This is a genomic window from Streptomyces guryensis (assembly GCF_021261325.1).
Taxonomy (GTDB): domain Bacteria; phylum Actinomycetota; class Actinomycetes; order Streptomycetales; family Streptomycetaceae; genus Streptomyces; species Streptomyces guryensis.
Genome location: NZ_JAJSBI010000006.1, coordinates 1 through 56483 on the forward strand (window position 1 = coordinate 1; position 56483 = coordinate 56483).

Consider the following 56483-nt stretch of genomic DNA (forward strand, 5'->3'; position numbering starts at 1 on the left):
ACAGCGCGGCCGGCGGCCTGCCGCCGGAAGAGTTCGAACGGACCGTCACCGCAGCACGCAAGAAGAGCGACCAGAGGTGCCAGGCCGCATAGGAGAGGTCTCTACGAAACCAGGGGATTGACATCCCCGCCCGTTCCGCCACCAGTTCGCCGGCGACACGCGCCGACCATGCCTCGATCTCGGGGAAGTTGCGGAAGTCCCCGCCCTTTCCGTTGCGCACGATCATCCTTGCGATCCGGCCCTTGGCGCCCTCTTGCAGGCAGCCTCCGAAAGTGACGTGGCCCCTGGCGTCGAGCCGGGTCATCGCGCGGCGCACACCCGGCACGGGCGGGATGTCCCGCTCCGAGGCCGAGGCGTCGAGCGGGCCGCTGCTGAAGAGCCACAAGGGGCGTTCGGCCAGTGCGCGGCGGTGCCGGCGCACGAACCGGCGGGCGTCCTTGTGCCAGCGTCCGGCGTACAGCCCGCCGCCGACCACGACGGCGTCATAGCCCGACAGGTCCACGACGGCCGCGGCCGGCAGAGCGGCGGCCGTGAGTCCCTCCTTGCGCAGGACCTCGGCCACGGCCTCGGCGATCTGCGCGGTAGATCCGTTCGTCGTCCCGTAGGCGACCAGCACGTTGCCCGGCATGGCGGTCCGCCTCCTCTCACGGCTTGCGCAGCCAGTCGTCGGCCACTCCGTGCAGGGCCTGCTCCTGGGGCTGGATCCTGGCGTCGTCCAGCCGGTAGGTGAGCTCGTCGACGACTGCGACGACGCCGTCGATCTGACGGGTCATGGAGACGGCGATCTCCGTCTCGCTCTTGCGTTCCATCTGACCGGAGAGCGTGACCACGCCTTCCACCACCTGGACGTCGATGCTGCGGGGCGGCAGCCACAGGGTGCGCACCAGCACCTCTTCGACGACCTCGGTGCGGATGTCCGCGTCGGACCGCAGGAAGACCTGGAGCAGATCGCGGCGGGTGACGATGCCGACCAGCCGGTGCTCCTCGTCGAGGACGGGCAACCGCTCGATGTGGTGCTGCGCCATGGTGCGGGCCGCCTCGACGATGGTGTTGTCGGCATGCACCGTCAGGGGCGGCTCGGTCATCAGCTGACCGGCGGTGCGGGCCCTGACCTTCGCGGCCCGCTGCCGGGACGCACGGGTCGCAGAGGCCGGCCAGTGGCGCTTCTTCGGCTCGAACGGGTCCGGCGTCTCGGCCTGCCGGACCATGAGGTCCGTCTCGGAGATGACACCGATGACCTTCTCGTCCTCGTCGACCACCGGCAGTCCGCTGATGCCGTGTTCGCCGAGCAGCCGTGCGACCTCCTTGAACGAAGTGCCGTACTCGGCGCGGACGACCTCCGTGGTCATCACGGAGCCGACCTTGTTGTGCTTCATGACGTTCCTCCTCAGCGCAGGCGGCGCAGATACGGGTCGTGGGGCCTGCGCGGCAGCAGGCGCACCCGTGCGTCGAGCACGGTCACTCCGCCCGGTGTCGCGAGTACGGGGTTGAAGTCGGCCTCGGCGAGCTGCGGCAGGTCGCCCGCCATCCGGGACAGGCGCAGCAGCAGCTGTTCGAGACCGTCGAGGTCGACGGGCCGTGCACCGTTCGCGCCGAACAGGAGCGGGGCACAGCGGGGGGCCGTGATCAGGTCGTGCACGTCGTGGTCGGTGAGCGGGGCGAGGCGGGCGGCGTGGTCGGCGAGCACCTCGGTCGCGGTGCCGCCGAGGCCGAACAGTACGAGCGGCCCGAAGACCTCGTCCTGGACGACGCCCGCGAACAGCTCGGTGCCACGGTCGGCCAGCGGCTGCAGCACCACGCCCGTCAGCAGGCCGGCGAAACGGGTCTCCAAGTCCCGGAAGGCGGCGCGCACTTGGGAGTCGCCGCGCAGGTCGAGGTGGACGGCGTGTTCGGCGGTCTTGTGCAGCAGACCAGGCCAGTGTCCCTTCATGACCACCCGGCCGTCGGCGCCGCGCAGCCGGTCGGCGGCGAGGACGGCGTCGTCCTCGGTCTCGGCCCAGGCCCACGGCAACTGGGGTATGCCGTAGCAGTCGAGGAGTGCGGCGCACTCCCGCGGACCGAGCCAGCCGCCGTCCGGGTGTGCGTCGAGGTAGGTCTCCACGGCGGAGCGGGCTCGTGCCGTGTCGACGCCGTCGAGGCCGGGGACGGTCCCGGCGGGGCGGGCGAGCCATTCCGTACGGCGCATGGCGTGGGCCAGCGCCCGTGCCGCCGCCTGCGGTTCGGCGTACGACGGGACGCTGCTGCCGTCGGTCGCGGGCAGCAGCTCCACGGGCAGCGCCTGTTCGAGGCGTACGGCCACCACCGGCTTCGGCCGGGGACCGGACAGGCGTGTGACGGCACGTACGAGGTCGTCGCCGGTGGCTGCGGCCACGGCGGTGGGCACCAGGGCGACCAGGACGGCGTCGGCGTCGCCGTGCCGCATGAGACGGTCGACGCACTGCGCGAGCTGGTCCTCCGTGACGGCCGCGGTGGCGTCGACGGGGTTGCCGGCGGCGGCGCCGTCGGGCAGCAGGGCAAGCAGGTCGTCGACCAGGTGCGGGGTGGGCGCGGGCACCGTCAGTCCGGCCTCGGCGCAGGCGTCGGCGGCGAGGACCCCGGCTCCGCCGGCGTTGGTGACGATCGCGATCCGGGGTCCGGCGGGCAGCGGCTGGGAGTGCAGCAGCGCCGCGGCGTCGAGGAGTTCGCCGACCGAGCGGGTGGCGGTGATGCCGGCCTGGGTGAAGAGCGCCGCGCGGGTCATGGTGCGGGTGGCGGCCGCGGCGGTGTGCGAGGCGGCGGCGCGCCGGCCCGCGTCCGTGCGCCCCGCGTCGACGGTGAGCACGGGCATACGGCGCGCGACACGGCGGGCGGTGTGGGAAAAAGCGCGGGGGTTGCCGAACGACTCCAGGTGCAGCAGCGCCAGGCGGGTGCGGCCGTCGCTCTCCCACCACTGGAGCATGTCGTTGCCGCTGACGTCGTACTTGTCGCCGAGGGACGCGAAGGACGACACTCCGATTCCCAGCCGGGACAGCCCGTCCAGGAGGGCGATGCCCACCCCGCCGGACTGCACGGCCACGCCGGCCGTGCCCGGGCGCGGGTGGTTCGCGGCGAAGGTCGCGTCCAGGCTCAGCTCCGGGTCGGTGTTGGAGAGCCCAAGGCAGTTGGGGCCGACCAGCCGCATGCCGTAGGTGCGGCAGGCCGCCAGGAGCGCCTGCGCCTGGTCGGCGTCGAGCCCGGCGGTGACCACGAGCAGGGCCCGTACGCCCGCCTTGCCGCACTCCTCGGCGGTGGCGGGGACCCCAGCGGCGGGTACGGCGACGACGGCGAGGTCCGGGGTCCGGGGCAGAGCGCTGACCGAGGGGTGGCACGGCACGCCGAGGAGGGACGTCGCGGCGGGATTCACCGCGAACATGCGCCGGGTGTAGCCGCCGGCCTTCAGATGATGCAGGATCGCCCGGCCCACGGAACCCGGTTTGCGCCCGGCCCCGATGACGGCGATCGCCTGCGGCCGCAGCAGCGGGCGCAGGCTCAGCACGTCGGCGGCCCGGCCCCGCTCCTCGACCGCCGAGAAGTAGGTGTCGTCCTCTTCGAGCACGATGGTGCAACGCACCTCGGGGCCCTCGAAGCGCCGGCCGACGCGCAGGCCGAGGTCGGCGAAGAGCCGGAGCACCTCGCGGTTCTCGCTGAGCGCGTCGGCGGCGAACGACGTGACCCCCTCCGCACGGGCGGCGGAGACGAGGTGTTCGACCAGCAGGGTGCCGACGCCGCGGTGGTGCAGCCCGTCGGCGACCGCGATGGACATGTCGGCCTCGGTACCGACGCCGCCGGTGTCGTACTCGGCGAGACCGATCACCTGACCCGCCCGCTCGGCCAGCAGCGCGCGGTGTCCCCGGTGGGGCGCGGCACAGGCACGGTCGGCGGCCATCTCGGCGGAACGCCGACTGAGCCCGAAGAACCTCAGCCGCAGGTTCTCCGGAGACATCTCCTCGTACAGCCCCCGCAGTTGCTCGTGGTCGGCTGCCGCCACGGGACGGATGCACACCGTGGTGCCGTCGGCGAGCAGGGCGTGGACCGGGGGCGCACTGGTCGTGTGGTCCGTCATCGCGGTCTCCTCCAGGTTTGTCTCCACCTCGAGCGTCCAGCGGAACGGGGCGAGGTCCCATGGGCTGACCGGCGGTGACACTGGGGCCGGTCGGCCCTCGGTGCCGACTGCCGCACCGTTCGCCCGGCCCCGCCGCCCCGGCCTGGCAGGACCGTCGCCACGGCGCTCGCGGCCGGTTCGACGAGCAGCGCGGTGGAAGCGGCGCCCGGGCACACCGCCCACCGCGCCGCATCGAGGGCATCGGTCCCGAAGACGCTCCTTGTCCGGCGCCGGCGGCCGGACGGTCCCCGCCTCGCCTTCGAAAGCCGGCGTCCGTGGCCCGGCGCCGCCTCGCAGGGGGCCGTACGGGCCCAGGAAGCGCACCGTCCGGCCCTCCCCCGCCGGTCGTGCGGCGGCCAGCCTTGAGGGTGGGAGCCATATGTGCGGCATTCGCCGTGCCGACACCGGAGGTGCGCCATGACCGGACCCGTCGTCGTCGGAGTCGACGGCTCTCCCGCGAGTGTGACAGCCGCGTGGTGGGCGGCACGTGAAGCCGTGGAGCGGCACCTGTCCGTGCTGCTGCTGCACTCCTGGACCACCCAGCCGCTCGACGTGCCCGTCGCGCAGGAAGCCCTCACCAAGCAACGCTGTGGAGGACGGGTGCTGCAGCGGATGGAGGCCGAGCTGCTGCACCGGCACGCCGAGCTGTCCGTGGCCACGGAACTGGTCTCCGAGTCCGCCTCGAAGGCCCTCGTGGAGGCGGGCGGGACCGCGACGCTCCTGGTGCTCGGCTCGCGCGGCCACGGCTCCGTGGCCGGCTTCCTGCTCGGCTCCGTCAGCCTGCACGTCCTTGGTCTGGCCCAGTGCCCTGCCGTGACGGTCCGGGCCGGCGATCCCGCCGTGGAGGACGGCCGGGGCCACCCGGCGGCCCTCGGCAGGAATGAGGTCGTCGTCGGCGTCCAGGAACCCTCGCCTGCCGCCGATCCGCTGCTGGAGTTCGCCTTCGCCGCAGCCGAGGTGCACGGAGCCAGGGTGCGCGCGGTCCGGGCGCTGCCGCCGTCGTCGCTGGTGACGCATCGGCACGCGGACCCTCCCGGGGAGGGTTACGAGGCGGACGAACGCACACGGCTCGACGCGGACCTCGCACCGTGGCAGGAGAAGTTCCCCGGCGTCGAGGTCGTCGACCACGTCGCCCGGGGTTCCGCGTCACAGGTACTGCTCGCGGCGTCCGCGCGCGGCCGGCTCACCGTGGTGGGCCGCAGGCGCCATCCCTCGCCCCTCACCTGGAAGCTCGGCCCCGTCGCGCACGCGGCCCTGCACCACCTGCCGTGCCCCGTCGCCCTGGTACCGCACGACTGATCCGCACCAGCCGCCCGATCGAGGCTTGTCATGGACCGAAGCGCCATGAGGAAACAGCAGCAGCGCCGGCTGTTCGGCGCGCCGAGGCTCGAACCCGCCCTGCTGACCGTGACGGCGGGCGCACTCGCCGCGGGCGGCATCGGCCGGCTCGCCGGCGCTCCCGGTCTCGCCGATCTGTGCTGGGCCCTGGGCACCGTCGCCGCCGTGGGCCCGGCGCTCAGCTGGGTGCTGGCCGACCTGCGGCGCGGCCACGCAGGCGTCGACGTGATCGCTGTTCTGGCGCTCGGCGGAACCCTGCTGGTGCACGAGTACCTGGCCGGAGCTCTCATCGCGCTGATGCTCGCCACCGGTCGCACCCTCGAGGCGGCGGCCCAGCAGCGCGCCTCCCGTGATCTGCGGGCCCTGCTGGAACGCGCACCGCGCACCGCCCGGCTGCTCACCGACGACGGGGTGAGCACGGTCCCGTCGGCGCAGGTCGCCGTCGGTGACCTGCTGGCCGTCGGCCCCGGCGAGGTCGTGCCCGTGGACGGCCGGGTGGCCGGGGCTCAGGCCGTGCTGGACGAGTCAGCGCTGACCGGCGAGCCGCTCACCGTGCGGCGGGTGCAGGGCGAGGCGGTGCGCAGCGGGGTGGTCAACGCGGGCGGTGCCTTCGAGCTGCGCGCCACCGCGACCGAGCAGGACAGCACCTACGCGGGGATCGTGCGGCTGGCCCGGCAGGCAGGCGCGGAATCGGCCCCCGTGGTGCGGCTGGCCGACCGGTATGCGGCCTGGTTCCTGCCGCTGTCCCTGGCGGTCGCCGGACTGGCCTGGCTGCTGAGCGGTTCCGCCGTGCGGGCGGTGGCGGTGCTGGTGGTGGCGACGCCGTGTCCACTGCTGCTGGCGGCACCGGTGGCCGTCGTCTCCGGGCTGTCCCGGGCCTCCCGTCTCGGGGTGGTGATCCGCGACGGAGGGGCGCTGGAGCACCTCGGCCGGGCCCGCACGCTGCTGCTCGACAAGACGGGCACCCTCACCGCCGGCCGCCCCCGCGTCCTCGACGTGGTCGCCGCGCCGCGCTGGCAGCCGGCCCAGGTGCTGCGGCTGGCGGCCTCCCTCGACCAGTACTCCCCGCACGTCCTGGCCGAGGCCGTGGTCGACGCGGCCCGCGAGCGGGGGCTTCGGCTGTCCGTGCCCGAGAACGTGTCGGAGGAGCCCGGCCGGGGTGCGACCGGCACCGTGGCCGGGCGCCGGATGACGATCGGCCGACGCGCCGGGGCCGCCGAACTGCCCACCTGGGCAAGGACGGTGGACAACCGGGCGGTCCTGGACGGGGCGGCCGTGGCCTGGCTCTGCGTGGACGGCAGCCCGGTCGGCGCCGTGCTCCTGCACGATCCGCTGCGCCCGGACGCACCGCGCACTCTGCGCCGCCTGCGCGCGGCGGGCATCGAGCGGCTCGTGATGCTCACCGGCGACCGTGCCGAGCCCGCGCGCGAGGTGGGCGCCGTCCTCGGCCTCGACGAGGTACGGGCCGGCCTCGCGCCCGCCGACAAGGTCGCCGCGGTGCGCGCCGAGCACGAGGGTGCCGTCACCGTGATGGTCGGCGACGGAGTCAACGACGCCCCTGCGCTCGCCGCCGCCGACATCGGCGTGGCGATGGGTGCCCGGGGCTCCACGGCTTCCTCCGAGGCCGCCGACATCGTCCTGACCACCGACCGGGTGGACCGTCTGGCCGACGCCGTCGCCATCGCCGTACGAGCCCGGCGCATCGCCGTGCAGAGCGCGCTCGGCGGCATGGTGCTGTCCCTTGTCGCCATGGTCGCGGCCGCCTTCGGCCTGCTCCAGCCCGCCGTGGGTGCTCTGCTGCAGGAGGGCATCGACGTCGCGGTGATCCTCAACGCGCTGCGCGTACTGCGCGACGACCGGCGGGGCCGGCCGCAGCTCACGCCCTCGGCCGAGGCCCTCATTCACCGGTTCGCCGCGGAACACGACGACCTCCAGGACGTCCTGGACGCCGTACGCGACGCCGCAGACCGGTTGTCGGACGGGGCGGGCCCGCAGTCCCTCGCCTCGGTGGGCGAGGTGCACCGGCTGCTCACCGAGCGCCTGCTGCCGCACGAATACGCCGAGGAGCACCAGTTGTATCCCGCGCTCGCCCCGGCCCTCGGCGGGCCCGAGGCCACCGTCACCATGAGCCGGGCGCACGCGGAGATCGCACGACTCGCCCGCCGCATCGCCACCCACCTGGCACTGGCCCGCCAGGGCGGCTCCCTGTCACCGGAGCAGCTCGACGACCTGCGGGCCTGCCTCTACGGCCTGCACACCGTGTTGCGCCTGCACTTCACGCAGGAGGAGGAGAGCTACTTCTCCCTCGCGCCCTGAGAGCCCCTGGCGGGCCACGCACACCGAGGAGACGACATGACCGATCCCCCGCGAAACCCGGACACCGCGCGGCCGGTCCTCGACTGCGCCCATCTCGTACGGCGGTTCGGTGAGCGCACGCCGTCGACGACGTGAGCCTGCGCATCGCGCCGGGCGAGACATACGGGCTGCTCGGCCCAACGGCGCGGGCAAGACGACGACGATCCGGATGGTCTGCGGGCTGCTTCGCCCCGACGCGGGGAGCGTGCACGTGACCGGGCGTCCCGTGAGCACCGCGGCCGGGCCCGCCAAGCAGCTCATCGGCTTCGTCCCGCAGGACGTGGCGCTCTACCCGGACCTCAGCGTCCGCGAGAACCTCCGCTTCTTCGGCCGGCTCTACCGTCTTCCGCGCCGCCGGCTGGAGCGCCGCGTCGACGAGGTGCTGGACCTCGTCGACCTGGCCTCCCGGGCGGACGACCGCGTCGAGTCACTGTCGGGCGGCATGCGCCGGCGCCTCAACATCGGTGCGGGTCTGGTGCATTCGCCGACCCTGCTGGTGCTGGACGAGCCCACGGTGGGCGTCGACCCGCAGAGCCGGCACGCGATCCTCGAGAGCGTCACCCGGTTCGGCGAGGAGGGCATGGCCGTCCTCTACACCACGCACTACATGGAGGAGGCCGAGCGCCTGTGCGACCGGGTCGGCATCATCGACCGTGGCCGCCTGATCGCCGAGGGCGGCCCGCGCGAGCTGGTCCAGCTGGTGGCCGAGCGCGACCGGGTCCGGCTCACCGCCGTCGGGGATCTGTCGGCGTACGCGGAGGCCTGTCGCCGTCTGCCCCGGGTCGAGGGCGTGGCGCGCGGCGGTGATCGCGGCGACGTGGTCGAGCTGGTCGTCAAGGACGCGCGGAGCCTGCTGCCGGACCTGCTCGACCTCGCCCACCAGCAGGCCGTCGGCATCCGCAGTGTGGAGATCGACGAGCCCGATCTGGAGGCGGTCTTCCTCCATCTGACCGGCACCGCGCTGAGGGAGTGAGCCGTCGTGCGTGTAGTCCTCGCCATCGCCGCCAAGGACCTGCGACAGCGGCTGCGCGACCGGTCGGCCTGGGTGATCGTGTTCCTGGCGCCGGTGCTGATCTCAGCGCTGATGGCGCTGGCGTTCAACAACAACGACACGTTCCGCGCGAACCTCGGCGTCGTGGACCTGGACCGGGGTCCGGCCGCCGCCGGGCTCACCCGGGTGCTGAGAAGCCCGGAGCTTCGCGGCACGGTCCATGTCCGCTCGTACGGCGCCGAGGCGGCTGCCCGGCGGGCGGTGGACGCGGGCGACGTGCACGCCGCGATCGTCGTGCCCCAGGGGTTCACCGCGTCGCTGCACGGCGGCAGCGCCGCTCCGGTGCGGGTCCTGGACAGCGTCGACCACGGCCTGCAGGCACAGCTCGCCCGCGCGGTCACCGAGTCGTACGTCGCCCAGGTCAACGCCGACCGGCTGTCGGTCGCCACGGCCGTCGCCGCGGGCGCCCCGCGCGGCGACATCCCTCGACTGGCCGCGAAGGCGGCCCTGTTGAGGCTGCCGGAGCAGATACGGGCACAGGGGCTGCCCGATTCCCCGCTGAAGGTGATCAGCTACTTCGGGCCGAGCATGGGCATGTTCTTCGTGCTGTTCACGGTCGGTTTCGCGGCGCGCGGCTACTTCGTCGAGCGGCAGCAGGGCACCCTCGACCGGATCGCCGCGGCCCCCGTCGGGCGGGGTGCGCTGCTGATCGGCAAGTCGGTCTCGACGTTCGTCTACAGCCTGGCCGGCCTCGCGACCGTGACGCTCGTGTCGTGGCTCGCCTTCGACGCCGAGTGGGCCGATCCGCTGGGGGTCGCGGCGCTCAGCGTGGCCATGGCGGTGTCCGTGGTGTGCCTGACGGCGCTGGTCATCGCGCTTGTGCGCACCGAACAGCAGGCCCAGGGGCTCGCCTCGATCCTGGTCTTCGCGCTCGTACTGCTCGGCGGCAACTTCGTCTTCGCCTCCGGTACGACGCCACTGATCCGCCGCCTTGCCCTGTTCACGCCCAACGGCTGGGCCCTGCGCGGGTTCACCGACCTGGGCACCGGGGTGCGCGGCTGGGACGCGGTCGGCGCCCCGCTGCTCGGCATCGCGGCGTTCTCGGCGGCCGTGACCGCGGTGACGGTACTGCTTCTTCGGCTGAGGAGGACGTCATGACCGCGCTCGCCGTGACCCGGGCCACCCTCACGCGGGTGCTGCGCGACCGAAGGGGCTGTTCTTCATGGTGCTGCTCCCGGTCGCGATCATCGTGGTCATCGGTGTCACCGTCAGCGGCTTCGACAGGTTCCGGATCGGACTCGTCCCGGCCGCTCGATCAGGCCCCGTGGCCCAGGAGTTGACGGCGGACCTGCAGGATGCGCCCGGGCTGCGTACGCGTACCTACGACACCGCGGCCGACGAGCGCACCGCGCTGCGCCGTGCCGAGCTGGACGCGGTCGTCGTCGTGCCGTCCGGGCTCGACGCGCAGGTGCGGGCCGGGCACTCCGTCGCCGTTCCGGTCCTGGTGGAGCCCTCGGGCAGTGGCGGGCACTCGGCCGTGACCTCGGTGTCGGCCGTGGTGGCCGGCCACGCGGCACGCCTGCAGGCCGCCCGCTTCGCCAAGAACGAGACCGGCGGCTCCCTCGACGGCGCCCTCGCGCTCGCCCATGACGCGGAGCGGGCCTCGTCCCCCATCGCCGTACGCACCGAGACCGTCAACGGACAGAGCGACTACCTGCCGCTCGGCTACAGCTACAGCACGCCGACCATGCTGGTGCTGTTCGTGTTCATCAACGCCCTGGCGGGCGGCGCGGCCATCGTCCAGACCCGCCGGACCGGGGTGTACGCGCGGGCGCTCGCGGCGCCCGTCGCCGCCCGCACCCTGGTGTTCGGGGAGACGGTCGCCTACCTGGCGCTGGCCCTCCTCCAGTCCGTGCTGATCGTCGGCATCGGGGCGCTGGCCTTCGACGTCGCCTGGGGCGATCCGCTTGCCGCCGGGGCCCTGATCGCCGTGTGGGCGCTGGTCGGCACCGGCGCCGGGTTGCTGGCCGGGGCCGTGTTCCGTACGCCGGAGCAGGTGCACGCGATCGGGCCGGCCCTCGGCATCGGGATGGGCATGCTGGGCGGCTGCATGTGGCCGCTGGCGCTCGTGCCCGGCTGGCTGCGGGCGGCAGGGCATTCCGTGCCGCACGCCTGGGCCGTCGACGCGTGGACGACGCTGCTGTCCCGGGACGGGGACCTGCCGGCGATCACGCGGGACCTGGCCGTCCTCGCGGGCTTCGCCGTGGTGCTCCTCAGCTGCGCGTCACTGGCCCTGCGGCACCGGCTGACGGCCGGTGCCGGGGTGTGACCGACGCGCCCGCGATGATGCCAACTGTCCAGCTGAGTACTGGAGTTGGAGAACGGACTTGTACTGCTGCTGGAGAGGGGAACGACATGATGACGCCTCGCGCCCTGCGCGCCCCTTCCCGGCCGGAATGCCGTGGCGCGCTGGGCGACGTGCTGCCGGCCTTCGCGGCGTCGGCACCGGCGGCCGCGACCGCCGCGCCGTCGGCCCGCAAGGGCAGCCCGCGCTCCGCCGTCGACCGCGTCGCCGACTTCCACGGCGCATCCGTCGACGTCCGGGTGGGGCTCCGGTCCGGGCCGGCTGGCCGACGCCCTGCGCACCCACTGCCTGACCGCCGGCCTGCGCGCACACGTGGCGCAGGGGGAGCCGGCCCACCACAAGGACGGCTCGCTGCGCGCCGAGGGCGTGCCGATCGCCTGGGAGGGCTGTGGCCCGCGCCGGTCGGCCGGCTCCTGATCACCGCCGCCGCCAAGGAGGCCCACCACGGCGACCGTCGCCGGATTCCTGGCCAAGGGTCCCTCCGGAGCCCACTGGCACTCCGCCTCCGGGTACTGGCACCGGACGGACCGTCACGGTCAGGCTCGTCAACCGGAATCCCCTGGAAGCGCGTTCGGCGACCACGATCGCCTGCCGACGCGCATCGCGGGTCGAGCGCGGACCGCCGTGCCCTCGTACTCGACGCCGGGCGGGGCACCTGGCATCGTCACACTCGCCGACGCCGGTAGCGCGGTGTCCTCGCCGGGGGCCACGACGCGGGCGCCGCTTCGTCCCCCGCGCCGGGACCATCGGCTCTGTTCCCGGCGCGGAACTGGGCCGAAAGGCCACTTGGCGGGGGCCGTCGGCCCAAGGTGGCGCAAGGCATCGGCCGCCTATCGTCCGGATCCATGGAGAACGACGAAACCACGCGCCCTGCCCATGGCCGTGCTGCAGGGGGCTGGCCGCTGGCCGCCCGTCGGCTGCTGACCCGCCGTGAGGTGTCGGCGGACGGACGCGCCGTGTTCGGCGTGAACGACGGCAAGTGGGAGGGTTTCTACCGGGACCGCTGGGCCCACGACAAGGTGGTGCGCTCCACGCACGGCGTGAACTGCACCGGTTCCTGCTCGTGGATGGTGTATGTCAAGGACGGCATCATCACCTGGGAGCACCAGGCCACCGACTACCCGTCCATCGGCGCCGACTGCCCCGAGTACGAGCCGCGCGGCTGTCCGCGCGGGGCGTCCTTCTCCTGGTACACCTACTCCCCCAGCCGGGTCCGCTATCCGTATGTGCGGGGCGAGTTGCTGAAGCTGTGGCGCGAGGCGCGCCGGCGCCTCGGTGACCCGGTGGCGGCCTGGGCCGAGATCACCGGCGACCCGGCGAAGGCCCGCGCCTACAAGCGCGCCCGCGGCAAGGGCGGCCTGGTCCGCGCCGGCTGGGACGAGGTGAGCGAGCTGATCGCCGCCGCGCACGTCCACACCGTCAGGACGTACGGGCCCGACCGCGTCGCCGGCTTCTCCCCGATCCCGGCGATGTCCATGGCCTCCTTCGCGGCCGGCGCCCGCTTCATGTCACTGATCGGCGGCACCCTGCTGTCCTTCTACGACTGGTACGCCGACCTGCCGATCGCCTCGCCGCAGGTCTTCGGCGACCAGACGGACGTACCCGAGGCGGCCGACTGGTGGAACGCCGGCTACCTGGTGATGTGGGGTTCCAACATCCCTGTCACCCGCACGCCCGACGCGCACTTCCTCACCGAGACCCGCTACAACGGCACCAAGGTCGTCGCCGTCAGCCCCGACTACGCGGACAACGTCAAGCACGCCGACGAGTGGCTGGCGCCGCACCCCGGCACGGACGGGGCGCTGGCCATGGCCATGGGGCACGTGATCCTGCGCGAGTTCCTGGTCGACCGCGAGGTGCCCTACTTCCAGGACTACATGAGGACGTTCACGGACGCCCCGTTCCTGGTGACCCTGCGCGAGCACGAGAAGGGTCTCGTCCCGGACGGGTTCCTGACCGCCCGGGACCTCGGCCAGGACGAGGAGCATGCCGAGTTCAAGACGGTCCTCCTGGACCGGGCCACCGGCGAGCCGGTGGTGCCGGGCGGCTCGCTCGGCTTCCGGTGGGGGGAAGCCGGGCGAGGCCGCTGGAATCTCGACCTGGGCGATGTGGTCCCCGAGCTGAGCCTGCTGGAGCGCTCCGAGGAGACGGCCGAGATCGCCCTGCCCAGGTTCGACGAGGGCGGCACCGAGGGCGGTTCGGTCATGGTGCGTGGCGTGCCCGTGTGCCGCATCGGCGGCCGACTGGTCACCACCGTTTTCGATCTGATGCTCGCCCAGTACGGGATCGGGCGCCCCGGCCTGCCGGGCAGCTGGCCCACGTCGTACGAGGACGCCTCACAGCCCCACACCCCCGCCTGGCAGGAGACGATCACCTCCGTGCCGGCCGAGCAGGCTGCCCGGATCGCCCGGGAATTCGCGCGCAACGCCGAACGCACGCGGGGCCGTTCGATGATCGCCATGGGCGCCGGAACCAACCACTGGTTCCACTCGGACACCATCTACCGCGCTTTCCTGGCGCTGACCACGATGACCGGTTGCCAGGGCGTCAACGGCGGCGGCTGGGCCCACTACGTCGGCCAGGAGAAGGTCCGCCCGGTCACCGGACAGCAGCACCTCTCATTCGCCTTCGACTGGCAGCGGCCCACCCGGCACATGGCGGGCACCTCGTACTGGTACCTCAACACCGACCAGTGGCGCTACGAGGCCTTCGGGCCCGAGGAGTTGGCGTCGCCGCTCGGTGAAGGCCGCTTCAGGGGAAAGGCGTTCGCCGACTGCCTCGCCCAGGCCGTCCGCCTCGGCTGGACGCCCGGCCACCCCGGCTTCAACCGCAACCCGCTGGACCTCGCCGACGAGGCAGCCGCGGCCGGCCGGCCGGCCGCGGACCACATCGTCGACGAACTCACGTCGGGGAAGCTGCGGTTCGCCGTCGAGGACCCCGACGACCCGGCCAACTTCCCGCGTGTGCTGACCGTCTGGCGGGCCAACCTGCTCGGCTCCTCCGGCAAGGGCAACGAGTACTTCCTGCGCCATCTGCTGGGTACGGACAGCGCGGTGCGCAGTCAGGAGGCGCCGCCCGAGACCCGGCCGCGGGACGTCGTGTGGCGGGACGAAGCACCCGAGGGCAAGCTCGACCTGCTGGTCGCCATGGACTTCCGCATGACGTCGACCGGCCTGCTCGCCGATGTCGTCCTTCCGGCCGCCACCTGGTACGAGAAGGACGACCTGTCCAGCACGGACATGCACCCCTTCGTTCACGCCTTCACCCCGGCCATCGCGCCGCCCTGGCAGGCCCGCACGGACTACGACACCTTCCTGACGATCGCCGACCGGTTCAGTGAGCTGGCGGCCGAGCACCTGGGCACCCGTACCGACGTCCTGGCGGTGCCGCTGCAGCACGACACTCCCGACGAACTCGCCCAGCCCGGCGGGGTCGTCCGGGACTGGAAGGCCGGCGAGTGCGAGCCGGTTCCGGGCCGCACCATGCCCAAGCTGGTCACCATCGTGCGCGACTACGCCGCCGTCGCCCAGAAGATGCGGGCCGTCGGCCCGTTGCTGGACACCCTCGGGACGACGACGAAGGGTGTCACCGTCAAGCCGGACCAGGAGCTGGCCGAACTGCGCCGCCGCTGCGGCACCGTACGCGAGGGAGTGGCCGAGGGACGGCCCTCCCTGGCCACCGCCTCCGACATGTGCGAGGCCATCCTCGCCCTGTCCGGCACCACCAACGGACGCCTGGCCACCGAGGGTTTCCGGCAGCTGGAGCGGCAGACGGGCAGCTGCGGCCTGGTGGAGCTGTCGGCCGAACGCGCGGCCGAGCGGATCACGTTCGCCGACACCCGCGCCCAGCCCCGCGCGGTCATCACCTCGTACGAGTGGTCGGGCTCGGAGACCGGTGGGCGCCGCTACTCGCCGTTCGTCATCAACACCGAGCACAAGAAGCCCTGGCACACCCTGACCGGCCGCCAGCACTTCTTCGTCGACCACGACTGGATGGCGGAACTCGGAGAGCAACTCCCCGTCTACCGGCCTCCGCTGGACGCCCGCCGCCACTACGGGGACGAGGAACTGCACGACGGGCGGGCCGAGGTGACGGTGCGTTACCTGACCCCGCACTCCAAATGGTCCATCCACTCCGAGTACCAGGACAACGCCTTCATGCTGGCGCTGTCCCGCGGCGGCCCGGTGATCTGGATGTCCACCGCCGACGCCGAGAAGACCGGCGTCAAGGACAACGAGTGGATCGAGGCGTACAACCGCAACGGCGTCGTGGCCGCCCGGGCCGTGGTCAGCCACCGGATGCCCGAGGGCACGGTGTACATGTACCACGCCAAGGACCGCACGGTGAACGTCCCGAAGACAGAGGTCAGCGGCAGGCGCGGCGGCATCCACAACTCGCTGACCCGGCTGCTGCTCAAGCCCACCCATCTGGCGGGCGGCTACGCGCAGTTCACGTACGCCTTCAACTACTACGGCCCGACCGGCAACCAGCGCGACGAGGTCACCGTCATCCGCCGTCGCAGCCAGGATGTGGAGTACTGACATGCCCCGTGGCGAAGCCACTATCGGACGCGTCATGGCCCAAGTGGCGATGGTGATGAACCTCGACAAGTGCATCGGCTGCCACACCTGCTCGGTCACCTGCAAGCAGACGTGGACCAACCGCACCGGCGTCGAATACGCCTGGTTCAACAACGTCGAGACCAAACCCGGTGTCGGCTACCCGCGCCGCTACGAGGACCAGGAGCAGTGGAAGGGCGGCTGGATGCTCGACCGGCGGGGCCGGCTGGTCCTGCGGTCGGGCGGCCGCGTCAGGCGCCTGCTGTCGCTGTTCTCCAACCCCGACCTGCCCGCCATCGAGGACTACTACGAGCCGGTCACCTACGACTACGACAACCTCGTCAGCGCCCCCGCCGGCCAGGACATCCCCGTAGCCCGCCCCCGCTCCGCCCTCACCGGCAAGCCCACTGCCATCACGTGGGGCGCCAACTGGGAGGACGGCCTCGGCGGCGCACCCGAGCACGCCGGCGCCGACCCCAACCTCACCGGGGAATGGGCGCAGAAGGTCAAGTTCGAGTTCGAGCAGACCTTCCTCTTCCACCTGCCCCGCCTGTGCGAGCACTGCCTCAACCCGGCCTGCGTGTCGGCCTGTCCGTCGGGTGCGCTGTACAAACGCGTCGAGGACGGCATCGTGCTGGTCGACCAGGACCGCTGCCGGGGCTGGCGGATGTGCGTGACGGCATGCCCTTACAAGAAGGTGTACGTCAACCACGCCACCGGCAAGGCCGAGAAGTGCACCTTCTGCTTCCCGCGCGTGGAGGCCGGGCAGCCCACCGTCTGCTCGGAGACCTGCGTCGGTCGGCTGCGCTACCTCGGGCTGCTCCTCTACGACGCCGACCGCGTCGGCGAAGCCGCGGCGACGGCGGACGAGCACGACCTGCTGGACGCCCAGCGCGGTGTCTTCCTCGACCCTTGCGACCCCGAAGTAGTCGCTGCGGCACGGGAGTCGGGCATCCCGGAGGACTGGCTGGCGGCCGCCCGCCGCTCCCCGGTCCACGACCTGGTCATGCGGTACAAGGTCGCCCTGCCGCTGCACCCGGAGTACCGGACGATGCCGATGGTCTGGTATGTGCCGCCCCTCTCCCCCGTCCTCGACGCCGTCAGCGAGGCGGGCGGCGACCAGGACGATCCCGATCACGTCTTCGCCGCGGTCACCCGGCTGCGCATCCCGCTGGAGTACCTGGCCGAACTGTTCACCGCGGGCGACACGGACGTGGTGGCCGGGGTGCTGATGAAGCTCACGGCCCTGCGCTCGTACATGCGTCAGCGCACGCTGGGCGAGGACGGCGACGAGGCGGCACTCAAGGCAGTCGGGCTGACCGCCCACGAGGCCGAGGACCTGCACCGCCTGCTGGCCGTCGCCAAGTACGCCGACCGGTATGTCGTCCCGGCCGCCCACAAGGAGGACGCGGCCGCGCTGACCGCGACGGAGAACCGCTGCCCGGTGGAGTCCGCCGGGGAGACGTCCGGACGCCGGGTCATGCTCGGCCTCCCCACCCTGCGCCGTTCGTCCCCGGAAGGACGCTCATGAGCCCGCTGCCCTCCACCGTCCCGGCCATCGCCCGCGCCCGCATCCGCGCGGCCGTCCGGCGCCGCTCGACGATGACGCCCGAGGAGGCGGACCGCCGGGCCCTGCTGCTGCGCCTGCTGTCGCTGCTCCTGCAGTACCCGGATCCCGAACTCACCGACGCACGCCCCGCGTTGACGTCCGCCGTGACCGCGCTGCCGCCCTCCCCGGCCGCCACCGAACTCACCGCGTTCCTGTGCTGGTTCGCCGGGCAGGAGCCCGACGCACTGGCCCGCCACTACGTCGAGATGTTCGACCTGCACCGCAAGAGCAGCCTCTACCTCACCTATTACCTGCACGGCGACACCCGCCGCCGGGGCATGGCTCTGCTTGCGCTCGCCCAGCGCTACCGGGCCACCGGCTGGGACATCGACGGCGGCGAACTGCCCGACCATCTGCCGGTGGTCCTGGAGTTCGCGGCACTCGCCGGGCCCGGCTCCGGTGAGGCACCCCTGCGCCTGCACCGGCGCGGGCTGGAGCTGATCCACCGTGCGCTGGGCGACACCGGCTCCCCCTACCGGCATGTCCTGGGGGCGCTGCTCACCTTGCTGCCGCCGCCCACCGGGGCGGACCTCGAGGCCGTCGCCGAACTCGCCGCCCAGGGCCCGCCCGCCGAGGACGTCGGACTCGACCCCTACGGGGCCTACGGCAACGGGGAGTTCGCCCCGCCGCAGACCTTCGTGCCACCGCCCGCCCCGCCGGCCCGTGTGCCGTCCACCGCGGCCGACCGTACGGAAGACGCTCGATGAACGCCGCGTCCTCCTCCCTGGCCGCCGCCCCTGCGAGCGGCGCCGACCTGTTGCTGTGGGTCGCCTTCCCGTACATCTGCCTCGCCGTGTTCGGGGTCGGGCACGTGTGGCGCTACCGGCAGGACCAGTTCGGCTGGACCTCACATACCAGCCAGCTCCTGGAACACCGCTGGCTGCGCTGGGGCAGCCCGCTGTTCCACCTCGGCGCCTTCATGGTGATCGCCGGACATGTCGTGGGACTCGCCGTGCCCGCCTCGTGGACCGAGGCCGCCGGCATCAGCGAGCAGGCGTACCACACCACGGCCGTCCGGCTGGGTTCGGTGGCGGGCCTGGCCATGGTGACGGGGCTCGGCATGCTGTGCGCGCGGCGGCTGCTGACCCGCCGGATCCGGCTCGGCACCGACCGCAGCGACAAGCTCCTCTTCCCGCTGCTGTCCGCCACGGTTGTCCTGGGCATCTCTGCCACCGCCGCCCACAACGTGTTCGGCGGCGGTTACGACTACCGGGAGACCGTCTCCGTCTGGTTCCGCGGCATCTTCACCCTCCAGCCCCGTCCCGAGGCGATAGCGGACGCGCCGCTGCTGTTCCAGCTGCACGCCCTGACCGCGTGCCTTCTGTTCGCCGCCTGGCCGTTCACCCGCCTCGTCCATGTGTGGAGCGCCCCGGTGGGCTACCTCACCCGCCCGTACCTGGTCTACCGACGGCGCGCCACGACCCCGGCACCGGTCGTGGGCAGCACCCCGGCTTCCGAGCGGTCGGCGCGGCACGCCGCCTGAACACGGTCGGTGACTGGTGCCCGCCCAGGCGCGCCTCATCGAGCGGCTGTGCAGGTGCGTCGACGGACCACCGTCGCTCATGATGGAGAGGGAGCCGAACGGCGCTCGGAGTTCACGTCCGCGGAGGTGAGCGGAGCCATGAAGGTGGGAGTGCTGACCGGTGGCGGCGACTGTCCCGGTCTCAATGCCGTGATCCGCAGCGTCGTCCGCAAGGGCATCCACGAGTACGGCTTCGACTTCGTCGGGCTGCGTGACGGCTGGCTCGGTGCGCTCCGGGGCAACGTCGTGCCACTGGGCATCCAGGAAGTGCGGGGGATCCTCCCCCGCGGCGGAACCATCCTCGGCTCCTCCCGCACCAACCCGTTCAAGCACGAGGACGGCGTGCGGCGCATCCGGGACACGCTGGCCGCGCACGAGGTGGACGCGCTCGTCGTGATCGGCGGCGAGGACACGCTCGGCGTGGCCACCGAACTGAGCGGTCAGGGGATCCATCTGGTGGGCGTGCCGAAGACCATCGACAACGACGTCTCCGGCACCGACTGCACCTTCGGCTTCGACACGGCCGTAGGGATCGCGACGGAGGCGATCGACCGTCTGCACACCACTGCCGAGTCGCACATGCGAACCCTGGTGGTGGAGGTGATGGGGCGGCACTCGGGGTGGATCGCGCTGCGGGCCGGTGTCGCGGGCGGGGCCAACGTGATCCTCGTCCCGGAGCGGCCCTTCGACATCGACCAGGTCTGTGCGTGGGTGAAGAGCCGGTTCAGGACCAACTACGCGCCGATCGTGGTGGCGGCCGAGGGGGCCGTCCCCAAAGAAGGCCAGATGATCCTCAAGGACCGGACACTGGACGAGTTCGGCCATGTGCGGCTGTCCGGCATCGGTGACTGGCTGGCCCAGGAGATCGAGGAGCGTACGGGCACGGATGCCCGCACCACGGTCCTCGGCCACATCCAGCGCGGCGGCACCCCGAGCGCCTTCGACCGCTGGCTGGCCACGCGCTTCGGGCTGCACGCCGTCGACGCCGTCAACGACGGTGACTTCGGCATGATGGTGGCCCTGCGCGGCACCGAGATCATCCGTATTCCCCTCGCCGAGGCCACCGCTCACACCAAGGTGGTGGATCCGTCGCTGTACGACGAGTTCCAGGTGTTCTTCGGCTGACCTCTGCCTGGTCAGACGGTGTGCGGGACGACCGTCACCAGGCAGCGGGAGCGGCGCAGCACGACGTGGCCGGCCCTCGGATGCCCGCGGTGCGCGCTGTCACCTGCGGGTACTTCTCCCTCCGTACCCGCGGGGCGTCGGAGAGCCGCAGGACCTCCTGGTCGTTCCAGCCGGCGCCGTCCTCCCCGGTCACGAACAGCCTCGGTGCGCGTCCAGGTCCACCGCCGCCTCCGCGGCACCTTGGCACGCGTGTCCCGCCCCGAAGCCCGCTACGGGCTGTGAAGGGATGACCACGACGGGGCGAGCGGGCCGCTGCCGCCACCCCAAGGGACACCGAACCGACCGCGGACCCGTCGAAGCCGCCGGAGCCTCGCGCCGACGACCAGGAGCCCTGCCCTACACGTAGCGGCGGGCCGTGCCACGGCCGGCCGTCGGCCGTCTGCTCGCCCTGCACCTGGAGGTCCGGGTCGGGCAGCGGGGTCGGCGACGGCCCGCTGGGCATGCGCTCACCCACCTGGCGCAGCGTTCCCGCGGCCGGGGCCGGGAACGCATCGCCCGGAAGCGGTGGGGAGGCATGCACGCGGCGGAACACTGCGCGGCGCCGCTTCCCGGGCCGCCCGGTCGGGGGCGTCCAGGCTGCGTTCCGCCCCGTCGAGGCCCGTCGGCACAGGCAGACCCGAGGCGTCCTCCTTCGCTCGCCGTGCACCTCGGCAAAGGGATCCCGCATCCCGTCGGCCGCGGCGAATCAGTCATCCGCTCATCTTCTTCCGCCACTGGGGGCCGACGCGCTCCCACTCTGCCTCCCAGGCGCGCATGCGCCGCCGGTCGAGCCGTCGCCGTGTCAGCCGTCCGCAGCCCGCGGCCACGCCGGCGGCACCCGCGGCGGCCAGCGCACCCGACAGCGCCGACTGCCCGCGCGCCTCCCCCTGGCCAGGAGGCCGGGTGGCCAACTCCCCCCGCCTGTCGACCCACACGGTGACCGGGGTGCCCGCGGTGCTGCTCGGGTCAACGCGTGTCAGGCCCGTGTGGGTGGATCCGTCGGCGGCCGTCCAGCGGGCCTTTCCCCACACCGTGTCACCACCGTCCGTCGACACGTAAGCGGTCCTGTCCGCATTCCGGGTGAGCTCGGCCGACACGGCGTGCACGGCAGCGCGTCGTGCGGCGAGGCTGTCCTGCATGGCCGCATCCGCCGCAAAGCCCGCGAGCAGGCCGCCCGCGAGGGCGATGATCCACGTGGCCAGGACGATCCAGGCCTCCACGGCGTCGCTGTGCCGACGCAGGGGATTGCGCCGCCACCGCCACAACCGCATCTTGCTCGACCGGGTGGGACGCGTCAGTGCCATGGCCCGACACCCCCTTGCCTCTCGACTCGAAGATCTCCCGGAGGGACGCCGCCTTCTTCCAGGCTCGGTCACGGGAGCCGCGAACGCATGGGCCGATCGGTCCCCGTCGAGAAGTCCCTGCTCAGCCGCTCCAGGTCCAGTCCGCGACCTCCGGCAGATCGGTGCCGTGGATGCGGATCCAGTCGTGGTGGCGCCGCCGCGTGTCCTCCATGCGCTGACGCACGGCCGCTGCGCGCACCGCCAGCCCGGGCACGCGGTCGATGACGTCCATGACCAGCCGGTAGCGGTCCAGGTCGTTGCGGACGACCATGTCGAACGGCGTGGTCGTGGTGCCGGACTCCTTGTAGCCGCGCACGTGCAGGTTCTTGTGGCCGGTGCGCCGGTAGGCGAGCCGGTGGATCAGCCACGGATAGCCGTGGTAGGCGAAGATCACCGGCTTGTCCTCGGTGAACAGGCCGTCGTACTCGAAGTCGCTCGTGCCGTGCGGGTGCTCCTCGCGCGGCATCAGCCGGGCCATGTCGACGACGTTGACCACGCGGACCGCGAGGTCGGGCAGGTGCCGGCGCAGCAGCTGAGCGGCGGCGAGCACCTCCTGGGTGGGCACGTCCCCCGCGCAGGCGAGGACGACGTCCGGCTCACCGCCGTTCTCGGTGCCCGCCCACTCCCAGATGCCGGCTCCGCGGGCGCAGTGGGCGCGGGCCTGGTCCAGGGACAGCCAGTCGAAGCAGGGCTGCTTGCCGGCCACGATCACGTTCACGTAGTCCCGGCTGTGCAGCGCGTGGTCGGCCACCGACAGCAGCGTGTTGGCGTCCGGCGGCAGGTACACCCGTACGACCTCGGGGCTCTTGTTGAGGACGTGGTCGACGAAGCCGGGGTCCTGGTGGGAGAAGCCGTTGTGGTCCTGGCGCCACACGTGCGAGGTGAGCAGGTAGTTGAGGGAGGCGATCGGTGCGCGCCACGGCAGCTGCCTGGAAGTCTTCAGCCACTTGATGTGCTGGTTGACCATCGAGTCGACGATGTGCACGAAGGCCTCGTAGCAGGAGAACAGGCCGTGCCTGCCGGTGAGCAGATAGCCCTCCAGCCAGCCCTGACAGGTGTGTTCGGAGAGGATCTCCATCACACGGCCGTGCCGGTCGAGGTGTTCGTCGACCGGGAGCTGCTGGGCCTGCCATGCCTTTCCGCTGGCGTCGAAGACGGCCTGGAGCCGGTTGGAGGCGGTCTCGTCGGGACCCACGACCCGGAAGTCGCGGCGGGCCGAGGTCGCCTCCATGACCTTCTCCAGGAGGTCGCCGAGGACCCGGGTGGGCTCGTGGAGGGTCGTTCCCGGCTTGTCCACGGGCACGGCGAATCGGTCGAGGGACGGGACGGGCAGGTCGCGCAGCAGCAGGCCGCCGTTGGCGTGCGGGGAGGCGCCCAGACGCCTGGCCCCCTCGGGGACGCAGGCGAGCGCGTCGGCGACCGGCCGGCCCTCGGCGTCGAACAACTCCTCCGGGTGGTACGAGCGCAGCCAGGCCTCCAGCTGCCGCAGGTGCTCCGGGTTCTCGCGTACGCCGGCCAGCGGGACCTGGTGGGCACGCCAGGTGCCCTCGACCGGCACCCCGTCGACCTCGGCGGGTCCGGTCCAGCCCTTGGGGGTGCGCAGCACGATGACCGGCCAGTGCGAGCGCTCCGCCACGCCGTCCTCGCGGGCCGACTGCTGCAGCGCGGCGATGCGGTCCAGGGCGTCGTCCATCGCCAGCGCCATCGCACGGTGGACGGTGGCCGGGTCGTCGCCGCTGACGTGGATCGGCGAATGGCCGTAGCCGCGCAGCAGCTCGTCGAGCTCGTGCTCGGGCAGGCGGGACAGCACCGTCGGGTTGGCGATCTTGTAGCCGTTGAGGTGGAGGATCGGCAGCACGGCACCGTCGTGGACCGGGTCGAGGAACTTGTTGGAGTGCCAGGAGGCGGCCAGCGGTCCGGTCTCCGCCTCGCCGTCGCCGATCACACAGGCGACCAGCAGGTTCGGGTTGTCCAGGGCCGCCCCGTAGGCGTGCGAGAGCGAGTAGCCCAGTTCACCGCCCTCGTGGATGGAGCCGGGAGTCTCCGGCGCCACGTGGCTCGGCACGCCGCCGGGGAAGGAGAACTGGCGGAACAGGCGCTCCATTCCGGCCCCGTCCCGCCCGACGTCCGGATACGTCTCGCTGTAGCTGCCCTCCAGCCAGGAGTTGGCCAGCACGGACGGTCCGCCGTGGCCCGGGCCCCAGATGCACAGGGCGTCGATGCCGCGGGCCTTGATGACGCGGTTGAGGTGGGTGTGGACGAGATTCAGACCGGGCGAGGTGCCCCAGTGGCCGAGCAGCCGCGGCTTGATGTGCTCCGGCAGCAGCGGTTCACGCAGCAGCGGGTTGGCCATGAGGTAGATCTGTCCGGCGGACAGGTAGTTGGCGGCACGCCAGTGCGCGTCCAGGGTGCGCAGTTCGTCGTCGGTCAGTACGGTGCTGCTGTTCTGGTGTTCGACCTTGGGCATCAGGGACTCCGGAAGTCATCGGCGTGGGGCAACGGGGCGGTGGAGGCGGCATGGCCGGCAAGAAGGCGGCGAAGGTGCCGCGCAGGACGTATGAGAAGGAACTGCTGCGCCTGCAGACGGAGTTGGTGCAGCTGCAGGAGTGGGTGCGTGCGGAGGGCGTCCGCCTCGTCGTCGTCTTCGAGGGACGGGACGCGGCCGGCAAGGGCGGCACCATCAAGCGGGTCGCCGAACACCTCAACCCCCGTGTCGCCCGGATCGCGGCCCTCCCGAAGCCGACCGAGCGCGAACGCACCCAGTGGTACTTCCAGCGGTACATCGAGCATCTGCCGGCCGCCGGGGAGATCGTGCTGTTCGACCGGTCCTGGTACAACCGGGCCGGCGTCGAGCATGTGATGGGCTTCTGCACCAAAGAGGAGCACCAGCTCTTTCTGCGGCACTGCCCGATCTTCGAGCGGATGCTGGTGGAGGCCGGGATCGTGCTGCGCAAGTACTGGTTCTCGGTGAGCGACACCGAGCAGCAGGCACGCTTCCGTAGCCGTATGGAGGACCCGCTGCGGCGCTGGAAGCTGTCGCCGATGGACCTGGAGTCGATCACCCGGTGGGAGGCGTACTCCCGGGCCAAGGACGAGATGCTGGTGCACACCGACATCGCCGAGGCGCCATGGTTCGTCGTGGAGAGCGACGACAAGCGCCGGGCACGGCTGAACATGATCGCCCATCTGCTGGATTCCCTGCCGTATCACGACGTGCCGCCCCCGGTGCTGGAGCTGCCGGACCGGCCGGCCTCGACCGGCTACGAACGCTCGCCGCGTGACCTGCAGACGTACGTCCCCGATCACGCGGCGAACCTGTAATCCGGACACGGCGCTCACGCCCTCTGCGGTACCACGGCGACCGGGCAGGCGGAGTGGTGCAGTACCGCGTGGGCGACGCGGCCGAGCTGGAGCCCGAAGCGCCCCTCGCGCCGCCTGGCCCCGACGACCAGCAGGTCGGCATCGCGCGAGAGGTCCGTCAGAACCCTGCGGGCATGGCCCTCGACGGTGCGGCGGTGCAGGTCGGCGTCCGCCGGCACGTCGAGCAGCGCCCCTTCCAGCGCCGCCACGGCCTGCTCCTCGTGCAGCCGGGCGGGTTCCCCTGCCATGAGCGGGTGGTCGGTGCTCTCGTGCGCGGGGGACCGCCAGGCGCGCACGGCCTCCAGACGCGCCCCGCGGCGGCGCGCCTCGTCGACCGCGAAGCGGACGGCCGCCGATTCGGCGCCGTCCTCGCCGACGCCCAGGACGACACGTCCGTGGGTGCCGGGCACCGCCTGCTTGTCGTGGTTGCCGCGCAGCACGATCACCGGGCAATCGGCGTGCGCGGCCACGGACAGACTGACGGAACCGAGCAGAAACTCCGCGACGCCGCTGCGGCCACGGCTGCCCACCACCAGCGCGGAGGCCTGACGCCCCTCGTGCACCAGGGCGTACTCGGGCTCCTCCGCCAGCACCACCGGCGTCGCCTTCAGCTCCGGATGGCGTTCGTGCGCCCGCCGGGCCGCGAGGTCGGTCACGTCCTGCGCGAGTACCGCCTCGGACGGCTTCCCGAGGTCCGTGGCCAGGGCTGTGCCCTCGTAGCGCTCCCACAGCGAGGCGTACACGACCCGCAGCTCCAGCCCGCGCAGCGTGGCCTCGTCGGCCGCCCAGTCGACGGCACGCAGGCTCGGCTCGGAGCCGTCCACGCCCACGACCAGAGGAAGTCCCATCGTTCTCACCTTCCCGCGCCGAGGCCGAACACGATGCGGGCCTTGACCTGACCGCGCAGCACCTCGTCGATGGCCTCGTCGACCGCGGCGAGCTGGGGGTCCCCCCTCTGGGGGAGGGTCTCGTGGCTGACCCTGGTGCGGCCTGCCGCATGCCGCGGGAAGACCTCGGCGAGGTCCTGCCGGGTGCCCACGATCGAGCCGATCACCGAGGTGCCGTACCCGGTGTTGATCTGCCGCTCGCGCAGCGTCTCCCAGCCGGACAGACAGTGGTCGAACCGCCCGCAGGCCTTGCCGAGCCACGGCGCGGCGACCCGGTCCCCCACGCTCAGGTGGCTGACGCCGTCGCCGGGCTTCTCGACGAGACCGACGCCTTCGTGGCCGGGCACGAACGGCGGCTCGGGCCTGACGGGCCAGTCGCCGTGGGCGGCGTGGATGTCGGTGTGGCACAGCCCGGAGGCCTCGACGCGGATGCGGACCCGGCCGGGGCCCGGCTCGGGGTCGGACCGGTCCTCGATCACCACAGGGGCGCCGAGGGCTTGTACGACTGCTGCCTTCATGGTTGTTGAGCTCCTGTCAGAGGGGCGTGGGTCAGTCGTGGGCCACGACGGCCACAGGAGCGGTGGCGTGGTGCAGGGCCGCGTGCGTGATCGGGCCGATGTGCGCGCCGAGGGGGCGGTGCCGGTGCCGCCGGCCGACGACGACCAGGGACGCATCGCCGGAGGCGTCGACCAGGAGGCTCGCGGGGCTGCCGTATCGGGACTCCTCGGAGATGGTGATGTCCGGGAACTTCTGCCGCCAGGGGCGCATGACTTCCGTCAGGGCGTCGGCGTGCTGCCGGGCCAGCGACCGGTGGAGTTCGTAGTCCGCGGGGACGCCGTAGGAGATGTACGGCGACGGGTTCCAGCCGTGGACGACCCGCAGGGAGGTGGACCGGCGGGCGGCCTCGTCGAGAGCGAACTCGATCAGTGCGTCGTCGGGGGAATCGGTGTCCAGGCCGAGCAGCACGGGCAGGTAGGGAGCCGCGGCGGAAGGGACGCCCGCCGGGTCCGGCTCGTGCTCGTCCGCGGCCTGGACACCGGCGCGCACCAGAACGACGGGGCGGTCGGCGTGCGCGACGACCTCGTAGCCGACCGAGCCGATCAGGAAGCCGCCGATCCCGCTCAGGCCCCGGGACCCCATGACGAGCAGTTCGGCCTCCTTCGCGTGGCCGGCCAGGACCTCGGCGGGCCGTCCGGTGAGCTGCTCGGTGATCACCTCGACGCCCGGGTGACGCAGCCGCAGCCCTTCCGCGGCCTCGCGGGGAACCCGCTCGGTCCAGTGCTGGAGCGTCTCGGCACCGAGCAGCGGTGCCTGCGCGATCGGGTCAGGTGCGGCCTCCCAGACGTGAACCAGCCTCAGTGGCAGGCCGCGCAGACTCGCCTCGCGGGCGGCCCATTCGGCGGCGGCGCGGCTCTCGGGCGACCCGTCCAGACCCACAGTGACGGTACGGGGCATCATGATCTCCACCTCCCGGTTTGATCCGTTCCCAGCGTCGGCTCCGGGAGGGGGTCCGGTGCAGGGGCCGCTGGTCCTGAGCGGGGGCCGACCGGCCCCATCGCGGCAAGAGTGCTGCGGCGGTGCGCGCGGCTGTTGGATCCTGGGCCGGACGGCGAAAGGCGGGCCATGGTGCGAAGATCCGCAGGGCGGCGGGCGGTGCCCGGTGTCGGCCCCCTCCTCGATCGCCCGGGGGCCTGGCGACAGGTGCTGCCGGGACTCGTCATGCTGCTCGGTTACCGGCGGGCGTGGCTGCGCGGCGACCTGCTGGCCGGGGTCACGGTGGCCGCCTATCTCGTGCCGCAGGTGATGGCGTACGCAAGCGTGGCCGGACTGCCGCCGGTCACGGGACTGTGGGCGATCCTGCCCTCGCTCGCGCTGTACGCCCTGCTGGGCACGTCACGGCTGCTGTCGGTGGGCCCCGAGACGACGGCCGCGCTGATGACGGCCACCGTGGTGGCTCCCCTCGCCGGTTCCGACCCGGGCCGCTACGCCACGCTGGCCACGGCGCTCGCGGCCACGGTCGGTCTGCTCTGCCTGGCCGCGCGGGTGCTCCGTCTGGGCTTCGTCGCCGATCTGCTGTCCCGTCCCGTACTGATCGGCTATCTGGCGGGCGTGGCCCTGATCATGGTCGTGGACCAGCTGCCCAAGCTGACCGGGGTACCGACGACCGGCTCGACGTTCTTCCCTCAGCTGTGGTCCTTCCTGCGGCACCTGGGGCAGGCCCACCCGGCCACGGTGTGGTTCTCCGCCGTCACGATCGTGCTCCTGTTCGCGGTCCGGCGATGGCTCCCCCTGGCGCCCGGACCGCTGCTGGTCCTGGTGCTGGGCACTGCGTGTGTGGCTGCCTTCGACCTGGACGGCCGGCATGGTATCAAGGTGATCGGCGCCGTCCCGGCGGGTCTGCCCGACTTCGCCCTGCCGGACATGACTCAGCTGCCGGACCTGGTGCTGCCCGCCCTCGGCGTCCTCCTGGTCGCCTACACCGACTTCATTCTCACCGCCCGCGGCTTCACCGCTGCCGACGACGACGGCCCGGAGCTGGATGCCGACCAGGAGTTCCTGGCCCTCGGGGCAGCCAATCTCGGAGCCGCCTGTCTGCACGGTTTCCCGGTGAGCAGCAGCGCCAGCCGCACCGCGCTCGCCTCCTCGACAGGAGCCCGGAGTCAGGTGTACTCGCTGGTGGCCGGTCTGGTGGTCGTCGCCGTGCTGCTGTTCCTCAGCCCACTGCTGACCCACACGCCGTCGGCCGTGCTGGGCGCGATCGTGGTGTACGCCGCCGTCCGCATGATCGACCTCGCGGGCTTTCGCCGACTGGCCTCCTTCCGGCGGCGCGAACTGCTGCTGGCCCTCGGCTGCCTGGCCGGGGTGCTGACCCTGGACATCCTCTACGGCGTGATCGTCGCCGTCGGGCTGTCCGTGGCGGAGCTGCTGAGCCGAGTGGCACGCCCGCACGACGCGGTCGAGGGGCTGGTGCCGGGCGTGGCCGGCATGCACGACGTGGACGACTACCCGCAGGCCCGCACCGTCCCGGGCCTGCTCGTCTACCGCTACGACTCCCCGCTCTTCTTCGCCAACGCGCAGGACTTCCACCGCCGGGCCCTGGCCGCGGTGGACGAACAGACCACACCGGTCCGCTGGTTCGTCCTCAACACCGAGGCGAACGTGGAGGTGGACATCACCGCCCTGGACTCGGTCGACGAGGTGCGCCGCGAACTCACCCGCCGCGGCATCGTGTTCGCCCTCGCCCGGGTGAAACAGGACCTCCTGGACGACCTGGAGGCGTACGGGCTGGCCGAAGCAGTGGGCAGGGACCTGATCTTTCCCACCCTGCCGACCGCCGTGGCGGCGTATCGGACGTGGTGCCGCGAGGCTTAGGCCGGTCAGTTCTTCACGGGCGTGCGCACTACAGGCCGGCGCGTCGTCGTCCCGGTCATCCCGGTCGTTGCGGACGTCCCTGTGTCCGACAGCCGCCGTGCGGCACGGCACCGCAGCGCCCGCAGGACCAGCGCGTCGAGTGCCGCGGTGAGCACGAACGTGACCGCCATGGCGATCACCAGGAGAACGGCGGACTGCCGCCAGAACTCCGGAGTCAGGCTCGTACCCATGATGTTTCCCCCTTCCCGCTCTGTCTGGTTCTCTCACCACCATCGAACTGCGGCCGGGCGGGCGGCACAGCGCGTCAAAGGGGTGGGGCGCCCCGCCGGTCGGCCCGATCGTGGGGCCGGGTGGCCCCTGGTCCGTTCCGGACCGCGCGCACACGCTGGTGGTGGTAGGTCCGTACGCCTGAGTGGAGGCACGCCATGAACGCTCCCGCAACCACGAGCATGCCGCGGGCGCTGCCTGCCGAGCACCGGCAGCGGCTGATGCAGATCGCCCGGGAGGTGTCGTTCCCCGAGGGCACCCGGCTCTTCGAGGAGGGCGCTCACGCCGGCCGGTTCTGGATCATCCGCACCGGCACGGTCGATCTCGACATGCGCGTGCCCGGCCGCCGGGCGGCCGTCATCGAGTCCCTCGGGCACAACGAACTGGTCGGCTGGTCCTGGCTGTTCCCTCCGTACACCTGGCACCTCGGCGCCGAGGCGGCTTCGCCGCTGCGGGCGTACGAGTTCGACGCCACGACCGTGCGGACGATCTGCGAGGAGGATCCCGCGTTCGGACGGACCGTCGCGCGCTGGGTGGGCGAGGTCGTGGCCCACCGGCTGCAGGCGGCCCGGGTGCGGCTGCTCGACCTTTACGCCCCCTACGGCAGCGGGACGCTCCGCTGAACTCGAGCGATCAAGGAGGCGTCGTGCACGCATCCCCGCACATCGTGAGTGACGTGATGACCCGCACCGTAGCCGCCGTCGGCCGCGAGGCCGTCTTCAAGGACATCGTGCGGACCATGCAGGACCGGAAGGTCAGTGCGGTGCCCGTGGTGGACGGCGGCAACCGGGTCGTGGGTGTCGTCTCCGAGGCCGATCTGCTGCCGAAGGAGGAGTTCCGCGACAGCGATCCCGACCGGTACACACAGCTGCGGCGGCTGTCCGACCTCGCGAAGGCCGGCTCGGTCACCGCCGGCGAGTTGATGACCTCACCCGCCCTCACCGTCCGGGCGGACGCCACGCTCGCGCAGGCCGCGCGGGAGATGGCCCGGGCCCGGGTCAAACGTCTGCCGGTGGTCGGCGACGGCGAGCGGCTGGAGGGCATCGTCAGCCGGGCGGACCTGCTCAAGGTGTTCCTGCGCGACGACGAGGAGATCGCCGAGGAGGTGCGGCGGGAAATCGTCTCGTACCTGCTCCCGGCACCGGCCTCGGCGGTACGCGTCGAAGTCCACGACGGGGTCGTGACGCTCGGTGGCCGGGTCCGCGACACCTCCCTCGTGCCGGTGGCCGCACGCCTGGTCCGGGCGGTCGAGGGGGTCGTGGACGTGGAGTTCGCGCTCGACGGACAGGATCGGGCTGCCATCTGACCGGCGCCGCCGTCCCGGTTGCCGACCGGATGTCTCAGCCGGTCCTGTGCCCCCACTCCCGTTCGACCCGCTCCCACTCGGCGCCCCACCGTTCAGTGGCCCGCCGCTGCACACGCAGCCGCACCAACCGCCCGCCGCCGAGAACCGTCAGCCCCGTCGCCAGCCCGACTCCGCCGCCGGCCAGCACGACACGTGTCGCCGCCTCGCCGGCATTCACGGGTGCCGACACCAGGTGGCCGCGTCCATCCGTCCAGGCCTGGACCCCACTGCCCGGCTTCGCCGTGGGCTTCACGTCCACCGTGCCCGTACGGACCGTTCCCTTACCGTCGCTCCAGCGCACCGTGGCCAGCACCCGGTCGAACCGCACACCGGTGACGACGTCCCGCCCGGATCCGGCCACGGTCTTCACGACCACAGCCGGCACCGGCCGACGGCCCGCCCGGTCCTCGTTCACCACGCGCTGTGCGGCCTGCGCCCCGACCATCCCGGCGGCAACCGCTCCGGCCGTCGCGGCCGTCCAGGCGGCCAGCACGATCCACGCCTCCACCACATCGCTGCGCCGCCGCAGCGGGTTGCTCCGCCAGCGCCACCCCAGGACCTTCGCGCGTCTGACCCTTCGCATCGGTCACACCCCCTTACGGGCGCAATGAGGACGGACACACCTAAAAGGTCTCACCAGATCGCCGTTCACGGGAGAGGCAGCCGCCTCTCTTCGGGTCACGGGGCCGGTCGGCGTGCGGTGACGGCGAGTGGGGCCGGTCGGCCCTAGTGCGTCCGGTCGCCACGGGTGATGATCGTTGTGACGTGCGGCCCGCAGCCCGTGCGTCATACACCCGGGGAACGAGGGGCCGACATGACCGAGGCACGTACCTTCACGGCGCAGGACCCGATCCGCGTCTTCCTGCTCGATGACCACGAGGTCGTCCGACGCGGGCTGGCCGACCTGCTGGACGGCGAACCCGACATCAGCGTCGTCGGCGATGCCGAGAACGTCGAGCACGCCCTCGTCCGTGCACCTGCCGTGCGTCCCCACGTCGCCGTCCTGGACGTCCGTCTGCCCGACGGCGACGGCATCTCCGTCTGCCGGGAGCTGCGCAGCCGGATGCCCGAGCTCGCCGTGCTGATGCTCACCTCGTTCGACGACGAGGACGCGCTCCTCGACGCCATCATGGCCGGTGCCTCCGGCTATGTCCTCAAGCAGATCAAGGGCTCCGACCTGATCTCGGCGGTCCGCACCGTCGCCTCCGGCCAGTCCATGCTCGACCCGGCCACCACCGCACGGCTCATGCGCTCCCTGCGCACGGAGCCCGCCGAAGCCCCCGCCGTGGCACCCGAGTTGGCGGGCCTGTCGCCGCGCGAGCGGGAGATCCTCGCGCTGATCGGGGACGGACTCACCAACCGTGAGATCGGCAAGCAGCTCTATCTGTCGGAGAAGACCGTCAAGAACCACATCTCGCGGCTGCTGGCCAAACTCGGAGTGCAACGCCGCGTGCAGGCCGCAGTCCTCGCCACGCACCTGGACCAGCCGGAGACGGGCGACCGACCCGCGCACTGATCACACCTTGCCGTACGGGACCAGAGCGACGGGGCAGTGTGCGTGCCGCAGGATCGCCCGGCCGTCGGGGCCGGACAGTGCGGCCGCGCTGCCGTTGCGCCGACGTACGCCGACCACGACGAGCTGAGCGCCGACGCTCGCCTCGACCAGGGAGCGATGCCGGCGGCCCCGGGCCGGGCGGGTGCGCACGACGACGTCCGGATACTGCTCGCGCAGCGCGGACAGGGCACGTACGGCCGGTGTCCGGTGCAGGACCACCAGGTCCGCACCGCGCTCCGAGGCCTCCGCGAAGGCGAACTCGGCGGCTTCGCGGGCCCCTGGTGCCTCGTCCTGCGCCAGGACGACGGGGCCGGTCCGGCTGTGCCTGCCGCACATCACCAGCACCGGACAGCCCGCACGGGCCGTCAGATGACCGGCGACCGAACCGTGCAGGCGCTCCCGCATCCCGTGCGCGGGGTGGCTCCCCACCACGGTGAGGGACGCGGCGCGCGACTCGGACCCGAGCACCGTCACCGGCTCGCCGACGAGGACTTCACGCGTGATCGCCAGGTCGGGCGCCACCCGTCGGGCCCGCCACTCGGCATCGGCCAGTGCCTCGTTCACCCGGTCCCGCAGCCCGCCGGCGGCAGGATCCCAGGGCGCCACACCAGCCGGCACCAGCTCCTCGGACCACGTCAGGGCGTGCGCCAGCTCAAGGCCCACGCCGCGCCGGTCGGCCTCCCACGCCGCGGCTTCCACGGCCGCCAGACCCGACGGCGAGCCGTCCACTCCCACCACGACCGGACCGTTCATGGTGCCCCTCCCTCGTCTGCGGTTGTCACGGTTCTCAGCCTTCGCCTGCCTGACCTTGGCCGCACTGGGCCGACGGGCCCAGGGGGACGCGGCGACCGGCCCTCTCGTGGGTCCGGCCGTGCGCTCAGCCGATCTCCAGTACCTCGTGCACGGGACGGCGCGGTGCCCCCGTCCCCGCGGGCCCGTAGCCGAGGCGCAGCACCATGTGCACGAATCCCATGGCCGACCGTGGATCGCGGGCCAGCTCCCGCAGGTCCGCCTGCTCCAGTGCGTGGGAGGTCAGGGAGGTGGCCAGACCGTCGAGCGTGGCCAGCAGGAGGACCCGCTCGAGCGCCTGTCCCGCGCGCAGCCAGTCGTCGGGGTGGTCGTTGTGCGTGCCCAGCAGTGCCAGGTGCGGGGTGGTCTCGAACACAGCCGCCGGACGGCCGGGCACGGGCTGACGGCCGGCGAAGTCACGGACCGGAGCGCGGCCACCCTGCTTGCGCGGCCCGAAGGCCCCTTCGGGAATGCCGTCCACGGCCGTGCCGGCGCTCTCCGCCCCGATGCGGGTCCACCGCTGCACGTCCTCGAGACGCTCGGGGTGCAGGCTGTCGCGCCCCTCGACGTCGCGGACGTGTTCCAGCAGCGACTCCACGTGCCAGGCGGCGGGGAAGGCCAGCTGGGCGCCTTCCCCGAGCGCGGCGTCGCGCAGGGCGTCTTGGACTGCGGCCGGGATCGGCTTGTCCTGGAACGGATGGCGGCTGGTGTGCCGGCGGGCGATCGCCGGGAACAGCGTCGCGAGGTCGCGGTCGGGCCGGTGGCTGTCGTCCAGGTGCACGACGGCGAGCAGCTCCCGGTCGGCGGGATCGGGCAGCAGATGAGTATCGACGTGCAGGCCGCTGTCGGCCGCGGCGACACGGAGGTTGAACAGAGCCGCGCCGCAGCCGATGTGCAGGCCGCGGTTGCCGGGGTCGGTGTGCGGCATGGCGCGCTCGAAGTCGGCACGCAGTTCGATCGTGCCGACCTTGGTGTGATGGCGGAATCGCCACGGCTGCGCGTTGTGCAGGGAGGGCGCGGCCGTGGCGGCGGCCACCAGGCTCGTGATGTTCATCATGTCGAGTGGTCGCGCCGGCATGGGGCGCACCTCCCTCGGACGGGCGGCGGTTCTGTCAGTGTTTGGCGAGGGTGGGGCCGTCCCCGCGCAGCACGGCCAGGCTTCGGCGGTACTGCTCCTCGTCGATCTCCCCCCGGGCGAAACGCTCGGCGAGCACCTGCTCCGGCGAGGCGGCGGTAGGGGTACTGGGGGGCTGCGGGGCCCGGTTCAGGGTGCGGAAGAGCAGCACGGCCACGGTGATGAGCAGGGCCCACAGCAGGACCGTGCCGATCGACATCGTGAACCAGCCCCATCCGTTCATGTCGTGACCGTTCCAGTACATCGCGGGCCGCTTCCTTTGTCTCGGACTGCTTCTCACAGCCACCTTCACACCCCGCGCGACCAGCGGGTATGGGCCGCCCGGTGTCGGTTCGGGCCCATCCGGCCCAAGCCTGACCCCGTTCGCCCTCAGTCCCCGAGCAGCAGCCGGCCCGTCTCCCCCGGCTGCAGGCAGACCGCCCGGTCCGGCAGCCGTACGTCGATGGGCGTGCCGTCGGACGACGGCACCGCGATCTCCAGCAGACCGCGCCCCAGCCTCAGCCGTACGCCCCAGTGCTCGTGGTAGCGCAGCGCGAAGCCGTAAGAGGACAGTTCGGGCAACGGCACCGGATCGAGCCACAGCGCGCCGCCCCGCGTCTCCAGGCCGGTCAGTCCGCGCTGGACGAGGTCGAGGGTGCCGGCCATGGCGCCCAGGTGGATCCCCTCACCGGTGGTGCCGCCCTGGACGTCGGCGACGTCGCCCCGGAGGGCTTCCAGGCAGAAATTCCACGCCTCCGCCCGCCGGGCCCGGGCCAGGACCCAGCCGTGGACCAGCCCGCTGAGCGTGGAGCCGTGGCTGGTGCGCTGCAGGTAGTGGTCGACGGTACGCCGCCACATGTCCTCGTCGAGCCGCAGCCCCAGCCTGCGGAACAGGCCCTGCAGTTCGGCCGGTGCGAAGAGGTAGCCGAGCATCAGGACGTCGGCCTGTTTGGAGGCCCGGTAGCGGTTGACGGTGTCACCCTCCGCCTCCAGGATCCGGTCGAGGCGCCGGATGTCGCCGTACCGCCCGCGGTAGCCGTCCCAGTCGAGTTCGGCGAGGTCGCCGTAGCCCTCGAACTGGCTGATGACACCGTCGTGGAAGGGCACGTGAAGGGAGCGGGAGACGCCCTCCCACTGTTCGAGTTCGCCCCCGTCGAGCCCGGTGCGTTCGACGAGTTCGCGCCGGCGTGGCTCGGGCAGCGACTGCATCAGTTCGAGCGTGCGCGTAAGCACCCAGGCGGCCGTGACGTTCGTGTAGGCGTTGTCGTCGAGGCCGGGCTCCGACGCGCCGGGGTAGGCGTCGTGGTACTCGTCGGGGCCGACCACGCCCTTGATGCGGTGGCGTCCGAGCTTCTCGTCGTAGACGGCCGAGTCGGCCCAGAAGCGGGCGATCTGCAGCAGCATCTCGGCGCCTTTGGTGTTGCGGAACTCGGCGTCTCCGCTTGCCTCGCAGTACTGCCACACGTTGTACGCGATGGCAGAGCCCACGTGGTGCTGGAGCCGGGAGTGGTCGGGCAGCCAGCGTCCCGAGCGGGGATTGAGGTGCAGCTTCTGGGTCTCCTCGCGTCCGTCGCTTCCGCTCTGCCAGGGGTACAGCGCGCCCCGGCGGCCCATCGACCGCGCGGCGGTGCAGGCCTGTTCGAGGCGGCGGTGGCGGTAGCGGAGCAGGGCGCGGGAGACCTCGGGGAAGTGCAGGTTGAGGTAGGGCAGGACGAACAGTTCGTCCCAGAAGACATGTCCGCGGTAGGCCTCGCCGTGCAGTCCGCGGGCGGGTACGCCGACGTCGAGGTCGGCGGTGTGCGGCGAGAGTGTCTGCAGGACGTGGAAGAGGTGCAGCCGCAGGATGCGGCCCGCCTCCCCGTCCACCTCGAGGTCGGCGCGGCGCCAGAGCTGGTCCCAGGCCGTGAGGTGGGATTCGAGGAGGTCGTCGAAGCCGGGCGCCCGGGTCACCCGGTCCACGGCGGCGAAGAGCGGGTCACTGATCGCCGGGTCGCGCGAGGTGTGCAGGGCGACCGTCTTGTCGACGACGGCGGTGCGGCCGGAGGCCAGGTCCAGGCTCAACCGCTGGACGGCGCACGGCACTTCGTGGCTGATCGTGACGGACGCGTCGGCGGTGAGGCGTGCCGCCATGCCGATGCGGAGGTCCGACGTGCGGGTACGGCAGCGCAGCCACACGGTGTCCGGGGCGGCGGTTCCGGTGTGCACGTGGGTGAGGTGGCGGCCGTCGAGGTCCCGGTAGCGGGGCACGCCGCTGTTGGTGACGCCGCCGTCGAGGGCCGCCTCGACGTCGAGCCGGCCCACGTGTCCTTCGACCGTGAACTCGGTGCGCAGCGCCGCCAGATGAGGGTCCCTCATGTGCACCAGCCGCTGCTGACGGACCGTCAGCGCCCGCTCCTCGCCGAGGCCGTACTTCGTCCGGCGCTCCAGCAGCCCCGAGGACAGGTACAGGGTCTCGCGGTGCTCTAGCACGGTCGCGGTGTCGGGCGTGAGCCACCGCCCGCCGGGGAGGCGGAAGCGCAACGGCAGCCAGTTCGGCAGGTTGACCATGTCCTCGTTCTCGACCTGGCGGCCCGCCACGTCGGAGGTGAGCCGGTTGTAGCAACCCGCTACATACGTGCCCGGGTAGTGCACTTCGTCCGCGGCGCACTCGGGCAGCGCTCCCCGGGTGGCGAAGTAGCCGTTGCCCAGCGCGCACAGCGCCTCCCTCAGGCGCTCGTCGGCCGGCTCGTAGCCCTCGTACTCCCAGGTCCGGCCCGTCACGTCGGCTCTCCTTGTACGACCAGTTCGGCGAGGTCGGACACGACGATGTCGGCGCCGTGGTGCAGCAGCCGCTGCGCGGTGTCCGGGCCGTCCGTGCGGTCCACGCCGATCACCAGGGCGAACCCGCCCCGGCGGCCCGCCTCGACGCCCGCCAGAGCGTCCTCCACGACGGCGGCGCGTGCTGCGGGGACGCCGAGCCGGCGGACCGCTTCGAGGAAGAGGTCCGGCCGTGGTTTGCCGGGCAACCCCAGCCGGGCCGCCTCGCCACCGTCCACGAGCACGTCGAAGAGATCGAGTACCCCGGCCCGGTCGAGCAGCTCGCCGGCGTGGCGGGACGCGGAGGCCGCGGCCCGGGGTATCCCGGCGCGGCGGAAGGCATGTACCAGCCGGACCGTTCCCGGGTACGCGTCGACGCCGTGCTCGCGCAGCCGCTCGGTGAACAGGCGCTCCTTGTCCGCGGCGACGGCACGCACGGTCTCTTCCGACGGGTCGAGGCCGCGTGCGCGGAGGAAGGCCGCGGCGCCGTCGAGTCGGGACTTGCCGTCCACATGGCGCAGGTAGTCGTCGCGCACGTCGAAGGGGCGGCGCAGCCCTGGATCCTGAGGCGGGTGCGCGCGCAGGAAGGCGTCGAAGGCCGTCTTCCAGGCGGCGGCGTGCACCCGGGCCGAGTCGGTGATGACGCCGTCGGTGTCGAAGACGGCGGCCCGCACATCCCGCAGCACCGGTGCGAGGCGCTCCGCGGGTGGTGCCGGTGTGCGGCTCCGCCGCGGGCCGTTGTGCCGCCGATCGTCCGCGACCTCGTTGTGGCTGGTCGCGCCCCGCGGCGGAGCCGCACATGGATTCGGCCCCGCGCCCCTTTGGGGCGCTGCCGAACCGGCGCGGACGTCGTCGAGGTCATTCACAGAGCGGTGCATGGTCACACCTGCTGCGGCACAACCGCAACCGGGCAGTCCGCGTGGTGCAGCAACGTGTGCGCCACCCGGCCCAGTTGGAGGCCGCCGTGGCCGGTACGGCGCTGCGCCCCGACGATCACGAGGTCTGCGGCGGCCGAGCGGCGCAGCAGCACCTTGCGGGCCGACCCTTCGACCGTGACGCGGCGCACCAGAACCCCCGGGTGGTCAGCGATCGCGTCTGCGAGCAGGGCGTCGAGCGTCGCGGACGCCTGTTCCTCGTGGCGGTGCGCGGGGTCCTCCGCCGGCCGCGGGTGGTCGGCACTCTCGTGTGCGGGACAGCGCCAGGTGCGCACGACGTCGAGGGTGCATCCACGCGCCTCGGCCTCGCGGAAGGCGAACCGCACGGCCTCACCTCCGGTCGCCGGCTCCCCCGCGCCGAGCAGGATCCGCTCATGGGTCCCCTGCAGAGCGACCTTGTCGCCGCGGACGACGATCACCGGACCATGGGCGCGGGCGGCCACGGCCAGGCCGACCGAGCCGAGCAGCAGGCCCGCCAGCTCGCCGCGCCCGCGCGAGCCGGTCACCAGTACGGAGGCGTTGTTGCCCTCACGCAGAAGCGCTGCGACCGCTTCCTCGGGGAGCACCTCGGTGGTGACCTTCACGTCGGGGTTGCGCCGCCCGGCACGCTCCGCGGCGGAGGCGACGACATGTTCCGCCATCACCTGCTCGGACGGACGTTCAAGGCTGTTGGACGGCACTGCGCCCTCGTAGCGTTCCCACAGCGAGGCGTACACCAGGCGCAACGGCAGTCCGTGCCGGGCCGCTTCGTCCACGGCCCAGTCGACCGCTGCGAGGCTCCCGTCGGATCCGTCGACGCCCACGACCAGGGGCAGCTCCATCTTCCCCACCGCCTTTCGTCGGTCTGTGCGAGAGCTCAGCACGGAGCTCAACTCCCACCGTGGCACCGGCGGCCCCGCCTCAGCAGGGGCGCTTCGGCCCCCGCTCGGGGCCGCTCGGCCCAGGCCCGTGCCCTCTCCTGCTGATCGGTGCGGCCGTATCCTGCTGATCGGTGCGGCCGTACTGGGCGCGTGCCTGATCTTCGGGTACAGCTCGTTCGTGGTGGGCTTCGTCCTCCTGGCGGCCGGCGTCCTGGGCCTGATCGTCTTCATGAACACACCAGGGCGGTCAGTCGGCCAGGCGAAGGCGAGACGATCATCGAAAAGCACTTCATGGGCAATGCCGATCACCACCGGAACTACCGCACGTGAACCATGAACGGAACTGCTCCGGCCGGGGCGTCTGCTCCGGCTTGCGTCATGCCGCAGGCAGGGGGACGACCTCGCGCTGCGGCCCGCCGAGCACCACCTTGAGCGCGCCGGTCTCGGCGGCGCGGGCGAAGACCTCGTACGCCTCCTCCATGCGGTCGAGCGGGAAGCCGTGCGTGACCAGTTGCGAGGTCGGCAGCCGTCCGGCCGCCGCCATCCGCAGCAGCGTGGGGGTGGAGCGTGTGTCGACCAGGCCGGTGGTGATCGTCACGTTCTTGATCCACAGGTCTTCCAGATGGAGGGTGGCCGGCTTGCCGTGCACACCGACGTTGGCCACGTGCCCGCCCGGGCGCACCATGCGCGTGCACAGCTCGAAGCTCTCCGGCACGCCGACCGCCTCGATGACCACATCCGCACCGAGCCCGTCGGTGAGGTCGGCGATCAGCTGCTCCGGCGCCTCGCTCGCGTCGGCCACCGCTTCGGCACCGAGCTTCCTCGCAGCCTCGAGGCGGGATGCGGCGAGGTCCACGGCGAGGATGCGCTCCGGGGCGAACAGCCGGGCCGTTGCGATCGCGGCCAGGCCGATGGGCCCCGCCCCGACCACGGCGACGGTGTCTCCGGGACGTACCTGGCCGTTGAGTACGCCGACCTCGTAGGCCGTCGGGAAGATGTCGGCCAGCAGCACGGCGTCCTCGTTGTCCACCGCGCTTGGCAGCGGGTGTACGGAGAGGTCTGCGTAGGGGACCCGGACGTACTCGGCCTGGGTGCCGTTGATCAGGTGGCCGAGGATCCAGCCTCCGCCGCCCCGGCACTGGCCGTACGCGGCCTCTCGGCAGTAGCGGCAGCGTCCGCAGGCGCTGATGCAGGAGACCAGGACCCGGTCCCCGGGCCGTACCGTCCGCACGTCGCTGCCGACCTCGACGATCTCACCGACCGCCTCGTGCCCCAGCACGGTACCGGGGCGCACCTCGGGCACATCCCCCTTGAGGATGTGCAGATCCGTGCCGCAGATGGTGACGGCGGCGACCCGCACGATCGCGTCGGTGGCCTCCTCGACGCCGGGGTCCGCGACCTCTTCCCAGGCCGCCTGCCCGGGGCCGTGGAAAACGTAGCCTTTCATCTCCGACCTCACCCTCTTGCTGGGCCGCTCGGAGCCCGTGATCCGGGGCCGAGTGACCTTGGCGTGTCCGGTGTCCTCGTGTTGTGCTGGAGGTGACGGGAAGCACCCGGCAAAGGCGCGGAGAAACGGCCGGCGGCCGCGCACCGCGCAATCAGGATCCGCGAGATGCGGATGGGCCTTCCCGTCCTTCATGGCCGGGCCCGTCCTCGCTGCCGGGCGTGCCGGCCAAGTCCCGTGCTACCGCGGCCCGATGGCGGGAGATCTCCGCCTCGACGCAGCTGACGAGGTGCCCGACCGTCGCGGCGACGGGTTCGGAAAGCCCCCGGCCGAGCGAGGTGTCCGCGCCGTCCACGGCGTACGCCACCAGGTGACCGGGCAGTCGCCCGAGCGCCCTGCCCACGTTGACGGCTTCGCCCAGGCCGTGTGGGTGCATCGTTCCGGCCCGCCACAGCGCCGCCGTGTCCAGTTCCAGGCGGTAGATGCGGCCGGGGTGGCCCGGGCGGGCGTGGGCGGGCTCCAGCACGACGGCCAGTTCCGTGTTCTCCCACAGCCGGATCAGCCGCGCCGGGTCGGGGTCGCATGAGGTGAGCAGGGTGCCCGGGGGCAGTGGCCTTTCGGTGGCCCGCTCCCGCAGCCGGGAGAGCACCGCTCGCGGCACGCCGTCGTCGTGCCGGTCCGGATCGCCTATGGCGATGATCGCGATACGAGTGGAGACACTCATGGTTCTTCTCCCTGCACTGCGTGTGTCTCCACCCTTGCCGGAGCCGGGTGTTCCGGTCGCTGGGCCGAAGGACCCCGGTGACGGTCCGCCCGGCCCTGCCGTCCGGCCCGGGCAGAGGGGTGCGCGGCCGGCGTACCGGCCGCGCACCGCGGGTGTGGCCGAGCGCCCCCCGCACTCAGCCTTGCCGCACCGGGATGGTCCTCGTGCCCGTCTTGGGCTCGGGCACCGGGATCGTGACGGTCAGGACGCCGTCCTTGTACTCGGCACCGGCCTCGTCGCCCTTGGCCCCGGCCGGCAGCCGGACGGAGCGGGCGAAGGTGCCGTAGCGGAACTCCGTGCGGTACTTGTGTGTCGTCTCCTCACTGCGCTCGGCCCGCAGGGTCAGAACGCCTTCCGCGACGGTGACTTCGACATCCTTGGCGGGGTCGATGCCCGGGAGCTCCGCCCGCAGCACGTACTTCTCGTCCGCCAGGTGTTCTTCGACGCGGATGCCGTACGTTCCGGGGACCGTGTGCGCCCCTGGGAAACCGGTCTCGACCCAGCCGAACAGGTCGGGCAGGGTCGGCCAGCCCGGCAGCCGTTCGATCATGCCAGTCATGTCCCCTCCTCCTCTTCTTCTTCACTTCCAGCGTCCCGCGCCGGGCCGGGACACGCGTGGGCCGACCGGATCCGTACGGGGTCCGGTCGGCCCTGGCGCCCCAACGTCCCCCCGGCACCTGCCGGTTGGGGCGCCGTCTCATGACGCGCCGCCGACTCCCGAGGGCGGCGCGGTCCTCTCGCTGTCCGGCAGGTCCGGGTCGAGGTCCGGTCGCCGGCGCGGCCCCATCAGCGCGCAGTCCACGTCCACGACGCCCTCGACCGCCCGCACCAGCCGTGCGGCGATCGGCACGAGGGCGGTATCGGCGATCCTTCCGGTGAGCCGCACGACTCCTTCGCGCACCTCGACCCGGATCGATTCGGCCTCGGCGGGGAACAGGTGGCCGACGACGTCGCGCCGGACCTCCCCGGCGATGTCCTGGTCGCTGCGCAGAAAGACCTTCAGCAGGTCGGCCCTGCTGACGATGCCCCGCAGCACGTCTTCGGCGTCGACCACCGGCAGCCGTTTCACCTTGTGGAGCGCCATGATCCGGGCAGCCTGTGCGAGCGAGGCGTGTGCCTGGACGGTGACGGCCGGTGCGCTCATCAGTTCCTCGGCCGTCACGGCTCCGGCCTTGACCAGGTCGGCCAGCCGCCGCAGTTGGGTGTACCGGTCCGGGTCGCCGTCGCGGAACTCCTCCTTGGGCAGCAGATCGGCCTCGGAGACCACACCGACCACCCGGCCCTCGCCCTCCACCACGGGCATGGCGCTGACCTTCCACCTCTGCATGGTCTTCACGATCTCCTTGAACGTCGCTCCGCGGCCGAGGGCGACGACGGTGCTGGTCATCACATCGCTGACGATGTGCGGAGTGCCGTGCATGGCGTCCTCCCTTGTGCTCGCTCCGCGCGACGTGCTCGTGTCGCGCGACACCTTCAGCGTCGGGCACCCGCCCGCCCCCGCCATGGGCCGAGTGGCCCAGTACCGGGTTCCGGTGGGCTCTCTTTGCGCTGCGGGCCCACCCCGCCCGAGCAGCACGTCCGAGGGCCGTTCGGCCCGTTCCGCGGGCCACGCAGCCCCTGCCCGGGCGGGCGGCTTCCCGGAGACGCTGGTGGTGCAGAGGGCAGCCCGGAGCGGGCGGCCGACGAGTCATGGAGGTGGTGGCCGTGCTTCGCCCCGTCGTCGTAGGCCTGGACGGTTCACGTGAGAGTCTTGCCGCCGCCGAGTGGGCAGCCGGGGAGGCATTGCGGCGCGGCCTGCCGCTGCGCCTGGTGCACGCGTGGGAGGGACTGGAGTCCGACACGTCGCAGTTGCCCGAGCTGGCGGCGCCGCGTCATTGGGCGCGGCGGATCCTGCGCGGAGCCATGGACCAGCTCAGTGAGCGTCACCCGCAGGTGTATCTCAGTGCCGAGCAGATCGCCCGTCCCGCGGCGGACGCGCTCGTGGAGGCGGGTGCCGAGGCCGAGCTGCTGGTCCTGGGCAGCCGGGCCTTCAGCGGTTTCGGCGGCTTCATGGCCGGTTCGGTGGCGCTCGCGACGGTGGCCCGCGTGGCGCGGCCCGTGGTGCTCGTGCGGGCCGACCGGACGGCAGAGGACGAGCACCTGCCGGACGCGGAGGGCCGGCCGTCGCTGCGCACGCCGTATCGCGACGTCGTGGCCGGTGTGGACATCGCGCACCCGTGCGAGGAACTGCTCGCGTTCGCCTTCGAGAGCGCGGCCCTGCGTTCCGCACAGCTGCAGGTGCTGCACACCTGGCACGTGCCGTACGCCCCGCCCACCGCGGCGGCCACGATGAGTACCGCTGCTCAGGAGGCCGCCGAGACGGCACTGGAGGGGGCGCTCCAGCCGTGGCGGGAGAAGTACCCGACGGTGAAGGTCCGGACGCGGGTGGAGAACGGCCACCCGGTCCAGCTGCTGCTGCACGCCACACAGGACGCGGGGCTGCTGGTCGTCGGCCGCAGGAACCGTCCGGCCAGGCTGGGCTCGCACACCGGGCCGGTCGCGCACGCGGTGATGCACCACGTGCGCTGCCCGGTCGTGATCGTCCCGCACGACTGACTCGCCAGAAGACACGAAGACCCGTGGGGAAGGAAAGGTGCCGTGTTCCAGGTTCGCATCCACGGCCGTGGCGGCCAGGGAGCCGTCACGGCCGCCGAGTTGTTGTCGGTGGCGGCGTTCATGGAGGACCGCCACGCGCAGGCGTTCCCGAGCTTCGGATCGGAGCGCACGGGGGCGCCGGTGGTCGCGTTCTGCCGGATCGACGACCGGCCGATCCGGGTGCGCGAGCCCGTCGTGCGGCCCGATGCCCTGGTCGTCCAGGACCCCACGCTGCTGCACCAGGTGAACGTCTTCGAAGGGCTGCGGACCGGCGGCGCCGTACTGATCAACTCGCCGCGGTCCGTTGACGAGTTGGGCCTCGGAGAGCTTGCCGAGCATGCCCTCACCGTCCTGGCCACCGCACTCGCCGTGCGCCACTTCGGCCGGCCGGTGCCGAACGCGGTCCTGCTCGGCGGGCTCGCCGCGATCACCGGCTGCGTCAGCATCGAGTCGCTCACCGCCGCCGTCCGCGAACGTTTCCCGGGGGAGCTGGGGCAGGCCAACGCGGCCGCGGCCCGGGAAGCGTACGACCACGTCCAGAAGGCCCAGCGGGAGGAGCGGGCGCATGCTCAAGCAGACTGAGGGGTCGCGTGCGGTCGCCGAAACCGTCGCCTGCTGCCGGCCCGAGGTGATCGCCGCGTATCCGATCTCACCGCAGACGCACATCGTCGAGGAGCTGAGCCGCCTGGTGAAGTCCGGGGCGCTGAAGCCGTGCGAATACGTCAACGTCGAGTCGGAGTTCGCCGCGATGTCGATGTGCATCGGGGCCTCGGCCGCGGGCGCCCGTACGTATACGGCGACCGCGAGCCAGGGCCTGCTGTACATGGTGGAGGCGCTCTACAACGCCTCCGGGCTGGGTCTTCCGATCGTGATGACGGTCGCCAACCGGGCGATCGGCGCACCCATCAACATCTGGAACGACCACAGCGACACCATGTCGCAGCGCGACTCCGGCTGGATCCAGCTGTACGCGCGCGACAACCAGGAGGCCGCGGACCTGCATCCGCAGGCGTTCCGGCTTGCCGAGGAGCTGTCGCTGCCGGTGATGGTGTGCGTGGACGGCTTCGTGCTCACCCACGCCTGGGAACGGATCGAGGTGCCGGAGCAGGCGCAGGTCGACGCGTTCCTGCCGCCGTACGAGCCACGCCAGGTCCTGGACCCGGACGAGCCGGTGTCGATCGGTGCGATGGTCGGCCCGGACGCCTTCACCGAGGTGCGCTATCTGGCGCACGCCAAGCAGATGCAGGCGCTGGAGGCGATCCCCCGGGTGGCCGACGAGTTCCGGCAGGTCTTCGGGAGGGCCGGCGGCGGCCTGGTCCACCCGTACGCCTGCGAGGACGCCGACACGATCGTCGTGGCCCTGGGTTCGGTGTTCGGAACGGTGTGCGACGTCGTCGACGAGATGCGAGAGCGCGGGGTGCGGATCGGGGCGCTGGCCATCACGTCGTTCCGGCCGTTCCCGCTCGACGCGGTGCGGACCCTGCTCGGCAGGGCACGCCAAGTGGTCGTGCTGGAGCGGGCGTTGGCGGTCGGTGTCGGGGGGATCGTGTCCGCGAACGTGCGCACCGCGCTGTCCGGGATCCAGTTGGACGGACACACCGTGGTCGCCGGGCTCGGCGGGCGCGCGATCACCAAGGAGTCCCTGCACCGGCTGTTCGAGGACGCGATCGCCGGGCGGCTGGGGCAGTTGACCTTCCTCGACCTCGACACCGAGCTGGTGGAGCGGGAGTTGGCGCGGATGGCGCGGACCAGGCGGTCCGGTCCGTCCGCGGAGAACATCCTGCGAGATGTGGGGAGCAACCGATGAGTGCCGCGCAGCAGGTCAAGTTCTACCAGGTGGGCAGCTTCGCGGCCGGGAACCGGCTGCTGGGGCCCGAACTTCAGTCCGACCAGGCCGATGCGGGGCGCGCCAACGCGCTGACCTGCGGTCACCGCGCCTGCCAGGGCTGCGGCGAGGCGCTCGGCGCCCGCTACATCCTGGACTCGGCCCAGCGGGCGGCCGGCGGCAAGGTGATCGCGGTGAACGCGACGGGCTGCCTGGAGGTGTTCTCGACGCCGTACCCGGAGACGTCGTGGCAACTGCCCTGGCTGCACTCGCTGTTCGGCAACGCGCCCGCGGTCGCCGCGGGCGTCGCCGCCGCACTGCGCGCCAAGGGCCGCACCGACATCCGCGTGGTCGGGCAGGGCGGCGACGGCGGCACGGTCGACATCGGCCTCGGCTGCCTGTCCGGCATGTTCGAGCGGGGCGACGACGTCCTGTATGTCTGTTACGACAACGAGGCGTACATGAACACCGGCGTGCAGCGCTCCGGAGCCACTCCACCCACCGCGCGCACCGCCACCACCCAGGCGGTGGGCGAGGAACCCGGTGCCCCCTTCGGGCAGGGCAAGAACCTGCCACTGATCGCGATGGCGCACGAGATCCCGTACGTCGCCACGGCCACCGTCGCGGGTCTGCGCGACCTGGAGGCCAAGGTGCACCGGGCGATGGGCATGCGCGGCGCCCGCTATCTGCATGTGCTGGTGCCCTGCCCGCTGGGCTGGGGCACGGCGTCCCACGACACGGTGCGCATCGCGCGGCTGGCCGAACAGACCGGGCTGTTCCCGGTCTTCGAGGCCCTGGACGGCGAGGTCACCGACGTCACACCGATCCGGCGGGGCCTGCCGGTCGAGGAGTACCTGCGCCCGCAGAAGCGGTACGCGCACCTCTTCCGGCCGGAGCTGCGCACGGACGTCATCGCCCGTCTGCAGCGGACCGCCGACCGCAACATCGCCCGCTTCGGGCTGCTGGCCCACGAGGAGGCGTCGTCGTGAAGGACGAACCGTTCGCGATCACTCTCAATGTCGGCTCCAGCCTGGCGAACCACACCGGTGCCTGGCGCACCGAACGTCCCGTCTACGTCGACCGGATGCCGCCGTGCAACCAGGCGTGCCCGGCCGGGGAGAACATCCAGCAGTGGCTGTTCCACGCGGAGAGCGGCGACTACGAGTCCGCGTGGCGGCAGCTGATGCGGGACAATCCGCTGCCCGCCGTCATGGGACGGGTCTGCTATCACCCGTGCGAGACCGCGTGCAACCGGGTCCAGGTCGACAACGCGGTCGGCATCAACTCGATCGAGCGGTTCCTGGGCGACGAGGCGATCAAGCGGGGCTGGACCGTGCCCGTGCCGGAGACGACCTCGGGCAAGCGTGTCCTGGTCGTCGGCTCCGGGCCGGCCGGGCTGTCGGCCGCGTACCACCTGCGGCTGCTCGGCCACGAGGTGACGGTCCGCGAGGCACAGGAGCACCCCGGCGGAATGATGCGCTACGGCATCCCGCGCTACCGGCTGCCGCGCGAGGTACTGGACGCCGAGATCGACCGGATCACGGCGTTGGGCGTCGGGCTGGAGCTCGGAACGAAGGTCGACGACGTGCTCGCCGCGCAGCGGGCCGACGGCTTCGACGCCGTGTTCCTGGCGGTGGGTGCGGGCATCGGCAAGCGTGCCTACATCCCGGCCGGTGACAGCGCCCGCATCCTCGACGCGGTGACGCTGCTGGGCAGCATGGAGGGCGAGGACCGGCCGCTGCTGGGCCGCAGGGTCGCCGTCTACGGCGGCGGCAACACGGCCATGGACGCGGCCCGCACCGCCCGCAGGCTCGGCGCGACCGACGCCGTGGTGGTCTACCGGCGCACCCGGGACCGTATGCCCGCGCACGACATCGAGGTCGAGGAGGCCCTGGAGGAGGGTGTGCGGATGCAGTGGCTCTCCACCATCAAGCACGCCGACGAGGGGCGTCTGACCATCGAGCGGATGGAGCTCGACGAGGCCGGATTCCCGCAGCCCACCGGCGCGTTCGAGGAGTTGGAGGCGGACAGCGTGGTGCTGGCGCTCGGGCAGGAATCGGACCTGTCCCTGCTGCGGGAGGTACCGGAGCTGACCGTGGACCACGGCATGGTGCAGGTGGCCGACGGGCTGATGACCGGCCATGAGGGCATCTTCGCGGGCGGCGACATGGTGCCCGCCGAGCGCACGGTCACGGTGGCCGTCGGGCACGGCAAGAAGGCGGCCCGGCACATCGACGCCTACCTGCGCGGCACGGCGTACGACCCCGGCCCCAAGCACGGCCTTGCGGCGGCCGACCGGCTCAACACCTGGTACTACTCCGACGCCCCGGCCTCCGTACGGCCGACACTCGAACTCGCCCGCCGCGTCTCGACGTTCGACGAGGTGGTGCAGGGGCTCGACGAGTCCACCGCACTGTTCGAGGCCCGGCGCTGCATGTCCTGCGGCAACTGCTTCGAGTGCGACAACTGCTACGGCGTCTGCCCGGACAACGCGATCATCAAGCTGGGGCCGGGCAAGGGATTCACCATCGACCTCGACTACTGCAAGGGGTGCGGGCTGTGCGCGGCAGAGTGCCCGTGCGGGGCGATCGACATGGTGCCGGAGGAGTGACCGCCACGCGGCCCAGTGGACGGAGCCGCCCGTGGAGATCCAGGGGGTCGCCGCGGGCCTCGGCTTCCGGCACCCGGTCTTGGAGGCCCGCGGGGCACGACGCCATCGAGATCCGCGTGACACTCAGCTGTGCGGAGTTCGTGGCGAAGCAGGGCGTCACCTTCCGGGCACACCCCGACGCCGTGCGCCTCTGGCGGCCGCCGAGAGCGCCTCGGCGGTTGCCGGATCGGCCGGCAGGAAGGCCTCCAGTCTCAGCTCGGCGAGCGTGACGTCCACGGCGGTGGCGAAGGTCGTGACGGTCGTCATCAGGTGCAGCTCACCGTACGAGGAGGCCAGGCGCAGCGGGACCGCGAAGCCCAGCTGTGCGTCCGAGGGTTGCAGGTCGGGGACATGCCCGACGAGTTCGGCGCGCAGTTCGGGCAGGTGGCCGAGAGGGGCCAGGATGTGTCGTGCCCATTCGGCGAGGTTGCGGATGCGTGGCGCCAGACCGGCGGGGTGCAGTGCGAGCCGGTAGACGTTCCTGCCCGGACCGACCAGGTCGGGCGACGCGCCTTCGGTGATCAGGTCGAAGGCGGCGTTGGCGGCGACCAGGTCGCCGCCCCGGTCCACGACCACCGCCGGATAGGGCAGGTGCCCGCGGAGGATGTGGTCGATCGCCGTGCGGACGGGGGCCAGTGCCGGGGCGTCGAGGGAGCTCTCGGGGTAGACGGGCGCGTAGCCTGCGGCCAGCAGCAACTCGTTGCGCTCGCGCAGCGGCAGTCCGAGTGACTCGGCCAGCCGCACGACCATGGCGCGGCCCGGGGCGGACCGGCCGGATTCCATGAAGCTGAGGTGCCGTTGGGTGGTACCCGTCCGCAGGGCCAGTTCGAGCTGGCTGATACGGCGGCGGGTACGGCGTTCGCGCAGCGCGCTGGGGAAGTCCACGGGCCTGTTGTAACGGCCGGGGGGCTTCGCTGCCATTCCCTGCGGGGAATTGTCGCTCTTCGGCCCCGTGGCCAGGATCGCCGGCATGGACATCGGCATCCTTCTTCCGACCGGCAGCGCCCAGTGGGACGCGTCCGACGACCCGCGCGAACTGATCGACTTCGCACGACGCGCGGAACGTTCGGGGTTCTCCTCGCTCTTCGTCAACGACTCCCTGATCAGCCCGCGAATCGAGGCCCTGGCGATGCTGGCTGCGCTCGGCCCGGTGACCGACACCGTGACCCTGGGCACCGCCGCACTACTGCCGTTCCTGCGCCGCCCCATCCAGGCCGCGCAGTCCCTTGCCTCCCTCGACCTGCTCTCCGGCGGCCGGCTCGTCGTGACCGTGGGCGCCGGGTTCCCCGGCCGGTTCGGGCGGCCCTTCATGTGCCCGGGCATCCGGCCCGCGACCGGGTGGACGGCGTAACTGACGTCGACGCCGTGGTCGGTGAGCATCTTGGCGAGGTCGCCGAGCTCGTGCTGGGCCTGGGCCGCGGCCAGGCCGTATCCGGGGACGAAGACGACCTTGCTCGCGTAGGCCAGTTGGATCGCCACATCGTCCGCGGAGACCGACCGCACCTGGGCTGGAGCTGCGCCGACAGCAACCGGGGCGCTGTCGCCGGTGCCGAAGCCGCCGACCACGATGCCCGCGATCGACCGGTTCATGGCGTCGGCCATCAGCTTGGTGAGGGTGCCGCCCGAGGAGCTGACCAGCATGCCCGCGATGATCAGCGCGGTCTCGTTCAGGACGAAGCCCGCCATCGCTACCGCCGCTCCCGTGAACGCGTTCAGCAGGGCGATCACGACCGGCATGTCCGCGCCGCCGATCGGCAGCACCATCGTCACGCCGAACAGCAGGGCGACAACCACCAGCCCGTACAGGGCGGAACGGGAGCCCGGTGACAGCACCAGCCAGATCGTGCCGACGACGAAGGAGGCCGGCAGCACCACGTTCAGCAGCCGCGCTCCCGGGAACACCACCGGCGCCCCGGAGACGACGCCCTGGAGCTTGCCTGCCGCGATCAGTGATCCGGAGAAGGTGACCGCGCCTATGACGATGTCCAGGGCGCCCGGCAGGGCGACCCGTGCCCCGAGCGCGGCCGGGTGTTCGGCCTGGAGGAGGTCGTTGACCGCGATGAGTGCGGCCGCCCCGCCGCCGACCGCGTTGAAGAGGCTGACCAGTTGGGGCATGGCCGTCATCTTGACCTCGCGTGCGGCGTACAGGCCGAGCGCGGCGCCGACGAGTCCGCCCGAGGCCAGCACCAGCCAGCCGGTCGTGCTGATCGTGCCTTCGTGGGCCACCAGCCACACCGCGGCGGCGATCGCGACGGCCATGGCCCCGGCGGACAGGGTGTTGCCGCGGCGGGCCGTGCGCGGGTGGTTCATCAGGTGCAGGCCGAGGACGAAGCAGGCGGCGGTGGCGAGGAAGACGTAGTGGACGGCGTTGGAGACGGTGTCCATGGCACTCACACCTCCGCCTTGTCACGAGTGTCGGAGGTGGTGGGCTTGGCCTTGAACATCTCCAGCATCCTGTCGGTGACGACGTATCCGCCGACGACGTTCATGGCGCCGAACACCATGGCCGCGAAGGCGAGGACGTAGCCGAGCCAGGTGTGCGACTCGGCCGCCATCAGCATGGCTCCGATGACGACGATGCCGTGCACGGAGTTCGATCCGGACATCAGGGGTGTGTGCAGGGTCGCGGGGACCTTGCTGATGACCTCGACTCCGACGAGGACGCTCAGCACGAAGACGGTGATCGCGGTGAGGAGATCGAGGTTGTTCATGAGAGGGCTCCTCCCGTGAGCGCGGCCGTGATCTCGTCGGCCGGGTCGAAGAGCAGTTCGCCGTCGTGCAGGATGTGGCGCAGGAGAGCGACCATGTTGCGGGCGTAGGCCGTGGACGCGGCGGTCGCCATCGCGGACGGCAGGCGTCCGGCACCGATGACGGTGACGCCGCCCGCCAGGACCTGCGTCTTGTCGGGTTCGGATCCCTCGACGTTCCCGCCGAGTTCGCTCGCGGCGAGGTCGACGACCACCGAGCCGGGCTTCATGGCATCGACGGCGGCGGCGGTGACCAGCAGCGGCGGCTTGCGGCCCGGCACCTGGGCGGTGGTGATCACGATGTCGGTACGGGCGATGTGCGCGTCCAGCGCCGCCCGCTGGGCCTGCTGCTCCGCCTCGGTCAACTCCCGTGCGTAGCCGCCCTGTCCGGCGCCCGATCCGGTGCCTGGCGGGTGCTGAATGTCGAGGAATCGGGCGCCGAGCGACTCCACCTCCTCTCGTGCTGCGGGGCGTACGTCGTACGCCGTGACGATGGCGCCGAGGCGACGGGCGGTGGCGATCGCCTGCAGTCCGGCCACTCCGGCGCCGAGGACCAGCACCTGCGCGGGGCGCATGGTGCCCGCCGCGGTGGTCAGCATCGGCAGGAAGCGGTCGTAGGAGTCGGCCGCGAGCACGGCCCCCTTGTAGCCGGCGACGTTGGCCTGGGAGGTCAGCGCGTCCATGGACTGGGCGCGGCTGAGGGTGCGAGGCAGCAGGTCGAGGCTCACCGTCCGCACTCCGCGCTCGGCCAGTTCCCCGGCCAGCGCGGGGTGGCGCAGCGGTTCGAGCAGGCCGATCAAGGTCTGCCCGGCACGCAGCGACGCGGCGGTCTCCGGGTCCGTCGGGCCGACACAAAGGACGGCGTCCGCATGTGCGTACAGCTCTTCCGGGGGCACGACGCTCGCGCCGGCGGCGGTGTAGTCGGCGTCGGTGAACCAGGCACCGGAGCCTGCCCCGGTTTCGATCAGGACATCAAGTCCGGCCCGGATCAGGAGGGTTACTGCCTCGGGGACGAGGGCGACACGGCGTTCGCCGGGCGCCCGCTCCCGTACGGCACCTACGGTGACGGTGGGCATGATCTGCTGCCTCTCCCTGTGGTCCGCTGGGTCGCGGACCTCAGAATTCGAAGACGAGCCGGGCTTCGGCCCGTCCGCCGAGGACCTCGTCGAAGGAGTCGTTGACCTGGTCCAGGCGGCGCGTTTCGGCGATGACCTGGGTGCGTCCGGCCGCGTGCAGCGCGAACACCTCGGAGAGGTCCTGGCGGGTGCCGACGATGGAACCGATGACGGAGATGCCGCCGAGGACGGTCTCGAAGATCGGCACCTTGATCGCGGCGTCGTCCGCGGGCAGGGCGACCATGACCAGGCGTCCGCCGCGGTTGAGGGACCTGTAGGCCTGCTCGAACGCCTTCGGGGCGGCGGCGAGCACGACCGCGACGTCCGCGCCGCCGGCCTTCTTGATCTCCTCGACCGGGTCGTGCGTACGGGCGTTGACGATCTGGTCGGCGCCGAGCCGGTGGGCCAGGCCCAGCTTGTCGGGTTCGATGTCGACGGCGGTGACCAGCCCGCCGACGAGGCGCGCGTACTGGAGCGCCAGGTGGCCGAGGCCGCCGATGCCGAAGACCGCCACCCGTTCGGCCGGGACCACCTTCGCGACCTTGATCGCCTTGTACGTGGTGACGCCCGCGCAGGTCAGGGGTGCCGCGTCGAAGGAGCGGACACCCTCGGGCACCTCGACGACCGCGCCCGCGTTCGCGAGTGCGTACTCGGCGTAGCAACCATCCACGGAGTAGCCGGAGTTGATCTGGCTCTCGCACAGCGTCTCCCAGCCCGACACGCAGTAGCGGCAGGTGCCGCAGGACGAGCCGAGCCACGGTATGGCGACCCGCTTTCCGAGCAGGTCGGACGGGACGCCGGCGCCGACGGCCTGTACGGGGCCGATGCCCTCGTGGCCGGGTACGAACGGCGGTTGCGGCTTGACCGGCCAGTCGCCGTGGGCGGCGTGGATGTCGGTGTGGCAGAGGCCGGAGGCCTCCATCTTGACGAGCACCTGGCCGGGGCCGGGCTCGGGGACGGGCAGGTCCTGGATCTCCAGGGGCTTCCCGAAGTCGGTGACGACTGCTGCCTTCATCGATCTGCTCCTCAACTGGTCTTGTTCCGGGGTGGCTCGACCCGGGTCACGAAGTGCAGCCCGTCCCCGGCTGCGAGGGAGAATCCGCCCGGCGTGCCCTCTTCTACGTCCAGGAGGTAGAAAGGGCGGCCAAGTGCTTCGTACTGTTCGGCGTCCATGTGGAACGTGCAGCCGTCCACGACGCCGACGAGCATGTCGCCGTCTCCCAGGACGAATTCGCCGCCGGGGAAGCACATCGGGTCGCTTCCGTCGCAGCAGCCGCCCGACTGGACGAACATCACCGGCCCGCCCTGGGCGGCGCACAGGGCCGCGATGGCCCTGCGCGCCGCCCGCGTGGCGGTGACGCGCCCGGCAGTGCCGTACTCGACCTTCTCGGACATGTCGCCGCACTCCTCCTAGAACAGCCCGAGCGGCTTGGTGCCGTAGCTGACCAGGAGGTTCTTGGTCTGGCTGTAGTGCTCGAGCATCATCTTGTGTGTCTCGCGGCCGATGCCGGAGACCTTGTAGCCGCCGAACGCCGCGCCCGCCGGGTACTGGTGGTAGCAGTTCGTCCAGACGCGGCCCGCCTTGATGGCGCGGCCCATGCGGTAGGCGAGGGCGCCGTCGCGGCTCCACACGCCGGCGCCGAGGCCGTAGAGCGTGTCGTTGGCGATCTCCAGTGCCTCGGCCTCGTCCTTGAAGGTGGTGACTGCGAGGACGGGTCCGAAGATCTCCTCCTGGAAGACCCGCATCTTGTTGTGGCCCTTGAGGACCGTCGGCTCGTAGAAGTAGCCGTCCGCGAACTCGCCGCCCACGGCGGGCCGGTGGCCGCCGGCCAGCAGTTCGGCACCCTCCTTCAGGCCGATCTCGACGTACGAGGCGATCTTCTCGATCTGCTGCTTCGACACCTGCGGGCCGATCATGGTCGCGGTGTCGAGGGGGTCTCCCTGCTTGATGGCGCGGATGCGGTCCAGGCAGCGGCCCATGAACTCCTCGTAGATGTCCTCCTGGATGAGTGCGCGGGAGGGGCAGGTGCAGACCTCGCCCTTGTTGAACGCGTACAGGACGAGTCCCTCGACGGCCTTGTTCAGGAAGTCGTCGTCCTTCGCGGCCACGTCGTTGAAGAAGATGTTCGGCGACTTGCCGCCCAGCTCCAGAGTGACCGGGATGATGTTCTGGGACGCGTACTGCATGATCAGCCGGCCCGTGGTGGTCTCGCCGGTGAAGGCGACCTTGGCGATGCGCTTGTTGGTGGCGAGCGCCTTGCCGATCTCGGCACCGGGCCCGTTCACGACGTTGACGGCGCCGGGCGGCAGGATGTCGCCGACGGCCTCCATCAGCTTCAGGATCGACCACGGGGTCGGCGAGGCGGGCTTGAGCACCGAGCTGTTGCCCGCGGCGAGCGCGGGTGCCAGCTTCCACGCGGCCATCAGCAGCGGGAAGTTGAAGGGGATGATCTGGCCGACCACGCCCAGCGGCTCATGGAAGTGGTAGGCGATCAGGTCCTTTTCGATCTCGGTGATCTCGCTCTCCTCCGCCCGGATCGCGGACGCGAAGTAGCGGAAGTGGTCGGCGGCAAGGGGGATGTCGGCGGCCAGGGTCTCGCGGACCGGCTTGCCGTTGTCCCAGCTCTCCGCGACGGCGAGTTCCTCGCGGTGGGCGTCGATGGCGTCGGCCACCTTGTTCAGGACGGCCGCGCGCTGAGCCGTGGAGGCCTCCCCCCAGGCGTCCTTGGCGGCGTGGGCGGCGTCCAGGGCGAGTTCGATGTCCTCGGCGCCCGACTTGGGGACCTCGCAGACCGGCTTCGCGGTCGCGGGGCACAGGTTGACGGAGTACTGGCCGGTGCTGGGCGCCTGCCACTTGCCGCCGATGAAGTTCTCGTACCGGGGCGCGACGTCCACGGGACTGCCGGGCCTGCCGGGAGGCTCGTACTTCATGATCGTCCCCTTTCCGGACACGACGATCGGGTCATGCTCGAACGCTAGGAGCGGGAACGCTGCAACCACGCTGCATGCGGCGCGACCTGCGGCGGGACAGCCGGGCGGGAGTCCAGCGCGCGGGCGCGGGCCGCGGCGGCCGCCCGCTGCGCCGAGCCGCCCGGCAGCAGGTGGGCGAGGGTCAGCCACGCGGAGGCGTCGGCGGCTCCCCACTCGGCGCCCACCCAGCGGCGCAGCAGCACCGTGTCTCCTGCGGCCAGCACGGCGCCGCGCAACTGCTGTTCCAGGGAACGTCGTTGCTCCACCACGACGGGCGCGTCGGAACGCGGCAGGAGCGGACCGGGGTAGCGGGCCAGGGCCTCGGCCACCCGCCCCGCCGCGAGCAGGTCGGCGACGTCGCCGAAGTCGGTGTGAGCGGTGCGCAGGAGCTCGTACGGGCGCGAGCCGAGCAGGTCGGGGCCGAGGACCGCGCGCAGCCGGGTCATCTCGGCGCGCAGCGTGGAGGCGGGTACCTCGCGCTCGGACAGGTCGACGGCGAGCCGTTCGCCGCTGACGCCGTGACCGGCCAGGGCGAGCGCGACGACGATCTCGCTGTGCCGCCGGCTCAGCCGGAGCACGCGTCCCTCGGTCTCGAGTACGGCGCTGTCCCGGCCGAGAGCTCTCAGGCGTGCCCCGGGCGCCCATGTGTCGGTGCCGAGCAGCGCCGACGGCCGGTGCGCGAGCTCCGCCTGTGCCGCCAGCGCGGCCGCACGCACCGCGGCGAACGCGGGCGGGGTGGCGATACTGGCGCCGCCGGTGAGGTCGACGACGCCGAGAACACGGCCGGTGGCGGGGTCTCGCACGGGCGCTGCGGCACACGACCAGGCGTGCGCGGCGGAGCTGTAGTGCTCGCCGGTGACGATCTGGACGGGCCGCGCCAACTCCAGCGCGGTGCCCGGGGCGTTCGTCCCCGCCTGGTGCTCGGACCACATGGCGCCCTCGGCGAAATGCATGGCCTCGGCCCGCCCCACGGTCGCGAAGTCCCCCTCGACCCACAGCAGCGTGCCGTCCGCATCCCCGACCGCGAAGATGTGCCCGTCGTCTGCGGCCCCGTCCCCCAGCAGTTCCCGGAACAGAGGCAGTACTGCGGCCAGCGGGTGGGCGCGGCGGTAGGCGGCCAGTTCGTCGGATGTGGTGCGCAGGGACGGCAGCCGGCCGCCGTCGGCCCGTACGTCGGTGGCGGCGCAGCGCCGCCATGAGTCGGCCACCAGGCTGCGCACGCCCGGCGGTGCCTGGGGCGCGGTCACGAACCGCTCGTGCGCCACGCGCAGCGTGGGGGCCTGGGCCGCGGTGGAAACGTCCATGTCACCTCCCGTATGCCGTCCTCCCGGTCCGGCCCCACCAGCCTCGCCCGCGCGGCGGGGAGGGGTGCAGAGGCCGAAGGGCCCCTGTGGCAGGGCCTGCTGGGCTCACGTCAGGAGGCAGGCACCACGAGGAGAAGCCGGCCGCTATCCCCGGGGCAGCGGTACGTGCCAGGCCAGTACGGTGCCGCTCACCGGCCCCGTGCCGAGGTCCAGCGCTCCGCCCAGCTGCTCGGCCCGTTCGGCCATGTTCCGCAGACCGCTGCGGCGGCCCCCTGGCGGGATGCCCACCCCGTTGTCCGTGACCGTCAGCCGGACCTCGCGGCCGTCGGTCTCCAGGACGACGTCGGCACGGCCGGCGCCGGCGTGCCGGGCGATGTTGGTCAGG

General features: G+C 72.2%; 49 protein-coding genes and 2 pseudogenes (1 of these 51 running past the window's edge). 21 read left to right on the top strand and 30 right to left on the bottom strand.

Going from position 1 to position 56483, the window contains the following annotated elements; translation table 11 throughout:
* Window positions 1–142 precede the first annotated feature (142 nt).
* The 3 genes and pseudogenes from LJ657_RS13880 to LJ657_RS13890 form a co-directional block, all read right to left on the bottom strand.
* Window positions 143–628, bottom strand: a pseudogene (locus tag LJ657_RS13880) (flavodoxin domain-containing protein); the annotation flags it as partial.
* A gap of 16 nt (window positions 629–644) precedes the next feature.
* Entirely contained in the window at window positions 645–1376 is a 732-nt protein-coding gene (locus LJ657_RS13885) for a CBS domain-containing protein (RefSeq protein WP_232648888.1), read from the bottom strand.
* An 11-nt stretch (window positions 1377–1387) separates the two neighbouring features.
* Window positions 1388–4081 (bottom strand): bifunctional acetate--CoA ligase family protein/GNAT family N-acetyltransferase, encoded by a 2694-nt coding sequence (locus LJ657_RS13890; RefSeq protein ID WP_232648889.1) that lies wholly within the window; start codon window positions 4079–4081, stop codon window positions 1388–1390.
* 456 nt (window positions 4082–4537) lie between these two features.
* Between LJ657_RS13890 and LJ657_RS13895 the strand changes: the two genes are divergently transcribed.
* From LJ657_RS13895 to LJ657_RS13940, 10 genes are all read left to right on the top strand, one after another.
* Window positions 4538–5419 (top strand): universal stress protein, encoded by an 882-nt coding sequence (locus tag LJ657_RS13895; RefSeq protein WP_232648890.1) that lies wholly within the window; start codon window positions 4538–4540, stop codon window positions 5417–5419.
* A 45-nt stretch (window positions 5420–5464) separates the two neighbouring features.
* Complete coding sequence (locus LJ657_RS13900) at window positions 5465–7774, top strand: heavy metal translocating P-type ATPase (protein WP_372487915.1); 2310 nt, start codon at window positions 5465–5467, stop codon at window positions 7772–7774.
* Window positions 7775–7883: 109 nt separating this feature from the next.
* On the top strand, window positions 7884–8786 hold the full coding sequence (locus tag LJ657_RS13905) for an ABC transporter ATP-binding protein (protein ID WP_308117031.1): 903 nt from the start codon (window positions 7884–7886) through the stop codon (window positions 8784–8786).
* 6 nt (window positions 8787–8792) lie between these two features.
* Complete coding sequence (locus tag LJ657_RS13910) at window positions 8793–9962, top strand: ABC transporter permease (RefSeq protein WP_232648893.1); 1170 nt, start codon at window positions 8793–8795, stop codon at window positions 9960–9962.
* Window positions 9963–10026: 64 nt separating this feature from the next.
* Complete coding sequence (locus tag LJ657_RS13915; RefSeq protein ID WP_232648894.1) at window positions 10027–11133, top strand: ABC transporter permease; 1107 nt, start codon at window positions 10027–10029, stop codon at window positions 11131–11133.
* 881 nt (window positions 11134–12014) lie between these two features.
* A complete protein-coding gene (locus tag LJ657_RS13920) occupies window positions 12015–15710 on the top strand; it encodes a nitrate reductase subunit alpha (protein ID WP_232648895.1) in 3696 nt (1231 codons plus the stop codon).
* Window position 15711: 1 nt separating this feature from the next.
* Window positions 15712–17259, top strand: a complete 1548-nt coding sequence (narH, locus tag LJ657_RS13925; RefSeq protein WP_232648896.1) for a nitrate reductase subunit beta — start codon at window positions 15712–15714, stop codon at window positions 17257–17259.
* On the top strand, window positions 17256–18044 hold the full coding sequence (gene narJ, locus LJ657_RS13930) for a nitrate reductase molybdenum cofactor assembly chaperone (protein WP_232648897.1): 789 nt from the start codon (window positions 17256–17258) through the stop codon (window positions 18042–18044). Before narH ends, narJ begins: the two co-directional genes overlap by 4 nt.
* The gene (narI, locus tag LJ657_RS13935; protein WP_232648898.1) at window positions 18041–18820 is read left to right on the top strand and encodes a respiratory nitrate reductase subunit gamma; all 780 of its coding nucleotides are present in this window, start codon (window positions 18041–18043) and stop codon (window positions 18818–18820) included. The genes narJ and narI overlap by 4 nt, the downstream gene beginning before the upstream one ends.
* Before the next feature lie 138 nt (window positions 18821–18958).
* Window positions 18959–19984 (top strand): 6-phosphofructokinase, encoded by a 1026-nt coding sequence (locus tag LJ657_RS13940; protein WP_232648899.1) that lies wholly within the window; start codon window positions 18959–18961, stop codon window positions 19982–19984.
* Window positions 19985–20018: 34 nt separating this feature from the next.
* Here the strand turns inward: LJ657_RS13940 and LJ657_RS13945 are convergent, their stop codons facing one another.
* The 3 genes from LJ657_RS13945 to LJ657_RS13955 all read right to left on the bottom strand — a co-directional run bounded on the left by LJ657_RS13945 (window position 20019) and on the right by LJ657_RS13955 (window position 23833).
* The gene (locus tag LJ657_RS13945; protein ID WP_232648900.1) at window positions 20019–20177 is read right to left on the bottom strand and encodes a hypothetical protein; all 159 of its coding nucleotides are present in this window, start codon (window positions 20175–20177) and stop codon (window positions 20019–20021) included.
* A gap of 556 nt (window positions 20178–20733) precedes the next feature.
* Window positions 20734–21327, bottom strand: coding sequence for an Rv1733c family protein (locus LJ657_RS13950; RefSeq protein ID WP_232648901.1), 594 nt, complete (start codon window positions 21325–21327; stop codon window positions 20734–20736).
* Window positions 21328–21448: 121 nt separating this feature from the next.
* Window positions 21449–23833 (bottom strand): phosphoketolase family protein, encoded by a 2385-nt coding sequence (locus LJ657_RS13955; RefSeq protein ID WP_232648902.1) that lies wholly within the window; start codon window positions 23831–23833, stop codon window positions 21449–21451.
* Window positions 23834–23883: 50 nt separating this feature from the next.
* Here LJ657_RS13955 and ppk2 point away from each other — a divergent pair, with 50 nt between their 5' ends.
* Window positions 23884–24687: a polyphosphate kinase 2 gene (gene ppk2, locus LJ657_RS13960; protein WP_232648903.1), complete on the top strand. Its 804-nt coding sequence runs from the start codon at window positions 23884–23886 to the stop codon at window positions 24685–24687.
* 14 nt (window positions 24688–24701) lie between these two features.
* Here the strand turns inward: ppk2 and LJ657_RS13965 are convergent, their stop codons facing one another.
* Genes LJ657_RS13965 through LJ657_RS13975 form a run of 3 tightly spaced genes read right to left on the bottom strand, consistent with a single transcriptional unit; the run spans window position 24702 to window position 27068 of the window.
* Window positions 24702–25574, bottom strand: coding sequence for a universal stress protein (locus LJ657_RS13965; RefSeq protein WP_232648904.1), 873 nt, complete (start codon window positions 25572–25574; stop codon window positions 24702–24704).
* A gap of 5 nt (window positions 25575–25579) precedes the next feature.
* Complete coding sequence (locus LJ657_RS13970; protein WP_232648905.1) at window positions 25580–26131, bottom strand: alcohol dehydrogenase catalytic domain-containing protein; 552 nt, start codon at window positions 26129–26131, stop codon at window positions 25580–25582.
* 31 nt (window positions 26132–26162) lie between these two features.
* Window positions 26163–27068 (bottom strand): universal stress protein, encoded by a 906-nt coding sequence (locus LJ657_RS13975; RefSeq protein ID WP_232649225.1) that lies wholly within the window; start codon window positions 27066–27068, stop codon window positions 26163–26165.
* A gap of 264 nt (window positions 27069–27332) precedes the next feature.
* Here LJ657_RS13975 and LJ657_RS13980 point away from each other — a divergent pair, with 264 nt between their 5' ends.
* Window positions 27333–28985: a SulP family inorganic anion transporter gene (locus LJ657_RS13980; protein WP_232649226.1), complete on the top strand. Its 1653-nt coding sequence runs from the start codon at window positions 27333–27335 to the stop codon at window positions 28983–28985.
* Window positions 28986–28990: 5 nt separating this feature from the next.
* Here LJ657_RS13980 and LJ657_RS13985 read toward each other — a convergent pair whose 3' ends face one another.
* Window positions 28991–29215 carry a hypothetical protein gene (locus LJ657_RS13985; RefSeq protein ID WP_232648906.1) on the bottom strand — a complete coding sequence of 75 codons (225 nt, stop codon included), beginning with the start codon at window positions 29213–29215 and terminating at the stop codon, window positions 28991–28993.
* 195 nt (window positions 29216–29410) lie between these two features.
* Between LJ657_RS13985 and LJ657_RS13990 the strand changes: the two genes are divergently transcribed.
* Window positions 29411–29875: a cyclic nucleotide-binding domain-containing protein gene (locus LJ657_RS13990; protein WP_232648907.1), complete on the top strand. Its 465-nt coding sequence runs from the start codon at window positions 29411–29413 to the stop codon at window positions 29873–29875.
* 23 nt (window positions 29876–29898) lie between these two features.
* Complete coding sequence (locus LJ657_RS13995) at window positions 29899–30558, top strand: CBS domain-containing protein (RefSeq protein ID WP_232648908.1); 660 nt, start codon at window positions 29899–29901, stop codon at window positions 30556–30558.
* A gap of 34 nt (window positions 30559–30592) precedes the next feature.
* On the opposite strand, the gene LJ657_RS14000 is transcribed toward LJ657_RS13995, so the two are convergent.
* Entirely contained in the window at window positions 30593–31180 is a 588-nt protein-coding gene (locus LJ657_RS14000; protein ID WP_232648909.1) for an Rv1733c family protein, read from the bottom strand.
* A gap of 231 nt (window positions 31181–31411) precedes the next feature.
* On the opposite strand from LJ657_RS14000, the gene LJ657_RS14005 reads away from it, so the two are divergent.
* Window positions 31412–32113, top strand: coding sequence for a response regulator (locus LJ657_RS14005; RefSeq protein WP_232648910.1), 702 nt, complete (start codon window positions 31412–31414; stop codon window positions 32111–32113).
* On the opposite strand, the gene LJ657_RS14010 is transcribed toward LJ657_RS14005, so the two are convergent.
* The 10 genes from LJ657_RS14010 to LJ657_RS14055 form a co-directional block, all read right to left on the bottom strand.
* Window positions 32114–32905: a universal stress protein gene (locus LJ657_RS14010; RefSeq protein WP_232648911.1), complete on the bottom strand. Its 792-nt coding sequence runs from the start codon at window positions 32903–32905 to the stop codon at window positions 32114–32116.
* Between the two features lie 124 nt (window positions 32906–33029).
* Complete coding sequence (locus LJ657_RS14015; RefSeq protein ID WP_232648912.1) at window positions 33030–34019, bottom strand: Acg family FMN-binding oxidoreductase; 990 nt, start codon at window positions 34017–34019, stop codon at window positions 33030–33032.
* A 34-nt stretch (window positions 34020–34053) separates the two neighbouring features.
* Entirely contained in the window at window positions 34054–34320 is a 267-nt protein-coding gene (locus LJ657_RS14020; RefSeq protein WP_232648913.1) for an SHOCT domain-containing protein, read from the bottom strand.
* 125 nt (window positions 34321–34445) lie between these two features.
* Window positions 34446–36815: a glycoside hydrolase family 65 protein gene (locus tag LJ657_RS14025; protein ID WP_232648914.1), complete on the bottom strand. Its 2370-nt coding sequence runs from the start codon at window positions 36813–36815 to the stop codon at window positions 34446–34448.
* Window positions 36812–37729, bottom strand: a complete 918-nt coding sequence (locus tag LJ657_RS14030) for an HAD family hydrolase (protein WP_269786467.1) — start codon at window positions 37727–37729, stop codon at window positions 36812–36814. Before LJ657_RS14030 ends, LJ657_RS14025 begins: the two co-directional genes overlap by 4 nt.
* Before the next feature lie 2 nt (window positions 37730–37731).
* Window positions 37732–38607 (bottom strand): universal stress protein, encoded by an 876-nt coding sequence (locus tag LJ657_RS14035; protein WP_232648915.1) that lies wholly within the window; start codon window positions 38605–38607, stop codon window positions 37732–37734.
* A gap of 415 nt (window positions 38608–39022) precedes the next feature.
* Window positions 39023–40093: a zinc-dependent alcohol dehydrogenase family protein gene (locus LJ657_RS14040; RefSeq protein WP_232648916.1), complete on the bottom strand. Its 1071-nt coding sequence runs from the start codon at window positions 40091–40093 to the stop codon at window positions 39023–39025.
* 151 nt (window positions 40094–40244) lie between these two features.
* Window positions 40245–40814: a hydrogenase maturation protease gene (locus LJ657_RS14045; protein ID WP_232648917.1), complete on the bottom strand. Its 570-nt coding sequence runs from the start codon at window positions 40812–40814 to the stop codon at window positions 40245–40247.
* Between the two features lie 175 nt (window positions 40815–40989).
* Window positions 40990–41412, bottom strand: a complete 423-nt coding sequence (locus LJ657_RS14050) for an Hsp20/alpha crystallin family protein (protein WP_232648918.1) — start codon at window positions 41410–41412, stop codon at window positions 40990–40992.
* Between the two features lie 138 nt (window positions 41413–41550).
* Window positions 41551–42273, bottom strand: coding sequence for a CBS domain-containing protein (locus LJ657_RS14055; protein ID WP_232648919.1), 723 nt, complete (start codon window positions 42271–42273; stop codon window positions 41551–41553).
* 284 nt (window positions 42274–42557) lie between these two features.
* On the opposite strand from LJ657_RS14055, the gene LJ657_RS14060 reads away from it, so the two are divergent.
* The 5 genes from LJ657_RS14060 to LJ657_RS14080 are packed head-to-tail and all read left to right on the top strand — an operon-like array spanning window position 42558 to window position 47923.
* The gene (locus LJ657_RS14060) at window positions 42558–43448 is read left to right on the top strand and encodes a universal stress protein (protein WP_232648920.1); all 891 of its coding nucleotides are present in this window, start codon (window positions 42558–42560) and stop codon (window positions 43446–43448) included.
* Window positions 43449–43490: 42 nt separating this feature from the next.
* The gene (locus tag LJ657_RS14065; RefSeq protein ID WP_232648921.1) at window positions 43491–44069 is read left to right on the top strand and encodes a 2-oxoacid:acceptor oxidoreductase family protein; all 579 of its coding nucleotides are present in this window, start codon (window positions 43491–43493) and stop codon (window positions 44067–44069) included.
* Window positions 44053–45294, top strand: a complete 1242-nt coding sequence (gene porA / locus LJ657_RS14070) for a pyruvate ferredoxin oxidoreductase (RefSeq protein WP_232648922.1) — start codon at window positions 44053–44055, stop codon at window positions 45292–45294. Before LJ657_RS14065 ends, porA begins: the two co-directional genes overlap by 17 nt.
* Window positions 45291–46301: a thiamine pyrophosphate-dependent enzyme gene (locus LJ657_RS14075; RefSeq protein ID WP_232648923.1), complete on the top strand. Its 1011-nt coding sequence runs from the start codon at window positions 45291–45293 to the stop codon at window positions 46299–46301. The genes porA and LJ657_RS14075 overlap by 4 nt, the downstream gene beginning before the upstream one ends.
* Window positions 46298–47923, top strand: coding sequence for an NAD(P)-binding protein (locus LJ657_RS14080; RefSeq protein WP_232648924.1), 1626 nt, complete (start codon window positions 46298–46300; stop codon window positions 47921–47923). Before LJ657_RS14075 ends, LJ657_RS14080 begins: the two co-directional genes overlap by 4 nt.
* A 156-nt stretch (window positions 47924–48079) precedes the next feature.
* On the opposite strand, the gene LJ657_RS14085 is transcribed toward LJ657_RS14080, so the two are convergent.
* Window positions 48080–48847 (bottom strand): helix-turn-helix transcriptional regulator, encoded by a 768-nt coding sequence (locus tag LJ657_RS14085; protein ID WP_232649228.1) that lies wholly within the window; start codon window positions 48845–48847, stop codon window positions 48080–48082.
* An 85-nt stretch (window positions 48848–48932) separates the two neighbouring features.
* Between LJ657_RS14085 and LJ657_RS14090 the strand changes: the two genes are divergently transcribed.
* On the top strand, window positions 48933–49313 hold the full coding sequence (locus LJ657_RS14090; RefSeq protein WP_232649229.1) for an LLM class flavin-dependent oxidoreductase: 381 nt from the start codon (window positions 48933–48935) through the stop codon (window positions 49311–49313).
* A 14-nt stretch (window positions 49314–49327) separates the two neighbouring features.
* On the opposite strand, the pseudogene LJ657_RS14095 reads toward LJ657_RS14090, so the two are convergent.
* The 8 genes and pseudogenes from LJ657_RS14095 to LJ657_RS14130 form a co-directional block, all read right to left on the bottom strand.
* Window positions 49328–50347, bottom strand: a pseudogene (locus tag LJ657_RS14095) (NAD(P)(+) transhydrogenase (Re/Si-specific) subunit beta); the annotation flags it as partial.
* A gap of 5 nt (window positions 50348–50352) precedes the next feature.
* Window positions 50353–50673: an NAD(P) transhydrogenase subunit alpha part 2 gene (locus tag LJ657_RS14100; protein WP_232648925.1), complete on the bottom strand. Its 321-nt coding sequence runs from the start codon at window positions 50671–50673 to the stop codon at window positions 50353–50355.
* On the bottom strand, window positions 50670–51785 hold the full coding sequence (locus tag LJ657_RS14105; protein ID WP_232648926.1) for an NAD(P) transhydrogenase subunit alpha: 1116 nt from the start codon (window positions 51783–51785) through the stop codon (window positions 50670–50672). The genes LJ657_RS14100 and LJ657_RS14105 overlap by 4 nt, the downstream gene beginning before the upstream one ends.
* Window positions 51786–51825: 40 nt before the next feature.
* Window positions 51826–52839 carry a zinc-dependent alcohol dehydrogenase gene (locus LJ657_RS14110; protein ID WP_232648927.1) on the bottom strand — a complete coding sequence of 338 codons (1014 nt, stop codon included), beginning with the start codon at window positions 52837–52839 and terminating at the stop codon, window positions 51826–51828.
* Between the two features lie 11 nt (window positions 52840–52850).
* Entirely contained in the window at window positions 52851–53219 is a 369-nt protein-coding gene (locus tag LJ657_RS14115; RefSeq protein WP_232648928.1) for a DUF779 domain-containing protein, read from the bottom strand.
* A gap of 15 nt (window positions 53220–53234) precedes the next feature.
* On the bottom strand, window positions 53235–54758 hold the full coding sequence (locus LJ657_RS14120; RefSeq protein ID WP_308117038.1) for an aldehyde dehydrogenase family protein: 1524 nt from the start codon (window positions 54756–54758) through the stop codon (window positions 53235–53237).
* A 41-nt stretch (window positions 54759–54799) separates the two neighbouring features.
* The gene (locus LJ657_RS14125) at window positions 54800–56098 is read right to left on the bottom strand and encodes a sigma-54-dependent transcriptional regulator family protein (RefSeq protein WP_232648930.1); all 1299 of its coding nucleotides are present in this window, start codon (window positions 56096–56098) and stop codon (window positions 54800–54802) included.
* 144 nt (window positions 56099–56242) lie between these two features.
* On the bottom strand, window positions 56243–56483 hold the 3' end of the coding sequence (locus tag LJ657_RS14130) for a GAF domain-containing sensor histidine kinase (protein WP_232648931.1). It continues 1487 nt past the right edge of the window; only the last 241 of its 1728 coding nucleotides appear in the window; its start codon lies off the right edge, out of view; its stop codon occupies window positions 56243–56245.

What these genes read in the sequence shown, in the direction of transcription:
- LJ657_RS13885 (WP_232648888.1), bottom strand. Translation starts at nt 1,376, where the DNA reads ATGAAGCACAACAAGGTCGGCTCCGTGATGACCACGGAGGTCGTCCGC.
- LJ657_RS13890 (WP_232648889.1), bottom strand. Translation starts at nt 4,081, where the DNA reads ATGACGGACCACACGACCAGTGCGCCCCCGGTCCACGCCCTGCTCGCC.
- LJ657_RS13895 (WP_232648890.1), top strand. Translation starts at nt 4,538, where the DNA reads ATGACCGGACCCGTCGTCGTCGGAGTCGACGGCTCTCCCGCGAGTGTG.
- LJ657_RS13900 (WP_372487915.1), top strand. Translation starts at nt 5,465, where the DNA reads ATGAGGAAACAGCAGCAGCGCCGGCTGTTCGGCGCGCCGAGGCTCGAA.
- LJ657_RS13915 (WP_232648894.1), top strand. Translation starts at nt 10,027, where the DNA reads ATGGTGCTGCTCCCGGTCGCGATCATCGTGGTCATCGGTGTCACCGTC.
- LJ657_RS13920 (WP_232648895.1), top strand. Translation starts at nt 12,015, where the DNA reads ATGGAGAACGACGAAACCACGCGCCCTGCCCATGGCCGTGCTGCAGGG.
- narH (WP_232648896.1), top strand. Translation starts at nt 15,712, where the DNA reads ATGCCCCGTGGCGAAGCCACTATCGGACGCGTCATGGCCCAAGTGGCG.
- narJ (WP_232648897.1), top strand. Translation starts at nt 17,256, where the DNA reads ATGAGCCCGCTGCCCTCCACCGTCCCGGCCATCGCCCGCGCCCGCATC.
- narI (WP_232648898.1), top strand. Translation starts at nt 18,041, where the DNA reads ATGAACGCCGCGTCCTCCTCCCTGGCCGCCGCCCCTGCGAGCGGCGCC.
- LJ657_RS13940 (WP_232648899.1), top strand. Translation starts at nt 18,959, where the DNA reads ATGAAGGTGGGAGTGCTGACCGGTGGCGGCGACTGTCCCGGTCTCAAT.
- LJ657_RS13950 (WP_232648901.1), bottom strand. Translation starts at nt 21,327, where the DNA reads ATGGCACTGACGCGTCCCACCCGGTCGAGCAAGATGCGGTTGTGGCGG.
- LJ657_RS13955 (WP_232648902.1), bottom strand. Translation starts at nt 23,833, where the DNA reads ATGCCCAAGGTCGAACACCAGAACAGCAGCACCGTACTGACCGACGAC.
- ppk2 (WP_232648903.1), top strand. Translation starts at nt 23,884, where the DNA reads ATGGCCGGCAAGAAGGCGGCGAAGGTGCCGCGCAGGACGTATGAGAAG.
- LJ657_RS13965 (WP_232648904.1), bottom strand. Translation starts at nt 25,574, where the DNA reads ATGGGACTTCCTCTGGTCGTGGGCGTGGACGGCTCCGAGCCGAGCCTG.
- LJ657_RS13970 (WP_232648905.1), bottom strand. Translation starts at nt 26,131, where the DNA reads ATGAAGGCAGCAGTCGTACAAGCCCTCGGCGCCCCTGTGGTGATCGAG.
- LJ657_RS13975 (WP_232649225.1), bottom strand. Translation starts at nt 27,068, where the DNA reads ATGCCCCGTACCGTCACTGTGGGTCTGGACGGGTCGCCCGAGAGCCGC.
- LJ657_RS13980 (WP_232649226.1), top strand. Translation starts at nt 27,333, where the DNA reads ATGCTGCTCGGTTACCGGCGGGCGTGGCTGCGCGGCGACCTGCTGGCC.
- LJ657_RS13985 (WP_232648906.1), bottom strand. Translation starts at nt 29,215, where the DNA reads ATGGGTACGAGCCTGACTCCGGAGTTCTGGCGGCAGTCCGCCGTTCTC.
- LJ657_RS13990 (WP_232648907.1), top strand. Translation starts at nt 29,411, where the DNA reads ATGAACGCTCCCGCAACCACGAGCATGCCGCGGGCGCTGCCTGCCGAG.
- LJ657_RS14000 (WP_232648909.1), bottom strand. Translation starts at nt 31,180, where the DNA reads ATGCGAAGGGTCAGACGCGCGAAGGTCCTGGGGTGGCGCTGGCGGAGC.
- LJ657_RS14005 (WP_232648910.1), top strand. Translation starts at nt 31,412, where the DNA reads ATGACCGAGGCACGTACCTTCACGGCGCAGGACCCGATCCGCGTCTTC.
- LJ657_RS14010 (WP_232648911.1), bottom strand. Translation starts at nt 32,905, where the DNA reads ATGAACGGTCCGGTCGTGGTGGGAGTGGACGGCTCGCCGTCGGGTCTG.
- LJ657_RS14015 (WP_232648912.1), bottom strand. Translation starts at nt 34,019, where the DNA reads ATGCCGGCGCGACCACTCGACATGATGAACATCACGAGCCTGGTGGCC.
- LJ657_RS14020 (WP_232648913.1), bottom strand. Translation starts at nt 34,320, where the DNA reads ATGTACTGGAACGGTCACGACATGAACGGATGGGGCTGGTTCACGATG.
- LJ657_RS14030 (WP_269786467.1), bottom strand. Translation starts at nt 37,729, where the DNA reads ATGCACCGCTCTGTGAATGACCTCGACGACGTCCGCGCCGGTTCGGCA.
- LJ657_RS14035 (WP_232648915.1), bottom strand. Translation starts at nt 38,607, where the DNA reads ATGGAGCTGCCCCTGGTCGTGGGCGTCGACGGATCCGACGGGAGCCTC.
- LJ657_RS14040 (WP_232648916.1), bottom strand. Translation starts at nt 40,093, where the DNA reads ATGAAAGGCTACGTTTTCCACGGCCCCGGGCAGGCGGCCTGGGAAGAG.
- LJ657_RS14045 (WP_232648917.1), bottom strand. Translation starts at nt 40,814, where the DNA reads ATGAGTGTCTCCACTCGTATCGCGATCATCGCCATAGGCGATCCGGAC.
- LJ657_RS14050 (WP_232648918.1), bottom strand. Translation starts at nt 41,412, where the DNA reads ATGACTGGCATGATCGAACGGCTGCCGGGCTGGCCGACCCTGCCCGAC.
- LJ657_RS14055 (WP_232648919.1), bottom strand. Translation starts at nt 42,273, where the DNA reads ATGCACGGCACTCCGCACATCGTCAGCGATGTGATGACCAGCACCGTC.
- porA (WP_232648922.1), top strand. Translation starts at nt 44,053, where the DNA reads ATGCTCAAGCAGACTGAGGGGTCGCGTGCGGTCGCCGAAACCGTCGCC.
- LJ657_RS14075 (WP_232648923.1), top strand. Translation starts at nt 45,291, where the DNA reads ATGAGTGCCGCGCAGCAGGTCAAGTTCTACCAGGTGGGCAGCTTCGCG.
- LJ657_RS14090 (WP_232649229.1), top strand. Translation starts at nt 48,933, where the DNA reads ATGGACATCGGCATCCTTCTTCCGACCGGCAGCGCCCAGTGGGACGCG.
- LJ657_RS14100 (WP_232648925.1), bottom strand. Translation starts at nt 50,673, where the DNA reads ATGAACAACCTCGATCTCCTCACCGCGATCACCGTCTTCGTGCTGAGC.
- LJ657_RS14105 (WP_232648926.1), bottom strand. Translation starts at nt 51,785, where the DNA reads ATGCCCACCGTCACCGTAGGTGCCGTACGGGAGCGGGCGCCCGGCGAA.
- LJ657_RS14110 (WP_232648927.1), bottom strand. Translation starts at nt 52,839, where the DNA reads ATGAAGGCAGCAGTCGTCACCGACTTCGGGAAGCCCCTGGAGATCCAG.
- LJ657_RS14115 (WP_232648928.1), bottom strand. Translation starts at nt 53,219, where the DNA reads ATGTCCGAGAAGGTCGAGTACGGCACTGCCGGGCGCGTCACCGCCACG.
- LJ657_RS14125 (WP_232648930.1), bottom strand. Translation starts at nt 56,098, where the DNA reads ATGGACGTTTCCACCGCGGCCCAGGCCCCCACGCTGCGCGTGGCGCAC.